This is a genomic window from Bacillus canaveralius (genome assembly GCF_002860125.1).
Lineage (GTDB): Bacteria > Bacillota > Bacilli > Bacillales > Cytobacillaceae > Bacillus_BJ > Bacillus_BJ canaveralius.
The window spans coordinates 1-57,506 of record NZ_PGVA01000029.1 but is presented as its reverse complement, the minus strand read 5'-3'; the positions used below and the strand labels follow the sequence as shown (position 1 = coordinate 57,506).

Annotated in this window: 43 protein-coding genes, 2 tRNA genes and 3 pseudogenes; 33 read left to right on the top strand and 15 right to left on the bottom strand. The window is 37.6% G+C overall.

Features of this window, described 5'->3' with window-relative positions; all coding sequences use genetic code 11:
* Positions 1-257: 257 nt before the first annotated feature.
* From CU635_RS14010 to tsaD, 6 genes are all read left to right on the top strand, one after another.
* Positions 258-331 (top strand) — tRNA-Met (locus CU635_RS14010).
* Between the two features lie 28 nt (positions 332-359).
* Positions 360-435, top strand: a tRNA-Asp gene (locus tag CU635_RS14005).
* Positions 436-910: 475 nt separating this feature from the next.
* Entirely contained in the window at positions 911-1,366 is a 456-nt protein-coding gene (gene tsaE, locus CU635_RS14000) for a tRNA (adenosine(37)-N6)-threonylcarbamoyltransferase complex ATPase subunit type 1 TsaE (RefSeq protein WP_101578002.1), read from the top strand.
* Positions 1,363-2,061 (top strand): tRNA (adenosine(37)-N6)-threonylcarbamoyltransferase complex dimerization subunit type 1 TsaB, encoded by a 699-nt coding sequence (gene tsaB / locus CU635_RS13995; RefSeq protein WP_101578001.1) that lies wholly within the window; start codon positions 1,363-1,365, stop codon positions 2,059-2,061. Before tsaE ends, tsaB begins: the two co-directional genes overlap by 4 nt.
* Positions 2,062-2,082: 21 nt before the next feature.
* Positions 2,083-2,535, top strand: coding sequence for a ribosomal protein S18-alanine N-acetyltransferase (rimI, locus tag CU635_RS13990; RefSeq protein ID WP_101578000.1), 453 nt, complete (start codon positions 2,083-2,085; stop codon positions 2,533-2,535).
* On the top strand, positions 2,532-3,557 hold the full coding sequence (gene tsaD, locus CU635_RS13985; RefSeq protein WP_101577999.1) for a tRNA (adenosine(37)-N6)-threonylcarbamoyltransferase complex transferase subunit TsaD: 1,026 nt from the start codon (positions 2,532-2,534) through the stop codon (positions 3,555-3,557). Before rimI ends, tsaD begins: the two co-directional genes overlap by 4 nt.
* Positions 3,558-3,795: 238 nt before the next feature.
* On the opposite strand, the gene CU635_RS13980 is transcribed toward tsaD, so the two are convergent.
* Positions 3,796-5,724 (bottom strand): ABC-F family ATP-binding cassette domain-containing protein, encoded by a 1,929-nt coding sequence (locus tag CU635_RS13980; RefSeq protein WP_101577998.1) that lies wholly within the window; start codon positions 5,722-5,724, stop codon positions 3,796-3,798.
* Between the two features lie 141 nt (positions 5,725-5,865).
* On the opposite strand from CU635_RS13980, the gene moaC reads away from it, so the two are divergent.
* Together moaC and CU635_RS13970 are read left to right on the top strand one after the other, a co-directional pair.
* Positions 5,866-6,357 carry a cyclic pyranopterin monophosphate synthase MoaC gene (gene moaC / locus CU635_RS13975; RefSeq protein WP_101577997.1) on the top strand — a complete coding sequence of 164 codons (492 nt, stop codon included), beginning with the start codon at positions 5,866-5,868 and terminating at the stop codon, positions 6,355-6,357.
* 26 nt (positions 6,358-6,383) lie between these two features.
* A complete protein-coding gene (locus CU635_RS13970) occupies positions 6,384-7,034 on the top strand; it encodes a redox-sensing transcriptional repressor Rex (protein WP_101577996.1) in 651 nt (216 codons plus the stop codon).
* A 108-nt stretch (positions 7,035-7,142) separates the two neighbouring features.
* Here the strand turns inward: CU635_RS13970 and CU635_RS13965 are convergent, their stop codons facing one another.
* Together CU635_RS13965 and CU635_RS13960 are read right to left on the bottom strand one after the other, a co-directional pair.
* Positions 7,143-7,346: a YdiK family protein gene (locus CU635_RS13965; protein ID WP_101577995.1), complete on the bottom strand. Its 204-nt coding sequence runs from the start codon at positions 7,344-7,346 to the stop codon at positions 7,143-7,145.
* Positions 7,347-8,078 (bottom strand): CPBP family intramembrane glutamic endopeptidase, encoded by a 732-nt coding sequence (locus tag CU635_RS13960; RefSeq protein WP_101577994.1) that lies wholly within the window; start codon positions 8,076-8,078, stop codon positions 7,347-7,349.
* A gap of 352 nt (positions 8,079-8,430) precedes the next feature.
* Here CU635_RS13960 and groES point away from each other — a divergent pair, with 352 nt between their 5' ends.
* On the top strand, positions 8,431-8,718 hold the full coding sequence (groES, locus tag CU635_RS13955) for a co-chaperone GroES (protein ID WP_101577993.1): 288 nt from the start codon (positions 8,431-8,433) through the stop codon (positions 8,716-8,718).
* 61 nt (positions 8,719-8,779) lie between these two features.
* Positions 8,780-10,414, top strand: coding sequence for a chaperonin GroEL (groL, locus tag CU635_RS13950; protein ID WP_101577992.1), 1,635 nt, complete (start codon positions 8,780-8,782; stop codon positions 10,412-10,414).
* A 41-nt stretch (positions 10,415-10,455) separates the two neighbouring features.
* Here groL and CU635_RS13945 read toward each other — a convergent pair whose 3' ends face one another.
* A complete protein-coding gene (locus CU635_RS13945; RefSeq protein WP_101577991.1) occupies positions 10,456-11,676 on the bottom strand; it encodes a site-specific integrase in 1,221 nt (406 codons plus the stop codon).
* Complete coding sequence (locus tag CU635_RS13940) at positions 11,677-12,273, bottom strand: helix-turn-helix domain-containing protein (protein ID WP_101577990.1); 597 nt, start codon at positions 12,271-12,273, stop codon at positions 11,677-11,679.
* A 164-nt stretch (positions 12,274-12,437) separates the two neighbouring features.
* Here CU635_RS13940 and CU635_RS13935 point away from each other — a divergent pair, with 164 nt between their 5' ends.
* The 7 genes and pseudogenes from CU635_RS13935 (at position 12,438) to CU635_RS13900 (ending at position 21,681) form a co-directional block, all read left to right on the top strand.
* Positions 12,438-12,746, top strand: coding sequence for a helix-turn-helix domain-containing protein (locus CU635_RS13935; RefSeq protein ID WP_101577989.1), 309 nt, complete (start codon positions 12,438-12,440; stop codon positions 12,744-12,746).
* A 563-nt stretch (positions 12,747-13,309) separates the two neighbouring features.
* Positions 13,310-14,278 (top strand): annotated as a pseudogene (locus tag CU635_RS23850) (DUF2800 domain-containing protein); the annotation flags it as partial.
* Between the two features lie 19 nt (positions 14,279-14,297).
* Positions 14,298-16,145 carry a DNA primase family protein gene (locus CU635_RS13920; RefSeq protein WP_180956567.1) on the top strand — a complete coding sequence of 616 codons (1,848 nt, stop codon included), beginning with the start codon at positions 14,298-14,300 and terminating at the stop codon, positions 16,143-16,145.
* A 671-nt stretch (positions 16,146-16,816) separates the two neighbouring features.
* On the top strand, positions 16,817-17,428 hold the full coding sequence (locus CU635_RS13915; protein WP_101577985.1) for a hypothetical protein: 612 nt from the start codon (positions 16,817-16,819) through the stop codon (positions 17,426-17,428).
* Positions 17,406-17,696: an HNH endonuclease gene (locus CU635_RS13910; protein WP_101577984.1), complete on the top strand. Its 291-nt coding sequence runs from the start codon at positions 17,406-17,408 to the stop codon at positions 17,694-17,696. The genes CU635_RS13915 and CU635_RS13910 overlap by 23 nt, the downstream gene beginning before the upstream one ends.
* Positions 17,697-18,167: 471 nt before the next feature.
* Positions 18,168-19,130, top strand: coding sequence for an AAA family ATPase (locus CU635_RS13905; RefSeq protein WP_101577983.1), 963 nt, complete (start codon positions 18,168-18,170; stop codon positions 19,128-19,130).
* Positions 19,131-19,137: 7 nt separating this feature from the next.
* Positions 19,138-21,681, top strand: a complete 2,544-nt coding sequence (locus CU635_RS13900; protein ID WP_101577982.1) for a S8 family peptidase — start codon at positions 19,138-19,140, stop codon at positions 21,679-21,681.
* Between the two features lie 1,204 nt (positions 21,682-22,885).
* Here CU635_RS13900 and CU635_RS23105 read toward each other — a convergent pair.
* Positions 22,886-23,089, bottom strand: a complete 204-nt coding sequence (locus tag CU635_RS23105; RefSeq protein WP_142383175.1) for a hypothetical protein — start codon at positions 23,087-23,089, stop codon at positions 22,886-22,888.
* 14 nt (positions 23,090-23,103) lie between these two features.
* Here CU635_RS23105 and CU635_RS13895 point away from each other — a divergent pair, with 14 nt between their 5' ends.
* Entirely contained in the window at positions 23,104-23,298 is a 195-nt protein-coding gene (locus tag CU635_RS13895; protein WP_101577981.1) for a hypothetical protein, read from the top strand.
* A 2,242-nt stretch (positions 23,299-25,540) separates the two neighbouring features.
* On the top strand, positions 25,541-26,170 hold the full coding sequence (locus tag CU635_RS13885) for a hypothetical protein (RefSeq protein WP_142382829.1): 630 nt from the start codon (positions 25,541-25,543) through the stop codon (positions 26,168-26,170).
* Between the two features lie 309 nt (positions 26,171-26,479).
* Here CU635_RS13885 and CU635_RS23390 read toward each other — a convergent pair whose 3' ends face one another.
* The 3 genes from CU635_RS23390 to CU635_RS13875 form a co-directional block, all read right to left on the bottom strand.
* Positions 26,480-26,644: a hypothetical protein gene (locus CU635_RS23390; RefSeq protein ID WP_180956566.1), complete on the bottom strand. Its 165-nt coding sequence runs from the start codon at positions 26,642-26,644 to the stop codon at positions 26,480-26,482.
* A 12-nt stretch (positions 26,645-26,656) separates the two neighbouring features.
* On the bottom strand, positions 26,657-27,058 hold the full coding sequence (locus tag CU635_RS13880; protein ID WP_101577978.1) for a hypothetical protein: 402 nt from the start codon (positions 27,056-27,058) through the stop codon (positions 26,657-26,659).
* Between the two features lie 568 nt (positions 27,059-27,626).
* A complete protein-coding gene (locus CU635_RS13875) occupies positions 27,627-29,444 on the bottom strand; it encodes a sigma-54-dependent transcriptional regulator (RefSeq protein ID WP_180956565.1) in 1,818 nt (605 codons plus the stop codon).
* A 163-nt stretch (positions 29,445-29,607) separates the two neighbouring features.
* On the opposite strand from CU635_RS13875, the gene CU635_RS13870 reads away from it, so the two are divergent.
* From CU635_RS13870 to CU635_RS13845, 6 genes are all read left to right on the top strand, one after another.
* A complete protein-coding gene (locus CU635_RS13870) occupies positions 29,608-30,852 on the top strand; it encodes a four-carbon acid sugar kinase family protein (RefSeq protein WP_101577976.1) in 1,245 nt (414 codons plus the stop codon).
* The gene (locus CU635_RS13865; protein ID WP_101577975.1) at positions 30,836-31,993 is read left to right on the top strand and encodes an iron-containing alcohol dehydrogenase; all 1,158 of its coding nucleotides are present in this window, start codon (positions 30,836-30,838) and stop codon (positions 31,991-31,993) included. Before CU635_RS13870 ends, CU635_RS13865 begins: the two co-directional genes overlap by 17 nt.
* A gap of 11 nt (positions 31,994-32,004) precedes the next feature.
* Positions 32,005-32,904 carry a 4-hydroxy-tetrahydrodipicolinate synthase gene (gene dapA, locus CU635_RS13860; protein ID WP_101577974.1) on the top strand — a complete coding sequence of 300 codons (900 nt, stop codon included), beginning with the start codon at positions 32,005-32,007 and terminating at the stop codon, positions 32,902-32,904.
* Positions 32,905-32,917: 13 nt separating this feature from the next.
* Entirely contained in the window at positions 32,918-33,946 is a 1,029-nt protein-coding gene (pdxA, locus tag CU635_RS13855) for a 4-hydroxythreonine-4-phosphate dehydrogenase PdxA (protein ID WP_101577973.1), read from the top strand.
* A 108-nt stretch (positions 33,947-34,054) separates the two neighbouring features.
* Positions 34,055-35,221, top strand: coding sequence for a sialidase family protein (locus CU635_RS13850; protein ID WP_101577972.1), 1,167 nt, complete (start codon positions 34,055-34,057; stop codon positions 35,219-35,221).
* A 137-nt stretch (positions 35,222-35,358) separates the two neighbouring features.
* The gene (locus CU635_RS13845) at positions 35,359-36,642 is read left to right on the top strand and encodes an SLC13 family permease (RefSeq protein ID WP_101577971.1); all 1,284 of its coding nucleotides are present in this window, start codon (positions 35,359-35,361) and stop codon (positions 36,640-36,642) included.
* A gap of 670 nt (positions 36,643-37,312) precedes the next feature.
* On the opposite strand, the gene CU635_RS13840 is transcribed toward CU635_RS13845, so the two are convergent.
* On the bottom strand, positions 37,313-37,990 hold the full coding sequence (locus CU635_RS13840) for an SOS response-associated peptidase (protein WP_101577970.1): 678 nt from the start codon (positions 37,988-37,990) through the stop codon (positions 37,313-37,315).
* Positions 37,991-38,117: 127 nt separating this feature from the next.
* Complete coding sequence (locus CU635_RS13835) at positions 38,118-38,462, bottom strand: YolD-like family protein (RefSeq protein WP_101577969.1); 345 nt, start codon at positions 38,460-38,462, stop codon at positions 38,118-38,120.
* Positions 38,463-38,686: 224 nt separating this feature from the next.
* On the opposite strand from CU635_RS13835, the gene CU635_RS23385 reads away from it, so the two are divergent.
* The 4 genes from CU635_RS23385 (at position 38,687) to CU635_RS13820 (ending at position 41,332) form a co-directional block, all read left to right on the top strand.
* Entirely contained in the window at positions 38,687-38,833 is a 147-nt protein-coding gene (locus CU635_RS23385; RefSeq protein ID WP_180956564.1) for a hypothetical protein, read from the top strand.
* 5 nt (positions 38,834-38,838) lie between these two features.
* A complete protein-coding gene (locus tag CU635_RS13830) occupies positions 38,839-39,150 on the top strand; it encodes a hypothetical protein (RefSeq protein WP_101577968.1) in 312 nt (103 codons plus the stop codon).
* Positions 39,151-39,253: 103 nt separating this feature from the next.
* A complete protein-coding gene (locus CU635_RS13825; RefSeq protein WP_101577967.1) occupies positions 39,254-40,084 on the top strand; it encodes an ATP-dependent DNA ligase in 831 nt (276 codons plus the stop codon).
* Between the two features lie 171 nt (positions 40,085-40,255).
* The gene (locus tag CU635_RS13820; protein ID WP_180956563.1) at positions 40,256-41,332 is read left to right on the top strand and encodes a protein NO VEIN domain-containing protein; all 1,077 of its coding nucleotides are present in this window, start codon (positions 40,256-40,258) and stop codon (positions 41,330-41,332) included.
* Between the two features lie 363 nt (positions 41,333-41,695).
* On the opposite strand, the gene CU635_RS13815 is transcribed toward CU635_RS13820, so the two are convergent.
* The gene (locus tag CU635_RS13815; protein ID WP_101577965.1) at positions 41,696-41,890 is read right to left on the bottom strand and encodes a hypothetical protein; all 195 of its coding nucleotides are present in this window, start codon (positions 41,888-41,890) and stop codon (positions 41,696-41,698) included.
* A 276-nt stretch (positions 41,891-42,166) separates the two neighbouring features.
* Between CU635_RS13815 and CU635_RS13810 the strand changes: the two genes are divergently transcribed.
* From CU635_RS13810 to CU635_RS13800, 3 genes are read left to right on the top strand one after another with little or no spacing between them, the layout of a single operon-like run.
* On the top strand, positions 42,167-45,034 hold the full coding sequence (locus CU635_RS13810; protein ID WP_101577964.1) for an ATP-dependent DNA helicase: 2,868 nt from the start codon (positions 42,167-42,169) through the stop codon (positions 45,032-45,034).
* Between the two features lie 14 nt (positions 45,035-45,048).
* Complete coding sequence (locus tag CU635_RS13805; protein WP_245917472.1) at positions 45,049-46,776, top strand: site-specific DNA-methyltransferase; 1,728 nt, start codon at positions 45,049-45,051, stop codon at positions 46,774-46,776.
* Complete coding sequence (locus CU635_RS13800) at positions 46,769-49,381, top strand: TnsA endonuclease N-terminal domain-containing protein (protein WP_101577963.1); 2,613 nt, start codon at positions 46,769-46,771, stop codon at positions 49,379-49,381. The genes CU635_RS13805 and CU635_RS13800 overlap by 8 nt, the downstream gene beginning before the upstream one ends.
* 1,345 nt (positions 49,382-50,726) lie before the next feature.
* Here CU635_RS13800 and CU635_RS13795 read toward each other — a convergent pair.
* The 3 genes and pseudogenes from CU635_RS13795 to CU635_RS13785 all read right to left on the bottom strand — a co-directional run bounded on the left by CU635_RS13795 (position 50,727) and on the right by CU635_RS13785 (position 54,162).
* Positions 50,727-51,863 (bottom strand): annotated as a pseudogene (locus CU635_RS13795) (site-specific integrase).
* Positions 51,864-52,334: 471 nt separating this feature from the next.
* Positions 52,335-52,868, bottom strand: coding sequence for a hypothetical protein (locus CU635_RS13790; RefSeq protein ID WP_101577962.1), 534 nt, complete (start codon positions 52,866-52,868; stop codon positions 52,335-52,337).
* 228 nt (positions 52,869-53,096) lie between these two features.
* Positions 53,097-54,162 (bottom strand): annotated as a pseudogene (locus CU635_RS13785) (IS630 family transposase).
* A 544-nt stretch (positions 54,163-54,706) separates the two neighbouring features.
* Between CU635_RS13785 and CU635_RS13775 the strand changes: the two are divergent.
* A partial coding sequence (locus tag CU635_RS13775) for an AAA domain-containing protein (RefSeq protein ID WP_245917471.1) occupies positions 54,707-57,506 on the top strand: 2,800 nt, incomplete at its 3' end.

Sequence of the window (57,506 nt, the reverse complement as noted above, 5' to 3'; positions counted from 1 at the left end):
TAAGCTTCTCAGCGCCGATGGTAGTTGGGGGTTTCCCCCTGTGAGAGTAGGACGCCGCCAAGCTGTTTATTCTTTCTTCAACAACTGAATAAATTAGGATTTTATATTATCGACGCGGGGTGGAGCACGATCGAATAATCATCATCGAATCAGCCACAGCGCACCGATTGAGCCGCAACTAGGAATAAACTTCCTGAAATCGGGGCGGTCCTTGCACAATTAAGGAGCATCGCCAATACATTATTATATATTATCGACGCGGGGTGGAGCAGTCCGGTAGCTCGTCGGGCTCATAACCCGAAGGTCGCAGGTTCAAATCCTGCCCCCGCAATAATCCATTTCTAAATAAGTGGGTAACTGGTCCCGTGGTGTAGCGGTTAACATGCCTGCCTGTCACGCAGGAGATCGCCGGTTCGATCCCGGTCGGGACCGCCATTTTATTCATAAGAGTGAATCTGTACGAAACAATGTTTCGTCTTTTTTTATGTCGTCAGATTAAAGCTGTTCCAGTGTTTCGCTTAAATAAAGTTGATTTTCGCTTAATTCTTCATTATTTCGCTTAAATCGACCGGGTTTTCGCTTAATTCACTCGACTTTCCGCTTAATTAATTATTCAAATTCAAATATTATGAAATATATGGAAATATATAGGAGAAATTAATCATTATAGTCAGGTTATTAGATCTAATTTCCTGATATTTCGCTTAAAATACCTGACTCTTCTCCCTATTCGACATGTAACTGGATCTCTGTTCGCTATTTTTAAACAACAAGCACCTGTATTGATAACCCGGTTTTGCTCATTGGCATAAAATCATGTAAACTACATATAGAATCAATTTCCTTAGGAAAAGTCCTAAGGTTTTTTTGTATAACTAGAAAATCAGGGGATGAAATAGGTGATCAGACGATGGACCGGTATGAGTTTTTATCAGTAAAACCTGAAGATACTGCGGAGTTTTCCAAGCAATTAGGCGGGCTGCTTCAACCAGGTGATGTTATTGTACTTGAAGGGGACCTGGGAGCCGGGAAAACGACCTTCACTAAAGGGCTGGCATCCGGCTTGGGAATTACAAGAACCGTTAATAGTCCGACTTTTACCATTATTAAAGAATATCAAGGGAGAATTCCTTTGTATCATATGGACGTTTACCGGGTAGAAAATGAATTTGAAGACTTGGGCTTTGATGAATATTTTGAAGGTGATGGTGTAACCGTTGTCGAATGGGCGCACCTCATTCGCGATCAGTTACCTGAAGAGATGTTGACCATTTTTTTATATCATGTTGGGAACAATGAAAGAAGAATCGTATTGGAGCCGAAGGGACAGCATTATGAGGAAATATGCAAGGAGATTTTCAAATGAAGGTATTAGCAATTGATACTTCTAATTATATATTGGGAGTGGCGCTTCTTGATGAAAGTAAAGTAATTGGTGAATATATTACCAACCTTAAGAAAAATCATTCTGTCCGGGTTATGCCAGCAATCGAAGAGCTGATGAACGAGTGTGATTTACGGCCATCGGATTTAACGAAGATTGTTGTCGCGAAAGGACCTGGTTCCTACACGGGTGTCAGGATTGGGGTATCGATAGCAAAGACTCTGGCATGGACGTTAAAGATTCCAATGGTCGGGGTATCGAGCCTCGAGGTATTGGCTGCTTCTGCGGGACGATATTTTAACGGTGCTGTGTCACCGCTGTTTGATGCGCGCAGGGGACAGATTTATACTGGATTGTATCATTTTAAAAACGGAAAACCGATCACGCTGCAAAAAGATCAACTTGTTTTAAGTGTTGATTGGGCTAATCAGCTCAAGAACTTAAATGAGCAAATTCTCTTCACAGGGAATGATCTCCCGCTCCATCAATCAATTATTCAAGAGATTTTAGGCAGACAGGCTGTTTTTGCGGAAATCACCGAGCTTAATCCACGGCCTTCTGAGCTTGCATTGTTGGGGAGTCTTCGGCAAGGTGAAGAGGTTCATTCGTTCGTCCCCAATTACATTCGGTTGGCGGAGGCAGAAGCAAATTGGTTGGAGAGAAATAAGCAAAATTAAGGGATAGAAGGTTATGAAAACATGGATGAGTCTTTATCGTTTCGTTTTATGAAAGAAGAGGACATTGACCAGGTATTAATAATTGAACATGAATCGTTTTCCACTCCGTGGAGCCGTGAAGCCTTTATTAATGAGATAGCGACCAACCAGTTTGCTGTTTACATTGTTTTAGAAGATGGCAACCAGATAGTCGGCTACTGTGGAGCCTGGATTGTTGTCGATGAAGCACATATCACAAACGTAGCGCTGCTTCCGGGTTATCGTGGAAAAAAGCTCGGCGAAGCTCTCATGTTAAAGATGTTCAGTGTAGCGAAGGAGCTTGGAGCCCGCACCATGACGCTTGAGGTTCGGGTTTCTAATGATGTTGCTCAATCTCTTTACCGGAAGCTTGGTTTTCAGGATGGCGCAATCAGAAAAAATTACTATACGGATAACCAAGAGGATGCATTAGTAATGTGGGTGAATTTAACATGAAAAAAGACAAGTGGATAATGGGCATTGAAACGAGCTGTGATGAAACAGCAGTAGCGATCGTTAAGAATGGCACCGAAATCGTAGCGAATGTCGTGGCCTCGCAAATTGAAAGCCATAAAAGATTCGGTGGGGTAGTACCTGAAATTGCCTCGCGCCACCATGTGGAACAAATAACGCTTGTGTTAGAAGAAGCCATGGACCAGGCAGGCCTCGGGTTTGAAGATCTTGATGCGATCGCTGTAACCGAAGGGCCCGGGCTAGTCGGCGCACTGCTTGTTGGAGTAAATACTGCAAAAGCACTTGCGTTTGCCCATGGGATACCTTTGATAGGTGTGCACCATATTGCCGGGCATATTTATGCTAATCGCCTTGTTGCAGAAATGAAATTTCCTCTTGTTTCCCTGGTTGTTTCCGGAGGCCATACCGAACTCGTATATATGAAAGAGCATGGCCATTTTGAAGTGATTGGTGAAACGAGAGATGATGCTGCAGGTGAAGCCTATGATAAAGTAGCAAGAACATTGAAGCTGCCCTATCCGGGTGGGCCCCACATTGACCGGCTGGCACACCAAGGCAGGCCGACAATCAATCTTCCAAGGGCATGGCTTGAAGAAGGCTCATACGATTTTAGTTTTAGCGGCTTGAAGTCTGCTGTTATTAATGCCGTTCATAACGCTGAACAGCGGGGTGAGAACATTGCCCCTGAAGATCTCGCTGCGAGTTTTCAGGAGAGCGTCATTGACGTGCTCGTCACAAAGACCCTCGCCGCAGTTAAAGAGTTTCATGTAAAGCAGGTCTTACTGGCTGGGGGTGTGGCGGCCAATAAGGGACTACGAAACAGGCTCAGTGGAGCATTTAATGAAATACCGGAAGTGGAATTAGTGATTCCACCATTGTCTTTATGTACCGATAATGCAGCGATGATTGCAGCAGCTGGAAGTATTTTAAATGAAAAAGGGATCAGGGCTAATTTAGCTTTGAATGCCAATCCAAGTTTAGATCTAGCTATCCACAATGAATAAACGGAAACTCCCTGTAATGGGAGTTTTATTGTGGATAAGTAGCCCTTATTGTTTGTTGACCTGTGAATAATGTGGATAAATCGGCTGAGTTTTGTGGATAATGTGGAAAAACTCACTAACGCTCATGAAACAAAGAGAAGACTTGTGGATAAAGTTGTGTATAAATTAAAATTTAAAAATCACAATATAGATAACGAGAAAAGGGCATCCCAAATTATGTTTTTGGGACACCCTTATATTAATTTTCTGCTAATTCAGCCCATTCTTCCATTAACGCTTCAAGCTGAATTTTGGCTAAATTATTTTCTCCGTTGATTTCTAAAACCTTCTCGTGATCCTGATAAATATTTGGCTCGCATAAGAGCTGTTCATTTTCGCTAATTTTCTCTTCCAGCTTTTCAATCGTCTCTTCAATCTCTTCGATTCTTCTCATCCGCTGGCGCTCAAGTTTTTTGGCTTCTTTATCCTGGCGAAAAGCATTTTTATCCTGCTTCGCAGGTGTGGCATCGGCAAAGCCTTTTTCTTTCTCCTCAAGGGCGCGCAGCTCTTTTATCTCCTGTTTTTTCTCGATAAAGTAATCGTAATCTCCAAGAAATTCGCTAGCACCATGTTTATCCAGTTCAATCACTTTCGTTGCAATACGGTTGATAAAATAACGATCATGGGAAACAAATAGAATCGTTCCCGGGTAATCGACAAGGGCGTTCTCCAGAATCTCTTTGCTGTCCAGGTCAAGATGGTTTGTCGGCTCATCGAGAATTAAAAAGTTGGCATTTTCGATCATTAATTTGGCGAGGGCGAGCCTTGCTTTTTGGCCGCCGCTCAAGGTTGACACGGTTTTTAACACATCGTCACCTGTAAATAAGAAATTGCCGAGGATTGTCCTGATTTCTTTTTCATTCATAGATGGGTATTCATCCCACAATTCATTAAGGACTCGTTTATTCGAGGTTAATTCTGCTTGTTCCTGATCATAATAACCGATTGAAACATTTGAACCGTAATGGATGTCGCCGGCCAGCGCTGGGAGCTTCTTAACGATCGTTTTTAGAAGAGTTGACTTTCCGACTCCATTTGGCCCAACCAAAGCAATGCTTTCACCTCTGGTTAGCCTGAACGAGATGGCCTCAGAGACTTTTTCATTCCCATACCCAATTGCAACATTCTCTGCTTTTAATACGTCGTTGCCGCTTTGGCGCTCAATATCAAACGAAAAAGAAGCAGACTTTTCGTCCCCGAGGGGCCTGTCCATAACGTCCATCTTCTCCAACTTTTTTCGGCGGCTTTGCGCCCTTTTTGTCGTTGAGGCCCTCGCAAGGTTGCGCTGTACAAATTCCTGCAGCTTTGCAATTTCATCTTGCTGTTTTTCGAATTGTTTCATTTGTTGCTCGTACATCTCTGCATTTTTCTCCAGGTAAACGCTGTAGTTTCCTAAATACTTCTGGATGTGCATACGGGATAACTCATGGACCTGATTGACCACTTTATCTAAAAAGTAGCGGTCATGTGAAACGATCAGAATAGCTCCCTCATAACCTTGAAGATATTGCTCGAGCCATGACAGGGTATCAATATCTAGATGGTTCGTTGGCTCGTCCAAAATTAAGATATCAGGTTTTTTTAATAACAGCTTTCCAAGTGCCAGACGCGTTTTTTGCCCCCCACTTAAGCTTGAAATTTTAGTTGTATAATCAAAGGATTGAAAGTTTAGTCCGTGCAAAACAGATCGAATATCAGCTTCGTATTGATAGCCGCCATCTTCTTTAAATTGTAGTTGCAGTTGGTCATATTCATTAAGGATTTTGTTATAAAGCCGCGAATCTTCTAGCGTGGAAGGGTCAGACATCTTCGCCTCGAGGCTGCGCAGCTCTGTTTCCATTTTCCGGAGCGGATCAAATACAGTTAACATTTCATCCCAAATCGACATCGCGGATTCTAAACCGCTGTCTTGTGCCAGGTATCCAATCGAAACTCCTTTCGGCTTGATGATCTCGCCTTGATCATACGACATCCGGCCGGCGATAATTTTTAATAGCGTGGACTTTCCGGCTCCGTTTCTGCCAACAAGAGCAATTCGATCACGCGTTTGTAATTCAAGCTTTATATTCGATAAAATAAGATCGGCGCCAAAATATTTTGATAGTTGGTTAACCTGTAGTAATATCATTTGTTTTCACCTCAATTGCCTTAGAAATAGTGTATCGCATTCACAGAGGGTGAGCAATAACAGTGATTTTGTGAAAAATAGTACAAAGTTTACACAAAAATGTCAAAATAGTGTATGATTTTGTTGTGAGGTGTAGAGAAAATGTCGGATTTTACTCATTTTAATGAAGAAGGAAGAGCGAAGATGGTCGATGTAAGCAGCAAGCCGGAAACGGTCCGAACGGCAATCGCCCGTTCAAACATAACCGTAAACCAGGTTATATATGAACAAATTACCCGCAATGAAGTGAAAAAGGGTGATGTCCTGGCAGTAGCCCAGGTCGCTGGAATCATGGCAGCGAAAAAAACCGCGGAGATCATCCCAATGTGCCATCCCATTCCACTAACAGGGATTGATATCGCTTTTGCGTGGGAAAACGAACAAGAGAATTATAGTCTATCTATTCATGTTACCGTAAAAACAAAAGGAAGTACAGGAGTTGAAATGGAAGCGCTCACAGCTGCTGCTGCCTGCGCATTAACCGTTTATGACATGTGCAAAGCAGTCGATAAAGGCATGGTTATCGGCAAAACATACTTAGTTGAAAAAACGGGTGGAAAAAACGGTGATTTTTTTAGAAAAGATAAAATATAGCTAAACAGAAGAGGGTGGGGATCACATTGGCGAATGAAACGGTGAAAATTCCACAGGCAACCGCTAAACGGCTGCCTTTATACTACCGGTTTTTAAAAAATTTGCATTCATCGGGAAAACAGAGAGTTTCCTCTGCCGAATTGAGTGAGGCTGTGAAGGTTGATTCGGCAACAATCCGCAGGGATTTTTCCTACTTTGGTGCATTAGGTAAAAAAGGTTACGGATATAATGTTAACTATTTATTATCTTTTTTCCGGAAGACACTTGACCAGGATGAGTTGACAAAGGTGGCCTTAATTGGAGTTGGGAATTTGGGGACTGCTTTTTTGCATTACAACTTCCTTAAAAATAATAACACGAAAATCGAGGTTGCTTTTGATGTCGATGAGGGTAAAGTGGGTAAAACTATTGGAGAGGTTCCCATCTTTCACATGGATGACATGGATAAACAAATCGTTGCAGCCGATATCCAGGTTGCCATTTTAACTGTCCCGGCCCCTGTTGCTCAACCGATTACGGACAGGCTTGTCCAGGCCAATGTAAAAGGGATATTAAACTTTACTCCAGCCAGATTAAATGTCCCGGCTGCGATCCGCGTTCATCATATAGATTTGGCGGTTGAATTGCAGTCGCTCGTCTACTTTTTAAAGCATTACCCGACAGAAACAGAAGAATAGGGTTATCGAAGAACAAGCTATTAGAAAAAATACAATGGCTAGAAAATAAGCATAAGAAAAGCCTCTTTCACATCGAAGGAGGCTTATCCTGGTTAACGCAGAACGACGTTACTGTTGTTTTTTAACTTTTTGTATTTTGAAGTGCAGGACAACCATTCTCAGTCCTGACCCAAAGTCAAAAGTCGCTAATAGAACAAGCAAATAGCTGACAAATCCCCAGCCATGTTCATGGACTCTTTGGACCGCAAAATAGGTGAACAACAATCCTAGTACAATGTAGATAATCCCTGAACCTAAGGGAGACTGCCTCATTTAAAATCCTCCAATAAAGCTTTGAATTTGTTCTGCATCCTGAAGCCATTTTTCCAGTTTGCCCTGATTAAGCTGAATCACGACAACAAGAGTATTCATGGCGACATGGGCAAATATCGGTACGAGTATTCTTTTCGTTTTCACATAGAGAAAAGCGAACGTGAAACCCATGGCGGAGTACAGAAGAATATGCTCAAGCTCAAAGTGGGCGACAGCAAAAATGACTGAGCTGATTAGAGCGGCAAAAAAGAAGTTCATCCTTTTATAGAGCGAACCGAATAAAATTTTCCTGAAAACAATTTCTTCAAGTATCGGTCCGATGATCGAACTCACGATAATCACAATTGGAAAGGTTTCAATTAATCCAAGAATTTGCTGAGTGTTTTCAGAGCCCACTTCGATCCCAAGCATGCTTTCAATTGTAGCGGCAAATGATTGGGCAAAAAGTGCTATAAAGATTCCACCCACTGCCCATGCAATTGAGACAACAGGCGAGGCTAAGTGCCGTTCATCATTGAGCTCTAATTTCCTGTCATTTCTCAATAAAAAGAGAACAATCAACAGCGTTAGAGAAAAACTGATCACAATCCAGTAAGGAATCGCTAATTGCTGCATTTCCGCGCGACTATTTCCAAGAAGTAAACCTATATAAACGACAAGGGGAACGCCTGCCAGGCTGGAAACCTGCATCGTAATATATGCAATTAAAATTATCCAGTATTCCTTCTTCAATCAAAATAACTCCTTTATGGTACGAAAATATACTCCGTTCTATTTTACTAATAATCGGTCTAATGTTTCAAACAGTAAGGGTTGGAATCGCGATTTTTGTAACGAGCATAAATACGGTAAACTGTTATATACTGTTAAGGTTGTCGCCATTATGATTTTGCCTATTTAGAATGCCCTTAATTCAATGCTTAATGACATCATAAATGGATATCGCATTTTCTTTTAAAATTTTCAAGGTTCCTGCTTGCAAAAAAGAAATGAATTAATTATTATAATAATTGTGTTAGCACTCGGTTGGTAAGAGTGCTAATAAAAACAATATTACATATTTATTTAGAGGAGGTTGTTTCACTTGTTAAAGCCATTAGGTGACCGTATTGTTATTGAGCTTGTTGAAAGTGAAGAAAAAACTGCAAGCGGTATCGTATTACCGGATTCAGCGAAAGAGAAGCCTTCAGAAGGAAAAGTTATTGCTGTAGGTACTGGCCGCGATCTTCCTAACGGCGAACGCGCTGCCCTGGAAGTGTCTGTGGGCGACCGCATTATCTTCTCAAAATATGCTGGTACAGAAGTAAAATACGAAGGTAATGAATATTTAATTCTTCGCGAAAATGATGTTCTTGCTGTAGTCGGCAAGTAAGCTCCATCCAGGATAATTTGAAGATTATATCATTCATCAATATTTGAGGAGGTTTTTACAAATGGCAAAAGACATTAAATTTAGTGAAGACGCTCGCCGCGCAATGCTTCGCGGAGTCGACGCTCTTGCAAACGCAGTAAAAGTAACTCTTGGGCCAAAGGGACGCAACGTGGTTCTTGAGAAAAAGTTCGGTTCTCCGCTTATCACAAATGACGGCGTAACAATCGCAAAAGAAATCGAATTAGAAGATGCTTTTGAAAACATGGGTGCTAAGCTGGTTGCTGAAGTTGCCAGCAAAACGAATGATGTTGCCGGTGACGGGACAACTACAGCTACAGTACTTGCTCAAGCGATGATTCGCGAAGGTCTTAAAAACGTAACTGCAGGCGCTAACCCAATGGGTATTCGTAAAGGGATTGAGAAGGCGGTTAACACTGCAATCGAAGAATTAAAAGCTATTTCCAAGCCAATCGAAGGAAAAGCTTCAATTGCTCAGGTTGCTGCTATTTCTGCTGATGACAACGAAGTCGGCCAATTAATCGCAGAAGCAATGGAACGCGTTGGCAATGACGGTGTTATCACAATTGAAGAATCAAAAGGCTTCACAACTGAATTGGACGTCGTGGAAGGTATGCAGTTCGACCGTGGATATGCTTCTCCTTACATGGTTACTGATTCAGATAAAATGGAAGCTGTTCTTGATAATCCATACATCTTGATCACTGACAAGAAGATCGCAAGCATCCAGGAAATCCTCCCTGTTCTAGAGCAAGTGGTTCAACAAGGTAAGCCTTTATTGCTTGTTGCTGAAGATGTCGAAGGGGAAGCTCTTGCTACATTAGTAGTAAACAAGCTTCGCGGAACATTCAATGCAGTTGCTGTTAAAGCTCCTGGCTTCGGTGACCGCCGTAAAGCAATGCTTGAAGATATCGCGATCCTGACTGGCGGTGAAGTGATCACTGAAGAGCTTGGCCGTGACCTTAAATCTGCAACAATTGAATCTTTAGGACGCGCTTCTAAAGTCGTTGTTTCAAAAGAAAACACAACAATCGTTGAAGGTGCAGGGGAATCTGCTCAAATCGCGGCTCGCGTCAATCAAATCCGCGTTCAAATGGAAGAAACAACTTCTGAATTCGACCGTGAAAAATTACAAGAGCGCCTTGCTAAGTTAGCTGGCGGAGTAGCGGTTGTTAAAGTTGGTGCAGCTACTGAAACTGAGCTTAAAGAGCGCAAGCTTCGCATTGAAGATGCTTTGAACTCTACTCGTGCTGCTGTTGAAGAAGGTATTGTATCCGGTGGTGGAGTAGCGCTTCTAAACGTGTACAACCAAGTTGCAGCTATTAATGCTGAAGGTGACGAAGCAACAGGTGTCAGCATCGTATTGCGCGCAATCGAAGAGCCTGTACGCCAAATCGCTCACAATGCCGGTCTTGAAGGATCTGTTATCGTTGAGCGCTTAAAGCGTGAAGAAATCGGAACAGGCTTTAACGCTGCTACTGGCCAATGGGTAAATATGATCGAAGCTGGTATCGTTGACCCAACCAAAGTTACACGTTCAGCTCTTCAAAATGCTGGATCTGTAGCGGCTATGTTCTTAACAACTGAAGCAGTTGTTGCTGACAAGCCGGAGCCAGCTGGTGCAGGCGGCGGAATGCCTGACATGGGCGGCATGGGTGGAATGGGCGGCATGATGTAATAAAGACCTATAAACCCTGATATATAAGGGTTTATAAGCCTTTAATCTTGTTCGTGTTCATGTTTTTGTTCATGTTTTGAATCAATTAGATTTTTCGAGAGGTCTTTCATTAAGTTACCAAACTTAGTGGAAGCCTCTTTTTTTATGTTCTTTGTCATGTGGGCGTAAATATCCATAGTCGTATTAATGTCGCTATGTCCTAAGCGTTCTTGAATTTCTTTTATATGAACGTTTGCTTCAATTAGTAAAGACGTATGTGTATGCCTAAATGAATGTGGTGTAATATCTTTTTTAATCTTGGTTTTCGTAAGTAATCGCTGCAATCTAATAGAAATCGCTTTTATTGTTTTTGGATAGCCTTCATTAGTAGCAAAGATAAAATTATTATCTTGATAAAACGGTTCATTTTCCTTCTTAATTTCATCTTGTTCTTCTTTATGCAATTGCAACAAGTCAATTACTATTTTATCTATTGTTATGGTACGGTGAGAAGTTTGTGTTTTAGGTGTAAGCAACGAATATTTAGACTTGTGATTAGTCGGATTGTAATATGTTCTATATACCGTTAAAGTTTGGTTATCAAAATCAATATCAGACCATTTTAAAGCAACCATTTCACCTGCTCTTAAACCAGTATAAGCAAGTAATGTGAATGTAAGTAAATCACAATCTAAGCCATCATTTTTAGCAATGTTTAGAAATTCCCCTAATTCTTCTTTTTCGAGAAACTTTTGTTTTATGGAGTCACCTTTTTCAAGATCAGCAACAGTTTTCTTTTTCTTTGGCAAAGTAATATCCATTGTAGGTACTTCTTTAATTAGTTTATTTTCTTTTGCATATTCAAATACCATATTGGCGGAAGTGTGGATACTTGAAACATAGTTTGTACTAAATTCATCGGAAAGCTTATCTATTGTATCCTGGTATGCCTTTTTGCTTATCTTTTGAATAGGTATTTCCCCAAACTCATTTTTGATATGTTTCAAGGCTATTTTTCTAGCCCTTAAGCTACTTTCTTTTGCTTTCATTGTTTGTAAATAATGCTTTTCCCAGTCATCAGACAAAGCATTAAATGTTATTTTTGATGGCTGGATGTATTCATCATTATGGAATTGCCTTTCAAACAAGGCAGCAGCAAGTTGGGCATCTTTCTTTGTTAAAAAGCCAGACTTACTTACTTGTTTATCTTTTTCAGTTATGGGATCTTTCCCAGCATAGGCACGATATGCCCATTTCTTGCCACGTTTATAGATGTATGCCATTTAATCACCTTCTTTTTTACGTTTTTCATACCTATTAGAGATATAAGCCTCAATGATTCCATGAATAACTTTTATATCTTCATCACGCAATCTATGAAAAAAAAGTTTGTCTAATATTGACTTCTCCCCTGGATTTATATTGTAATCACGACCATAAAAAACCTCATATTCCTTTTGAGTTAGTAACCATTTTAGATCAAAATAGGGTTCCTCAATGGGTTCAGCTTTTAATGTACCTTTTTTTAATTTAAATTTATTTTTGTTAACAGTATCAATTGAATTATTTAATGAGTATTCCACATCTCGTATTAAACTAGCTTGGAATTTTCGAAAATCATTCCATAATTCCTTTTCATTTAAACCTTTTATATTGGCATATTCAGTTATTAATTTTTCTTGATAGTTGTTTTTAACAGAACGAATATCTAAATAATACGCAATCGAAAATAATACCTTTTCTGAAGGCAACTTATTCCCATTTTCTACCTGACTGAGATAACTAGCAGTAACACCTATAGCATTTTCCAATTCATTCAGGGTCATGTCTTTAATTTTTCTTTGTTCTTTAATCAATTTACTTATAACAGGATACTTCATGGATTTTCCACACCTTCTTTTTTATTTATTTATATAATATCATAATTGTAGAACATGTACCAATTGAAAGAACATTGACAAATATTACAGTACATGTTTTAATATAAGTACATGTTATAAAGAATACTTCTAAACATACGCATGTACAAATGGAGGGGAGTAGAATGCTCAATGTTCAAATTGATGAAAAGACAGTAAATACCATGCTTGAAAAAGCCATTAATGAAAAAGTGAAGGAATTAGCTTCACTAAAATATTTCATGACCTATCAAGAATTAGCCGAGTATCTAAACATCAGTAAGCCAGTAATTGAGGACAGACTTATCAAAAACGGTTTACGTTATTACAAGGTGGGGAGTAAGTATCTGTTTAAAAAGGAGGAAGTTGATCAATTCCTGGATGATATGACAGCCAGCATGACAGCTACAAACAATGATCTAAAATTCTTTACAAAGTTACAAGCGAGGATATAAATAATGGACCCTACTGGATTTATGGAATGGTTTTGTTTAGCTATGGGGTAGTGTCAAAGATGAGCTTGCGGAAGAAGCTGCAATAATGCAGAAGGGCTAAGCACAAACAAGGAGTGGTGGCACAAAGTAGACCTGTCACTCTAGGTAGTAACAGATAATAGGGCGAACTATCTTTCCGTAAGTGAAGGCTTGTTTCGCCCCATATTATGATCCAAGCAACAAGGTTATGAAGAAAATATTAATGGCTGTCAGAAAAGAAATCCCAGATTTGTCTAAAGAGGTTTTTTGTGACTTGTAATAAAGCAGCCTAAATACTTGGCTGCTTAAACAATTGAAATATCCAAAATGTAAGTAAACGACAAGCAATGTTTGTAGATGCGCGTTTTGATATAGCATATCATCAACTCTGAGAGAAAATAGTTAACAAATAGTCAAAACCTGATATTTATTAGAAAAATTTAAGGAGAAGGCGAAAATAACGCGCAGGAATGGTATAAACTATCACATCGTCTTTAATTGTGTCCATGAAGGTCCTTAATTCATCCTTTTAGGTTCCAAATGGCCGCGGTTCGTGTGATGTTTTGATAATTAGCGGTGGGATAATGGAAGTCATTGATTTGAAATATGGTAAGGGGATACCGGTGAGTGCTGAAAATAACCCGCAATTAAGACTGTATGGTCTTGGTACGTATCAGCATTATTCTGGTCTTTATCATATTCACACCGTGGCTCCAACTGTCGTACAACCAAGACTATATGTAACATCTGGGGAGCTTCTTTCTCTTGAGAAATTGCTAACATGGGTGGAGACGGAAGTAAAAGCCAAAGCGAAGTCGGCATGCGACGGCACTGGAGAATTCCATACAGGAGAGCATTGTAAGTTTTGCCTCATAAAAAACTCCTGCCGTGCAAAAGCAGAAGAAAATATGAAACTATCGCAGTACGCATCTACACAACCATACGAACTGCAATCGGATGAACTTGGATATGTATTAGAGAAGACTGCCGGGCTTGAGCGATGGGTGAAAGACGTAAAGGAATATGCGACAACACTTGCCGTGACAAAGGGTGAGCGTATCTAGGGTTGGAAATTGGTTAGTGGAAAATCGGCTCGAAAGTATACGGATGAACAGAAGGTTTACGATGTGTTGACGGAACAATATGATCCGAATCGGGTGGCAACACGTAAGTTGCTCAGTATTACGGCACTCGAACAGGAGATAGGTCCAGATGCGTTCCGTACAATGTTGCAAGGGCTGGTTGTAAAACCTAATGGAAAACCAACCCTCGTACCAGATAGAGACGTGCGACCTGAGTCCTACGTAATCGTTTACCAAGAGCCTTGGCGGACTTTGCAGACGTCATGCACGCAGTGCGATGAATCCATCGAAAAAAAAGGAAAAAAAAATAGCCCACGATGCGATATTCGCTCCGGAACTATTATGATACTTGTAAATTTTAACGACACCGACACCGCAAATGTCGGAACTGCTTTGCTTCTATGTTACACGAAAGTCAGCACCAAACAATAATACGAGAGGTGTGTCTTACATGAGCGATAAAAACATAGCTACTATAGATTATTTTACCATAAATTTCGAGGAAATCAACAGAAAGTTCTTATCACAGGAAGACTTTGAGGATAATGAACTAATCACAATAGATTGCGTCGGTTCAGGCGGCAACGGTGGAAATAACGATGATGGAACGACAACAGGTGCCGACGATGACGATAACCAGTCTGAGAATCGTGCACATGTACCTGACGACATTTTCGTCCCTAAGTATCTAGCAGACTATCTAAATAATTTGGTTCTACCGAATCAAATCGAAAATAAGTTTTTGATAAAAGTCGGTGAGGATGCACTTAAAAAGAAGATAGCTGACGTGGAACAAGACAACATGTCTGTTAAGGGTAATGCGTTAAAACAACGTTTACCAACTAAACTAGAATTCGATGAAGTAGCGGACATCATGATGTCTATCTTCACGTTTAAAAACATTCAAATGACGGAACGAGTAGAGGATACCCTTCTTGCGGTATATGACCACAACAAAAACTCTGCAAAGAGAGGAACCTATAATCCGAACAGCGGATACTTTTACGAAATGATGGAGCGGCTTGCTCCAAATTTCAAGCGACACGAAATGGACGAAGTACTTCACAAAATCGAACGTTCTGTCTCAACAGTTGAACAAACAAAAGAGCGTCATTTGTTCGCTGTAAAAAATGGAATCTATAACCGACAAACAAGACAGTTAATGCCGTTTGATTCGAAGTATGTGTATCTCACAAAGATACCGGTGGACTATAAACTGAACCCAATGAATCCTGTGTTGACAGCTCCAGATGGCTACAAATGGGATGTAGAGTCTTGGATTCGTGACATCACAGACAACGACGCGGATACCACTACATTGATATGGCAAGTCATTGCGGACTGTCTGCAACCGAATTATTCATGTCACAAGAGTATATGGTTCTACTCTGAAAAAGGAAATAACGGGAAAGGGACTGTTGGTCAACTGATCAAGAACTTACTCGGTAAAGGAAACTACTCGTCTTTGTCTGTGACTGACTTCAACCATGAGTTCTTGAAAGAAACGTTGCTTGGTGTCGCCGCGAACATCGCGGATGAGAATGACGTTTCGGTATTCATTGACTCCGTCAAAGATTACAAGGCGTCTGTGACAGGTGATGACATCAACATCAACAGAAAATACCAAAAGCCATTACGTATCCAGTTTAACGGTACGAACATTCAGATGATGAACGGTCTACCGAAGACAAAAGATAAGACAGAGTCATTCTACCGACGCATTATTCTTGTTCCGTTTATGAAATCATTCACAAATAATGGTGAACGTGAATACATCAAGAGCGATTATATTAGCAGAAAAGAAGTATTGGAATATGTGTTGCACAAAGCATTGGATATGGATTTTGACGAGTATATTGTTCCACAACGCTCTGCTGAGGTACTTGATAGTTACCGTGAGAAGAACAATCCAGTGCTTGAATTCTGGAATGAATACAAAGAGCAATTCGTTTGGGATTTGCTACCAACTCAGTTCTTGTATGATTTGTTTGTGAAATGGCATGAGAGAAACAACCCAAGTGGCAAAGTCATGTCGAAACGTACATTCACGGATGACTTACTTGCTGTTGTTCAAGCTCAGGGCGACCCGTGGGTTGATAAAACAGGGCAAAATAAAAAGATTCAATCAAAAGGAAAGATGGACGACGACGAGCCACTTATCACAGAGTTTGGACTAGATAGACATGATAGGAGTGGAAAGGCAACACCGTGGATGTGCCCAGACTACAATGGGGATAATAGCTCGAAGAAACGTGAGTTCCCTAGAATGAAAGAATACAGAGGACTTCTTCGTGCATGAGTCACAGGTTAAAATTGACTCCTTTCTTGAAGGAGAAACTAGGAGTGTGACTCCTTTTTTAGGAGTGAATCACAGAAACAAAGGAGTATGGAATACGAACAATAATCGTTCATTTCGAATCTCACTCCTTTTTAAGGAGCGTCACTCCTTCGAAACTCCTTATTTTTTGAGCAAAAAGGAGTGAATAAAATGAGGAGTATCAAGGCCTTGACGATCGTCACTCCTTCACTCCTTCTTTTTTAAAGAAAAAAATAAAAGTAAATAAACAAGGATTATAGTTAAATATATAAATAGTTCTTATTTCGAGAAGGAGTCAAGGAGTCAATCTCACCTTTTAGTGTGACTATGTACCTTTTGTAACAGCAACACCGCTTGATTTCGTGTGACCAATCGCCATAACTAACACGTCGAACCAGTCAAGCGTGACTACAGGGAAAGATAATCTATATGATGAGAGATAACGATTATTATTCCGTTCCGTAGCAAGAGTATTACAAATCATCAAGGACTACCGAGTGAATACGGGGAACCTGAAAGAGATGTCGCAGGAGATGAAATAATAGTTACTATTTACAGGGCTTCCCCTTATGGTTATAGAATACATATTTTTTACAAATGATGTAAAACATATGGTTATATAAACGTTCATTAGTAAAAGGAGGTAAGTAGTTATGCAACAGACTGCTAAATGTAAAATAAAGGGGATTAGACCCTTGTTATTAAATTGCTTTTCAAATGACACTCTTTCATTAGAAAGGAAGGCAAGAACGGGAGTAGCCGGGAATGACCCGGAAGAGTGGAAGAAGAGCCACACCGCAACCAAGGATGGGCAGCTTTATGTGGATCCATCGTATATTTTCGGGTGTCTGCGTGCAGCTTCCTTTCATACCAAAAGTGGAAGGGGTTCTATCCAGGCTAAGTTCACGGCAACTTTACAAGTCTTGACAGATAAAATTCTTTTCAATCGGTACATGCCAGAGCTGAATGGATTTCTTGAGTGTTCTCCAGAAGATCCTGTTTATCTGGATGTTCGTTCAGTTAAAAATCCGACGACAAAGGGTCGTAATGTCCGTTACAGGGTAGCGATGTCAACTGGATGGGAAACGGAATTTGAACTTCAATGGGATAATACTATCATTTCCAGCGGACAAGTGGAACAGGTCCTTCTGGATGCAGGTTCCCTAATAGGATTAGCTGACGGAAGGTCCATTGGATTTGGACGATTTGAAGTCGTTTCTCTTGAAGTTTTGGAGACGAAAAATGCCAAGACAGCGTCCGCCTAAAGAAGTCTGGCACGAAAATATCCGGCCAATGGTCTTCTACCGTGATGGCCAGCGCTGTACCCGATGCGGGGAGCCGATTACATTAAAGACCTGTCACATTGATCACAAAATTAGTGGAAAACTGGGATCAAACAGCATTAAAAATTTACGTACTTTATGTCGGGTATGCCATACGCTCCGTGCCGATTTAAGGCACGGAGGGATGAAGGGAAACGCTTTGAATCAGGGTATTATTGGTCCTGGCTGGCGCGAGCAGGCCTGGGAATAATTCAACGTGGAGGCTGGGCGGGTAGTTGAATTACATGGAATCCGGTATGGTGCGGTATGGTTAGGTAAGGTTTGGTCTGGTAAGGTACGGTACGGTTTGGTTCGGTAAGGCGAGGCTTGGTTAAAAGGTAACTGTTAAAAGGCAGTCGCCTCTTTTTTTTCTACCCTTATGAATTGTTTTGAAATTAGAATATAATGTTTAATTACGTTACTCACCAGAACCCTTAAAGGCTCTGCTGACTCCAGAACAGTCTACTGAGCACCTACAACACCGATCTCAGTAAGTAGTTGAGATGCTTGACATTGAGTGATAAAATGAAGAGGGAATCTATGTGCTTTAACAAAATGAAAATTTTAACATACAATATAATTTAAGCAAACTTTACCACTATTTTTTGATGCACAAAGGACATATGTGCCTTATATTTGTATTTTTATCATAAGCACTTCTAAAGAAAGTAGGTGAATCCGCATGGCAACAATAGAACAAATTAAAGCTTTAATAAGGGCGCATTTCGATAGTAATGAAGAGAAATTTAAAACTGTTGTTTTGCAAATTGCGGCTCACGAAGCAAAAGTAGGTCATACAGCAAGTGCTCGAGAAATTAAAGAAATAATTCAAAACTCTAAATATGTAAACAAAAATAAGGTTGTAGCATTAAATAACCGATTAGATATTCTTGAGCAGAAGATGACTCATGTTCATATATCTGATTTAATTGTTTCCGTTGAGATAGAAGAGAAAATCAAACGTGTTATCAATGAGTATCACAAAAAAGATCTTTTAAGAAAAAATGGACTTATGAACCGTTCAAAACTTTTACTTGCAGGTGATCCCGGCACAGGAAAAACCATGACTGCTTCAGTCATAGCGAATGAGTTATATTTACCGCTTTATGTAATACAATTTGATCGGCTGATAACGAAATACATGGGGGAAACAAGTGCAAAACTTCGACAAGTTTTTGATCAGATAAAGGAAATCCGAGGGGTTTATTTATTTGATGAGTTTGATGCTATAGGGTCAGATAGAAACTTAGATAATGATGTAGGTGAGATGAGAAGGATTTTAAACTCATTTTTACAGAATCTTGAAGATGATGAATCCTATAGTATTATCATTGCAGCAACCAATAATCCAAGAATTTTAGATAATGCTCTGTTTAGACGCTTTGATGATGTGATGGAATATAAAAATCCTGATATCGAACAAATCACAAGGTTATTTAAGATGAAGCTTCATGGCAAAGCATCTAATGATATTTTTACAGATGATGTGTACAAATTGGCTCAAGGATTAAATCACGCAGATATTGTTAAAGCGTGTGAAGAAGCAGTTAAGTATTCTATCTTAGAAGATCGGCTGATTACAAAAAACATACTATTAAATTACATTAAAGATCGAAAAAATCATTATAAATATAAGGAGGCTTAAGCAATAAATGAAATCAAATTTAAGCAACTTATATGTTAGCCAATCCTCCCAAGCGATTGATTACACACCAATTGCCTCCATGGGTGGAAAAAGTAATTACCCTATTAGATCTAGCAGACGTAGCCATGCAGACCGACTAGAAGAAAATTTGAAAAGGGCTTGGGAACAAGCTGAAGAACAGCAGGAAGCATTGGGGGCTGTTTCGGTATCTTCTCGACACGGAGTATATTTAGAAATTAAAGGTCAGGCTGGTTATGACCTTATTACTAAAAGCTTAGAGAATACAGCACAAAAAGTTAGAATTTGTAATATAAAAAATGAAAATGATAGTGAGGAGCAGAACGTTGTAAGCTCTACTGTTTTTGTCCCTGAAAACCAAAGGGATTTTTTTATAAAAAAATTAAATAAATACAAAGAGACAGAGAATAAAGAAGAAGTAATCGGAACAATAGAAAGTATTAATCTTGCAATGGTCGATGCTCTCTGGATGAGCGATAAAAATGAACTACCCAACGAAATTCCGAAATGGTGTGAAGTGTGGCTAATGTACGATATGAAAGAGGACGTAGACACCATTATCGATGAATTTTTTCAAATTTGTGATGAAAGAAATGTCCAGCACAAGAATCAAAGAATAGTATTTCCAGAGAGAATTGTATTAGGAGTAAGTGCCAATAAGCAGCGGTTATCAGAATTGCAATGGTTAAGTTCCAGAATTGCTGAATTTAGAATTATGGTTACCCCAACGGGTTTTTTTGATCAGCTTTCTGAATTAGATCAAAGAGATTTTGTAAAAGATTTAGTAGAAAGACTAGATGTCTCAGCGCAGTCCAATACTTCAGTCTGTTTACTTGATACAGGTGTTAATAATGGGCATGATTTGCTATCGCCACTTTTAACAGATGAAAATATGCATGCAGTAGATCCTGCAAAAGGTGTGTATGACATTGCTGATCATGGTACAAGAATGGCTGGAATTGCATCTTACTTTACCCTTGAAGATAAACTTGAAAATACTAATCCTATAGTAATTAATCACTTTTTAGAGTCTGTAAAATTATTTGACCGTAGTGATGATAATCAACGAGAATTGTATGGTTATGTTACTGAAAGTGCTATTAGCTTAGCGGAAATACAAAATCCTGAGACTAATAGAGCCATTTGTATGGCTGTTACGGCTCCCACCAATACACTTAAAGGTGATGGGCGACCTTCTTCATGGTCAGGAGCGATTGATACCATTATTTCAGGTGCAAATGAAATTGAGGTAACGGATATAAAAAGAAAGCTTATGTTCATTTCTGCAGGAAATACATCCGTTCCAGAGATTATCGAATCAGGTGATGTAAAAACTGCTGTCACCAACCATGCAATTGAAGATCCTGCACAAGCTTGGAATGCTATTACTGTAGGTGCTTATACAGGCAAATACCAAATACCTGAAGAATTAAGTGGTGCATTTCAACCAGTTGTGAAACCTGGATGTTTCTCACCATTTACCTCTAGCTCACTTACGTGGAGTATTAAATGGCCGGTGAAACCGGATATAGTTTTAGAGGGTGGGAATTTAGCTTATGATAAAAATTCTAATTTTTATTCGGAATTACCAGAACTACAACTCTTGACGACAAGTAAAGATGCTGTGACGGGTAAATCATTCGATACAGTTAGTATGACAAGTTCTGCAACAGCACAAGCGGCATGGATGGGTGCGAATATTCAACATCATTATCCTGAACTTTGGCCAGAAACGATAAGAGCTTTAATTATTCACTCAGCTGAATGGACAGATGCTATGAAAAACGCTTGTTTTGAGAATAATCCTCCAAAAAGAATGGATTATAGAAATTTATTGAGAACTTGTGGATATGGTGTGCCAAATCTGTCGAAAGCACTTTGGAGTGTATCTAATAGAGTTAATCTTATTATAGAAGATGTAATTCAACCGTTTTATAAGAAGGATAGCGGAAGCATTACTTCAAAAGAAATGCATATTCATAATATACCCTGGCCAGATGATGTGTTACTTAGCCTGGAAGATAAAAATGTAAAGATGCGAGTTACATTGTCTTATTTTATTGAACCAGGGCCTGGAGAAGTTGGTTGGAAAGATAAATATCGATACCCTTCTTGTGGCCTGCAGTTTGATGTGAATAATTCAACTGAGGATCAAGATAATTTCTTGAAGAGAATTAATAAGGCTATGAGAGATGATGAAGAAGATAAAGGTGATGTGAAAAACGATAGCAGCCGTTGGGTTATCGGGCTATCTAATAGAAATGTAGGATCCGTTCATTCTGATATTTGGGAAGGAACAGCAAGTGAATTAAGTCAAAGTAATCAAATAGCTGTTTATCCAATAACAGGCTGGTGGAAACTTAGAACAAACTTAAAGAAATATAATTCAAAGATTAGATATTCTTTAGTAGTAAGTATTGAAGCACCTGAGACAGAGGTTGATTTATATTCTGTGATAAAAAATAAAATTGAATCTAAAATTAATGTTGGAAATCGTACTATTGTATCTACAGAAGTTACATATAGAAAATAAATGTTACTTGATACACAAAGTTAAAAACACGAAAGCGCAGGGATGATTCTTGCGCTTCTTTACATTGTTTCACCGCCTGTCACCATCCGAGTTCTAAACAAGATCAGAAAGTCTAAACAGGACATCTGCTCTTAATTTTTTAGCACAGGGACGGTTATTTTGCGTCTTTTCTGTTAGAAAAATGGTAGAATAGTTAGTGATACTCGCATCGAGGTGTGAATTGATTACAGCCAACGAAATATACAACTAATGACATAGTTTTTACCACAGAACGACAATAAGCGTACTGAGGAATGAAAGACTGTTTACCACTTCAAAACTTCTGATGATAAAAGAAAAAAAACATAGTTTTGAGAATCAATTGCTTTACGAATTTGGATGATTTTTACTAATGTAAGTATCCTGCAAACAAGGCCGGATTATTGAGTAGTTTTATATTACGTAGTACAAGGATACTATGAAATAAAAAACTAATATTCCACAAACGGGCGCCATTTAGTGGAAGAAGGATCACAGGAATTAACAAACTTTTTTACAAAGAGTAATTCAATTGAATATATTAAGAGCGTATTTTGATTAATCTTTTTTCAAAGCACGCTCTTTCTTTTTGTTCGTTTATCAAGGTTATTAGTATTGATTTGATCAAACTTTATTCTAAAGCAACAATAGCAATCGTTATCAACCTTTCTTTTTGTTTAGTCGGTTGGAATTTCTGACCGTATTTTTCGGATTTATGGCGTCAGTATAAGGTGATGATTATTTGCTGCGTGTTCTATCGGTCGAGTGGAAAGTTCGACTGGTTTTGGATTTTGCTTTTATGCGGAAAGGCGCAAGCGTTTCTTGTCCGGTATTTCGGACTGGTGTGTGTACAGATTTGTCTTTCATGTGCGTACGGAAAGGCACAAGCGTTTCAGGAAGTGCATGGCGGGTGTCAGCCCGTTGGTTTTGCCGGAGCGAAATGGGGACCACGGTTGGTCGCCATTTTGTGCAGGAGCGCACTTCAATGATTAGGAATGACCGAATAGGGAGTTCCGAATGAGCACCCGAAACGAAGTGGAGGGCAAGGAAGGATATGCGCAAGCATATCATGACGCAGTAAGGGGGACGGTCAGCTATGCTGACTGACAAATGAGCGAAGCGAGGCTTGTCATACATCCCCCTTATGCTCTTTCCCCGATACCGCACCGTAATTCCGCCGCGTATATCAAACCATACTCAATCCATTGCGGCGACTAGCGTTGCGACATACCAGGGCGACATCCGCCCCGAGTTCCCAAGGAACTCCGCCCCCGATAAACCGCGCCGTTATGCGATCAGCCGAGTTCCATCGGCCAGCCCACCAACAAAACAGCGTATGACGAGTTCCAGGGCGGTTCCCGGCACGATCTGCGCCCCGAAATCTCTCCATGAGGGGCAATATTCGTGCTGGAGTTGCGGGGCGGGATTCGGCTCAAAGGCGCCCAGGAGCTGTCACGAAATCAGGTAGAGGGGAAGCTGCCAAAAAGGAAGATAGATCGGCGGACTGAAAGGGAGCGGATCGTCAGGAGAAGACCTGCAGGAAATGGGATCTGGAGTCCGACAGCGTGGACGACGCGAGGCGGTTGTATGTCAAAATAATCGAACGTGTACGCACATGTGCGAGCAAAAAAAGGCAGGAAAAACCACCGAGCGGAGGAAGGCTCCGCGCTGCTTGGACAAAGGATCTTTACGTGAATTCTTGGCGGGAAGCCCGGAGCGGTTATACGAGCGAAAGCGAGAGAAGGCAGGAGAGACCACCGACGGGCGCGGGACCCGCCTAGAAGGCGCGCGCTGCTCTTATAAGGCTGTCAGAAGGGGCTCTGAGAGCTCTGTTCACACCAGAAAAGGGGTCAGGGTCTGCTGACAAAAAAAAGAACGTACTCTCATACCGAGAGTCGGTCCGGTATTCCGGTGCGGTCAGGCGATCCACCTCTGGTTTTCAAAATAAAATGAACCTCGTCTGCTCGCCAAAAAGAAAACCGACATCCGTTGAAACGGTTACCGGTTCAATATTTTAGTATTTTTATTCGTGAAGTATCGGACAATTCTATTCAGCTACTGTGCCGTAAACATTGTGCGTATCCCTGGCACATTCCATATCACAGCCGAACGCATAATCATACCGTACGGCACGGCTTACGCACCCTATACTCATGGCATACCACACCGCATACCTATCACTTGGGTATATATGCCATCTCACACGGCATACGTATACGGTGTTATATACCGTGCAGATGTCCGATAGATCAGGGATGTTTACACGCCGTTTCACATGAGATGCGTATGATGAGCGACATGCGGTGTGACCCTTTATCCGGTTTGGTACGCCGTACCGATTTCCTGTGCGCAGTGTTTGTCACAGCGTACGTATGCTGTGTGACATGCCATACCTTTAAAAGAAGCAGGATCCGAGGAAAGTCAATTGATCTTCAGAAACAATCAATCGGGATCCAGCAACTTTAGCTGCTTTGTTCAAAACTCCCTGCATATAATCTCCTTGCTTATTTTGAAGAACCCATCACTTGGATCATTTCAGGAATTATTTTCCTTCTCACTTCTATTTACGAATTTGCTTCGCTCATTTCAATCAGCATGGGAGCAGAAAATCAGTTTGGATCTGGAAGGCCGGGAGAATGGGCCGAGGACGGTGCAACTGTCAGCGGACGTTTTGCGATATGAACCCTTAATCCGGAAGTATGCGGAACAAAACGGGATCGGTGAATATATCGGACTTATCATGCCCTCATTCAACAAGAGTCGGGTGGAAGACATCTAGATGACAAAGACTTCACTGATCTTTATCAAACAGCAAGGATGGAAGATTGATGACGTTGAGTATGTCGGTCAATTAACCGGGCGTTAATTAGAGATAAACACATTGAATATGTAAACGCTTTCATTTATAATGAATATAGGTGGGGTAGCAATTGTGGCTATCACGGTATCAAGCGTAGGTGGAGCTGATACTGAAAATTTTACGGGGTACATTATTTAATAGATAACTAATTTGTGTGAATAAGAGGATCATAGTGTGGGAAGAATAATACTAAGGAATTCAATTGAAGGGGGTATTTAATTGTCAGGGGAAAGAACATCACCATTGTCGGATTTCATTAACGGGGATCGGTTTGAACTACATTCATATGTGGCGTATTTATTTAAGGTAGTATCTGAGTATGTCCCATCAAAACTTGAGATGAAACCAATGGATTCAAAATTGGAGTAATTAAAATTATTTTAAGTATGATTAGCCGATAAAAGAAATTGAGGATTCCGTAGTTGCAGAAAAAGAAGAATATAAAAATCTAATGATTGCATTCGCTTTGTTGAGGATTTAGCTCCCTACATTAATCAAAATAATAATTAACATAGAGACAGAGAGCTGTTTGAATAAAGTAATGACTTTTCTAATATGGAAGGTCATTTTTTTATTATCACTTTTGTGCATAGATATTGATTTACAATAATGTCAATAAAAATAAAAAAGTTGTTTGAAAATCCTTATGTCACTGCATAGAAGGTTAGTTCAAGAAGGAAAATCTCGTTTTATAAAGAAATTAGGAAGTAAAGCACAAAAAGAAGATCAAAGAAATCAGTAATAATACTATTCAAAAACATAGGGGATATCGTTATGAAAAAAATACACTTTAACTAATAGTTGAACATATTGAATTTGATACAGAAGAACAGAAAGTAGAACTTGAATTATTAGAAAGTTATACATTTTCCAGTGATAAAATAAATAGTCAAGAAATTGAAGAACTATTTATCAAGCTTATTGAAATAAAAGGTGACTGGATTGCTTACGATCTAGACGAAGATAATCAAAATATTTTTTGTGGATATGTTCCTAATATACCCATACTTTGAAGGTAAGAAAGAAGGAAATATCCCTAAAACTATTTATGAAATAGTTCATGAATTTGTTGTTAATAAGCGGTATGAAGACATAACAAATATGTATTCAAAAGATGAAGAAATAGATAGTGAGGGCTATCTGTTAAAAATAAGAGAAGGTGATGGATCGGAATATAATATTGAGGAAATAAAGAAAAAGCTTACCGACGCAGAATTAGACTACGAGATTGTGGCTACTAAGCAGAAAAGAGTAGAAATTGGTGCAGGCGATCTTATGTCAGAAGTGTTTATTTATGTAAGAGATGCTTCAGCTTCTGGAATAACATGGGACGTTCTAAAAGGTGCACTTATGTATGGCATTGGAACTGCTCATGCTAGTACAAGTGATAAACTTTTGATAAAAGTAGTCGATAGAATTAATTTCAAAAGACTGCGAAAAGATGTAGCATTGAGATTAAACATTGATTCAAGAAATATTACATTAATAGATATGCACTATAGTGAAGAAAAACAAGAATCATATTACGTATTCAAATGTGATGAATGGACAGTTAATTTAATTTGTGACAAAAATAAGGTCATTTCTGAATTTAATGCAGAAGAATTCTGAACTATTATGGATGTAATTTGAAACAATTTTAAAGATCCTTGCTACATACAGAATGTAACAAGGATCTTATCTTTTCAATCAATATTCAATAATTTTATTATCTCTATATACATTTTAAACTACTGATATTGTATTGAGTCGGCGATCATTTATAATCCGACTTTCGGCGCGGTTTTACCGGTGTAGATACAACTTGGTTCTTTATTATTTACTACAATCCATACAATACACCAATTATTAATAAAGTAATCATTCATTTCTCACGTTCTAAGCTGTTAGTAAACCAAAACTAGAGCAATAAAAAATTTATTATGCTTTACCAAATAGAAAAAAACAACAACATACAGCGTATATTAATGCAATAATAGGATGGCCTGTCACACCAGCTACACATGCAGTAACTATTGATGTAAAAACCATTACTCCAAAAGCTATTTCAGCTCTTTTGTAGGCTTTTCTAATATGTGGTTTCACATTTACACCACCTTAAAAAAGAATATATGTACATACAAATACCGTTATCAACAGCAAATTGAATAGGGATACTCCCCAAAATACCTTAGCAAGACCATTTAAATACTTCTTGGTATATCCTCCGGGAGGACCACCAGATCTTCTCGAAGTTTTTGAATTACCGTTCGATTTATATTGGGCAGGCATTGCTAGTCCTGCACTTGGCTTACTTTTATCGAAACCCCCAGTAGGACTCCATGTATGTTTGCATCTAAAACAATTTAATACTACCTTATTTTTCCCATGCAAACCAGCTAAAGCACCAAGTGAACCAATCGTTATAACCCCAATTACTGCCTTTCCTACACTAAATCCCTTTTCCCCGGCGTAAAGCTGGTCACTAGCACACTTAGGACACCTAATAACTTCAGTCATAATTTCACCACCTGCTATCTTCCTGTTTTCTCTTACTATATATCGGCATTTAATTAATCTCATAAAATGAAAAACGCACATGCATGTAGTCACAGTTTAAGGAGGATGTGTCCCAGGAACAGAACACCGAGAACAATGTCCTGCAATTCTTAATGGGGCAGAAGTGATTCAAGAATTGTTAGATCATATAGCCACGTCAAGAACAGTTTATTCAAAAGTTTTGCAACGGTTAGACGAACAGCAAAATTACATAGAAGAAAGGTTTACATACTGGTGATGATCTCGTGATGCAGTGATTAAGAGAGTCCCTGCAAACAAAAAATCTCTTCCTAGAAGCCAAAGAGGCTCAGCAAGAGAAGGAGCAACGTTTATTTAATTTTTTCAATAAGACACTGTGATTTCGCCATTATTTTAAAAAAAGATTCAACGATATTCCGAACTCAATAGTCGTTAGGGAAAAAATGTCTCTATTCGTTATTTGAAATCTGGTTTTAGAAATGGGTGTCGTAAAAGATTGCTCCGTTTAATTTCTTAAGACTTTTATCGTATGGTGTTAAGTGTAACTCACTTATAGCCTATTTTGATAACCTTTGCCCAGGGATTTATTTAAATATCTCCATAACGTTGTTCGACTGATGCCAAGCTGCTCAGCTGCTAAAGTTTGGTTGCCATTATGTTGATCAAGGACTAGTTTGATCATATCCAAATTAAATTCATGTAATGTTTTGCTGCTGTTAAATGAAATATTCATTCCATCTTCTGAATGGGAAATATTTTCATTAATGTTTTGTTTGCCCAGTATACTATTGACATTATTACTCGTTATATAACGCGATTTAGATAAGTATACTAATTCAGTTAGTACTTGTTTTAATTGTTGGAAATTACCTGGCCAATTATATTGTGAAAGAGCAGCCAGAGCATTGGGCTCGTACCCGATAATATCGGTATTGTTTTCAATATTCACCTTATTTAAAAATATTGTTAAAATAGCCGATATCTCATTTTTTCTTTCTCTTAATGTAGGCAGAAGAAAACTTATACAATTCATTCGATTCATTAATTCTTTATAGAATTTTGATGTAATCCCATCAGATGTTTTTTCGCAAAAAAATATCAATCGATTATTTATGTGTAAGTTAGTAGATTGCATAGTCGTGATTAACTTTTCGAAGTTTTCATTTGAAATTTTATCAAAGTAATTAAACTGGATTGTATTCCCAACTTCAAGGAAAGGGCCGTTACTTGTGTTTAAAAGGTGTTTCCACATTGTATCATTTAGTAAATTGGAATTAATCGTTACCAATGTATTATTGTTATTATTTTGACTGGTGAATACACTTTGAGCAACGATCTCTTTTCCTGTGCCTCTTTCTCCCAGTACTATAATTGGCGAATTACTTGAATTGATTTGTTTAATTTTCTCGCTAATCTCGACCGTGATAATAGGATTTTTATATAAGTTTTTATTTAATTTTTGTTGCACATCTGACTTATCTTCATATGTAACACCGAATTTAGCGTTCATAATCGGTGTTACAGATTTTTGGACAGTTACAATATAAAAAATATCATCTGTCTTATTTGAAATAGTTACTTTTAAGTTATATAGAGTGGTGTTTACTGAATGATAAAAAGTATGTGATTCATTAAATGGAACAGTCTCTTTTTTATTAAGCAAATAATTATAGATTGAGACATTCATTTGAGAATCTAAACTTGAATAAATCAGCTCAAACTGACTGGATAAGATTAAGCAGTCCGTTTTAAAATTTTCAATGGCTTCTGTAAGTAAGTTATTTTGTAATTTTAATTTTTGAAGATGCATATCTAACTCTATTGCTTGTTCGTATGTACGTTTAATACTTTCGCTTCCTGATGTAATAAGGATTGTATTTAAAGAAATTTCCAGAGCCAGTTTATTCGTGATTGCATCACAAAGAACTAATTCGATTCCTTTTGTTTTCAATGATTTTAGCAGGGCTAAAGTATCACTTGAATCATCTATTGTATATATTTCTACGGAATAGTCTAAGATGTCACAAATTAAATGGGCAGGTTCAGTAATACTTGAATAACCAACAATAGCAAATTTTGAAGTGTAGTTTTTTGCTAGTTTGATCGTTCCTAAAATGTCATAGACAGATATGGAAACATCGATAACCGGTATAGATATGTTTTTCCTGATTAATTCCGCTGTACCTCCTCTTGATATGACGATATCGTAATCGTTGTGAATCACTTCCAGGGCCATATTTTTCCCTTCTTGTAAATCTCCAGTATACGTATGCAGCAAAATGTTAGAGAAAGTAGATCCTACATTTTCCATTGCGTATCTTAACTCTTCGTAAGGTGCTATACCAAGGATCTTTGTGATCTTTTTCATATTTTTTCCCCTCATATGTTTCATTTTTAAACAGTTTAACCTTAATCCCTGATTTATGGTAGCGTTTTCTAAATTAAAGTTTCAAATTGAAACAATTATCATAATTGTCTTATTTTTTAAGGGAGAGTAGACACCTATAATTATAAAGGAAGGTGGTGAACGGATGGTAAGGGTACTTATAATCGCTGACGATTTTACGGGAGCACTTGATACTGGAGTCCAGTTCTCTAATCACGGGGTTAATACTGTAGTAACCTCTGATTTAGGGTTTGAATTTGATGAAGCGACAGATCAAATAGAAGTACTTGTCTTCAATACTGAAACAAGACATTTGAGTAAATGTGAAGCATATCAAGTGATTAAGAAGATAGCCTTAAAAGCTAAAGAAGAAAATATTGAATATATATTTAAAAAAGTTGATTCAGCATTAAGAGGAAATGTTGCTTCTGAGTTAAGAGCGTTGAGTGATGTTTTCAAAGATGTAACAATTCCTTTTTTTTCAGCGTATCCAGAACAAAATCGCTTTAGTCGCGAAGGAATATTACTTATCGATTCAATACCAGTAAATGAAAGTGTTTTTGGACAAGATCCGTACGAACCAGTAACGGAAAGCCATATTCCATCTCTTCTATTTAAAGAAGCGGATTTAAAAACTTATATTACAAAAAAATATGAAATTCCTCCAAAAGAGGAAAGAATTTTGTTAATGGAAAGCCACTCTGATGAGGAGATGTTATCCCAGGGGAAAGAGCTATTAATGAATGGTGCATTAAATATTACGGTGGGGTGCGCGGGGTTTGGTAAAGCATTAGCAACTATCATCTATCAAAACAGGAATACAACTCAAAGGGATATTAATCTTCCATTATTGATTGTAAGTGGAAGTGTTAATCCTGTAACGAAAAAACAAATTGCATTTGCGGAAATGAATGGATTTGAAAGAATATCTTTAACGATGGAACAACTTTCAGATAAACAATATTGGGATACAGTAAAAGGGCAAGAAGATATACATCAATATTTAAAATTTGAAAAACCATTCATGTTTGAAACATTTGGGAATGTATCGGCAGCAAATCTACTACCGGATGAAAGAAATGAACTAAGATTCAGTATAGGACAGTCACTCGGATGCTTAGTAAAGAAACTTATGTCAAAGGGTATTAAGATGACTTTGTTATTTACTGGTGGAGATACATTGTATCAATCTATGAGTGTATTGGGGATTACCGAAATTAAACCTTTGAAGGAATTATTCCCGGGAATTGTTCTTGGAAGCCTTAATTTTAAGGATGAGAAACATTATGTCATTACCAAATCCGGCGGAATGGGTAATGAAGATCTCTTCATTCAATTAAATAAATTAGTTCGTGACAAAGGAGATGTGTATCATGTTAAATCAATATAATTTGAAAATGCCGAAAAATGTGTTTGCAGGACCAGAAGCCATGCAAAACCTAAAAACAATTATAAAAGATGGCGTGGCAAAAATCACAATCTTTACAGGTAAAGACATCCTTAAATTGGGATTGCTGAACGAACTCATCAGCATCATCGAAAACAATCATATCGAGTACGAAATCCTATCTGACATACCATCAGAGCCATCTTACACACAAGCCCAAGAGGTCGTTGATAAATTTAAAGCATTGAACTCTGATTTTATCATCGGAGTCGGCGGGGGGAGTGTGATGGATATAGCAAAATTAGCATCAGTGCTATCCACCGGTGATTATACTGTAAAGGATTTGCTGGACAATCCGCTATTAGCTAAAAAACAAGTGACTTCCTTAATGATTCCTACCACAGCCGGTACAGGATCTGAAGCAACTCCCAATAGCATTGTAGGTGTACCTGAAAAAAATTTAAAAGTTGGTATTGTGAACGGTGAATTAATTGCTGACCATGTTATTTTGGATAGCAGCATGATTAAAAATTTACCTAAATCGATTGCCGCAGCAACAGGAATTGATGCCCTGGCACATGCGATAGAATGTTTTACTTCAAAAAAAGCAAACCCAATCAGCGATACCTTTGCCTTGGAGGCATTGGATTTAATTTTGAATAACATTATCGAAGCTTGCTCAAATCCAGATGCACTTGAAGCAAAGCGTAATATGCTATTAGGTTCTTTCTATGGCGGGGTAGCAATTACTTGCTCAGGGACTACCGCTGTTCATGCCTTGTCTTATCCTTTAGGTGGAAAATATCACATTGCTCATGGTGTATCCAACGCAATCCTGTTGACACCAGTAATGAAGTTCAATGAGCCGGTTATTAAAGACCTCTTGGCTAAAGCGTATGATCGGGTTGCAAAAGAACCAAATAAAGAATTGACAGTAGATGAAAAATCAAAATATATCATTGATTTATTGGAAAACATTGTGACAACACTTGAAATTCCAACCAGCTTAAAGGCTTTCAATGTGCCTGAGGAAGATTTGGAAGGATTGGTCGAGGCCGGAATGCAAGTTCAAAGATTACTCGTGAATAATATGAGAGAAGTAACACCAGAAGATGCCCGCAAAATTTACTTAGAAATTATGTAGGAGTGATCAGGGTGCAAAACAAATTGCAAGGAATCATCTCACCAATTGTAACACCCATGTATGACAATGAAGAAGTGAACTATGAAGAACTAGTAAACCAAGTGAACAGAGTCATTGAGAACGGCGTTCATGGTATTTTCACATTCGGCACTAATGGAGAAGGCTATATTTTAAGCGAAGAAGAAAAAGTGCGTGTCATGGAAACAGTCGTTGCAGCAGTAGCGCGGAGGGTTCCGATCTATGCATCAACTGGATTAGTTGGAACGCAAGATACCATTCGCTTGTCTCTAGAAGCAAAGCGTGTTGGTGTAGACTACCTGTCAATCATTACGCCATATTTTGCAACGGCAACCCAAGAAGAGATTTATACTCATTTTAAAACAGTTGCTGAAGCGGTTGATATGCCAATTGTTTTATACAATATTCCAGCAAGGACAGGGAACACTATTCAACCTGCGACTGTGGAAAGACTAAGTGACATTGACAATATTGTTGGTGTCAAAGATAGCAGCGGAAACTTCGATAATATCCTTCAATATATTGAAAGAACAAGAAATAGAGAAGACTTTTCAGTGCTATCAGGTAATGATTCCTTAATTTTATGGACGTTGCTTGCCGGGGGAACAGGCGGTATTGCAGGATGTTCTAATGTTTATCCGTTTACGATGGCACAAATATACGATCAGTTTGTAAATGGTAATATCGAAGAAGCTCGTAAATATCAAGATTCTATCAGAAGTTTTAGAGATTGCTTTAAATTTGCGAATCCAAACACTGTGGTAAAAACGGCTGTTGCACTGCTAGGTTATCCGGTTGGAAAGTGCCGCGCACCATTCAACCACGTGTGCGACGAAGGAATTGCCGCATTAAAATCAGTGTTAAATGAAAATATTGAAGCAGGGATGAAGTAGTTAGGAGGTCATCATGAAAAAAATTATAGGCATAACGATGGGTGATCCTGCAGGTATCGGACCTGAAATTTCAATTAAAGCTTTTCAAAAGAAAAGCTTATACGAAAAATGTAACCCCTTACTTATTGGAGATAAAAATATTGTAGAGAACTATTTAGAGAACTTTCCAGAGTTCAATCTTAAAGTGAATGCCATTTCTTCACCGGAAGATGGATTGTATGAATGGGGAACAATGGATGTTATTGACTTGGCTTCAATAAATGCAAATGAATTACAGATTGGCAAAGTGTCCAAGGAAGCCGGAAATGCGGCATATCTATATGTTGAAAAAGTCATTGAATTAGCGCTTGAGGGGAAAGTGGCTGCAACCGTTACGAATCCATTGAATAAAGAAGCGTTGAACTTAGCTGGACATCACTTTGCTGGCCATACTGAAATTTATGGACAGCTTACAAAAACGAATAAATTTTCGATGATGCTGGCTGACGGTGATTTACGAGTGGTTCACGTTTCAACGCATGTTTCTTTAAGGCAAGCCTGCGATTTAGTCAAAAAAGAGAGAGTCATAGATGTAATAAGAATTGCTCATCATGCCTGTGTAAACTTGGGTATCGAAAATCCACGGATTGCTGTGGCTGGATTAAATCCACATTGCGGGGAAAATGGATTGTTTGGTAATGAAGAAATAGATGAAATCATCCCTGCTATTGAAGCAGCTAAAAGTGATGGGATTAATGTATTCGGACCCTTGCCTGCAGATACAGTTTTCTCAAAAGTCCGCGGCGGCATGTATGATATCGTTGTGGTTATGTACCATGACCAGGGACATATTCCATTAAAACTATTAGGCTTTGTTTTTGATAAAGAAGAAAATAAATGGAAAGAAGTTTCTGGAGTTAATATTACATTGGGATTACCAATCATCCGGACCTCAGTTGATCATGGAACAGCATTCGATCAAGCAGGCAAGATGACTGCGAGTGAACTTAGTCTTGAAAACGCAGTGGATTACGCGGTGCAGCTGGCAAACAATGCTGATTGAGAAACGAAGTGATCAGTGGACATAAAGCGTTGAAAACATTTAGATAAAGCGACGAAATACAATAAAGCGGTAAAAAATAGCCATTAACCAGAAAGATAGGGTGATAATATGAGTCAATTAATAATTAACGAGTCAAGTTCAGACGGCAAATTATATCATGATGCTTATACAAATATTGATTTTTCTTTAATTCCATCTGGTCCTTTTTCAACCGCGCATGCACCAACTATTATTAAGTTGGATAATGGAGATTTATTATGTGCATGGTTTGCAGGTTCATTTGAAGGCAGTCCCGATATTTCGATCGTATTATCAAAATTTAATCGTGAGACTCAAGAGTGGAATGAACCGAAAATTGTCTCGCAGGATGATACACGCAGCGAGCAAAACCCATCATTTTTCCACGCACCCGATAAATCAGTTTGGTTGATCTATACTTCTCAGGAAGGCCGGCAGCCAGATAAGGATAATATGCAGTTTACATCCATTATTAAATGTCAGAAAACATACGACAATGGTGAAACCTGGACTGAACCGGAAGTATTATTCAGCCAGCCTGGCACATTTGCCCGCCAAGCTATTCAAGTATTAAGTAATGGCAGATGGATCTTCAGTACGTGGGTATGTGAGGACTCAGAATTTGGTCTTACAAACGACCCTACAGTATTTCAAGTATCAGATGATGAAGGATTAACATGGAAAGAAGTACGCATGCCTGAAAGTAACGGACGAGTGCATGCCAATGTTATCGAATTGGAAGATGGCCATTTAGTGGCATTTATGAGAAGTAGATTCGCGGATTATATCTATAGAAGTGAGTCAACGGATTTTGGTGATTCCTGGACAGTGCCTGAGCCGACCACCTTACCAAATAATAATGCAAGTATAAGTGCAATCAAACTGGATAACGGGGCAATTGCGATTGTCTATAATGCAAGCGCTACCAATAATCCTGTTAAAGGTAAAGTAGCATGGCCTGGATTAAGGAACCCGGTAGTGGTTTCAGTGACTGAAGATGGCGGAAATACTTGGCCAATCGGCCGGATCATTGAGCACGCAGAAGGTTTCATTGGCGCAGAGAATAAAACGAATAATTCACAATTTGAATATCCTACTATCTATCAAGACGCAGAAGGACATTTACATTTAGTATACGCATATAAGAATAGACTGTGTGTAAAATATAACAGTTTTTCAGTTGAAGATATATATGGTGCTAAACGCGAAAGTGAAGGCGTTTATAATCCTACATCTGGAGAAATAAGGAGATTTTAAGGCTTTAGGTTCTTCGCCATAACTTTTTGTGGTGAAGAACCAGTTAACACATCATTATAGTTGATAGTCTCATTGATTAAAGGGCTTTATAAAGAATTTTAAACAAAAAATGGATTATGAAGAGAGGAGAACAAAACATGACATTGCAAATGATTCTTGCCCTTGGCATCTTGATCCTGATGATAGTCATGATCATGTCAGACAAATTTGCCTTCGGTGCACCACCGGTGTTTGCCTGCCTGCTGCTAGTAGTCACCGGTCTTTCCACTGTTCAGGAGGCTTTCGCAGGTTTCGTGAACCCAAGCGTTATCATGGTCGCTGGTTTTATGGTTGTTATGGCGGGATTAATGAAGACCAGCTTGATTGGTAAAGTTCAGTCCTCAATGCTCGCATTGGTAAATAGAGGCGGTTATAAGAGCTATGCTCTCTTGCTCGTGGTCGTTATGCTTGGTGCCAGTTTAGCAGGTTCCGGTTCCACTGGTTACTATGTTCTGATTCTATCCTTGATATCTACTATTCCTTATAATAAAAAAATGCCTACGTCCAAACTGATGATGCCTTTGGGTTTTGCTACTAACCACCCTTTGCTTCCTTTCAATGTAGCACTATTCTATGGCGTCACTGTCAGTGTACTTGAAACTGCAGGTTACACAGGCGGGATTTCTATGACGAGATTTGCAGTCGTGAATTTCATCCTGTCTCTTGGTTTCTTGGTGTGGAGTTTGGTTGCTTATCGTCTTCTGCCAGATCATCCAATTAGGGAAGAAGAAGTTAATGCATATGATGAGGCTGCGGCTGCGGCTGAAATTGATGTTATGCCTGCATGGAAAGAATACTGTACCATTGCTGCATTTATCATCGGTGTTGTTGGTATGATGCTTATGAACATGCTGGGCAATGCTGCCTTTGTCATTCCTGGCCTTGCTGGAGCATTCTTGCTATTCATCAACGTCCTTGACTTCAGGGAAGTCCGGGATAATATGGGTGCACCTGTAATCATTATGATGGCTGGTGTTATCGGCGTTGCTGATGCTCTGGCTAACTCAGGATTTACAGCTATGATTGGTAAGGAAGTAGCGAATGCATTGGGTACTGGTATCAGTCCATTCATTCTTATCTTAATTTTCGCACTTCTAACTAGTACCTGTGCTACTTTTACTGGTTCAAATATGGGATCTGTATTCATCTTTGCACCAATTGCTATTGCAACCAGCCTGAGCTTGGGAATTAATCCTGCTGCTGCAGCAACTGCAGTTGTTATCTCTGGATGGAACGGCGGTTACATGCCAATCGATGGTATGCCTGCTATGATCTTGGGTATGGGTAAATATAAGCTTCCACAGTTCTGGCTGTACTCAGTACCTATGTACCTGATCCGGATTGTAGCACTATGTGTTGGTGCTATGGTTATGTTCCCGTAAGCTGATAAGGAACTATGAAAAAACTAAACTGAAAGATTTACGTCTTAAGTCTTTTTAAATATCAAATGAACCTCCGTAAAGGATAGCGTCAGGTAGTACCTGAAACAAATTTGTCATGACATGGATTACTCCATCGGCTTTGTTGGCATATTACTATGCTTAGCGAGACCTTTGCCTAATAAATGGGCAAAGGTCTCTTTGTTGTGGAAAACTCCTACTCAGCGCATTTGGAGGGCCATCGTTAAATGCTGGGGTAAATGAGAGTACTATTATCATACAAGCGCTGATTCCTATGGATCCCAGCAGAATTAAAATACCGGCACTGATTCTTATGGTGCCCAGCAGTCTGGCGTACCTGGTGCGTGTCGCTATAGAACTCTAAAAGATGGGGATATCCACTGCCAGAATACTACTGCTCAGGAATGTGATGAAAAAGGAAAGAAATCCGAATATAGATGTTTTAGGTTTTTATCCATTGAGGACTTGTATTAATATCTTTAATTATGCATCCCAGACGGAGGCTTTTTATTTTTGTCTTATCTATGGTTTTCTCTAAAAGTGAATATAAGTGAATGAAAAATAGATATAATCCACAATAAGAAACCCTATAAAAATAGGAGGTTTTTTAGTCAATAACATTCACTTTGTCACTTCGGGAGCAGGAGCTCCCTTAACAGATTTGCTGAATTAAATTGGGTGAATTGTTCTTAGGGGAGTTCACTAAACTGGATACTTGATGAGCTTCCATTAAATCTTCAGAGAGTGGCTTTAATAATTCATTAAGATATTCAGTATCAGTGATTGAAGGGTCCAACCAGGTCCTCTCATCCTCCGGTTTTAATATCACCGGCATCCGATCGTGAATATTGCTCATTAGCTCATTCGGACTAGTCGTAATAACAGTGCAGGAATAAAAGGTCTCACCATCTGGTGATTTCCATTGCTCCCATAAGCCAGCCATAGCGAATAGTTCATCTGTTTTAAGCTTGATGCGCATCGGGGTTTTCGTTTTATCTTCATGACACTTCCATTCATAAAAGCTATCGGCAATCACTAAACAACGCCTTTTTTTATAAGCATTACGAAAGCTGGGTTTTTCAGCTATTGTTTCTGCCCGAGCATTGATCATTTTATAGCCTATTTTCATATCTTTTGCCCATGGTGGGATTAATCCCCAACGCAGGTAGCCAAGTCGGTTTTTCTCTCCATCGTTGATAACAGATAAAACAGAATGTGACGGGGCGACATTATAGCTCGGATTATAAAGTTCTTCTTGAATCGCAGCCTCAATATCGAAACGATCCACAATATCATCGAGTTTAGCAAATAAAGTATAACGGCCACACATACAGGTCACCTCCGGGTTTAGATGGGATTATTGTAGCAATTGATGATGAGTACAAGCAAAAGAGGCATTCCAGAGGATACTCAGATATGAGCATCCCTGAAGGTCCTAAAACAAAAAATGAAAGGAATTATTCTTCTACTTTCACACCGATAATGTCAATGAATTTAATGCATTTCATATCATTGTTTTGTTTCTGGACCCACACTTCTTTTGTCCATTCATTTAACCGGGTGATGGACCCTGTCAACTCTTCGGAAAACCCGTCGGACCATACAGTAAAGGTAAGTGGTAAATGGAATTCCCTCGCGTAATGAATTTTTTCTTCAAATTCTTCTATTTGGTACATATCCAATATTGGCTTATCCTGCTTATGATAGTCCCTATACAATCCATTAAGCATTTCTACGTGTTCGGGCAACATAAAGGAAGTAGCCCACTTTTTAGCTCCGCGGTCATTTATACGTTTACTCATCGATAAAACCTCCCTCTGTTATTATATACAAACATTTGTTCTTACAAGTGCTATGGAAAATAAATTTTTATTGCTTTAAAAGGGAAATTATTACATATGGCGAATCCCTGTTTAAAAGGGGGAATTATAAATGGACGATAAGGTTGTTCCTATTCTTGGACGCTTTTTTATTTGCAGGATTTTCTCTATTTTTCTCGAAATATGAGATAAAAAGGAGGGACATTATGGAGCAGATATGGAATTGTTCTGAATGTAGTGGAGAAATATCGGATGAGCGGGAATTTATTGATAATGGTGGGATATGCGATGATTGCTACAGTACTCCTTTCAGACAGAAAATAGCTTCAAAGAAACCGACTGTAGGTGGCTGATCATTATGGCTAAACTTATCACGTTGAAGCGAGCTGCTGAAGAGATAAAAAGGTTGCAGGAGTATATTAGCCTGGTGGAATCATATGAAGCTGACACGATTGATATGCTCCTCATAAAAGAATATGCAAAAACAAATAGCCTTAAAGAGGCAGTCAGTATTTTAAATACACGAGGATACACACATACGATCGATGGGGAGCCGATTGATCAGCAATATGCAGTATCGGTAATCAAAGGAAAGACAACCGACGAATTACATAAGATATTAAAGTCGGGTTATTTATTAAAAACCCGAAAGAATAGAAATCGTGGATAAAGCCCCAAGGGGTGCTTTTTATATAAAAGGAATAACTTACATACGCCTTCATGCCTGAGTTAATGCTACTTTCATGCTACTATTAAGCAGAGGTGATTGTCAGGTGTTTGTTTCACCAATGCTATTACACAAGTCAGACGAACCGTTTGACAACGAGGAGTGTATCACGGAGCTCAAGCTTGATGGAATCCGTTTGTTGCTATCCAAATTTAATAATCAAATAAAGTTATATACGCGGCATAATAACGAGGTAACTTCCAAGTTCCCGGAGCTGCAGCAAATAGACATTCCGGATGGTACAGTCCTGGATGGAGAATTAATTGTCTCGGATGACGAGGGGAAACCGGACTTCGAGTCCATGATGGAGAGGTTCCAATCGAAGCGATCCCGGCATGCCATTCAATATTGTGTATTCGATGTGATATATCATAAAGGCGAGAAAGTGGCCCATCTGCCGTTACGCGAAAGGAAAGAGCTGCTCGAGTCTCTCGTCGATAATGATGAGCATATTGCAAAGATTCAGTGGATGTACGGAAACGGCCAGGCATATTTTGATTTGGTAAAGCAGATTGGTCTTGAGGGAATTGTACTGAAGCGCGCCGATTCAAAGTATCAGATAAAGAAACGGTCGCACGATTGGCTGAAGGTCATTAATTATCAATATGCAGATGCGGTAATCACCGGCTTGAGAAAAGGTGAGTTCGGGTTACTGTTGGCCTTTGAGGAAGATGGTAAGCTTAAGCCTGGTGGAATAATGGAGTTTATGACACCAGCTGCAAAGAAAGAATTCTACGGCCAGTACCATGATTTGATTGTGGATGAAGATAAAAAGTTCACCTTCATTGAACCGAAGATTAAGTGCCGTGTTAAATTCAGAAATTATACGAAGTCGGGGCTATTAAGGATCCCGTCATTCGTTGAATATATATCTTAAACGTCTATCCAAATTAAAATGTACCCTATGTATAGGGCATTTTAAAAAAAGGTCAGGCAGCCTGAAGAAGATGATCTCTGTATTGAACAGGGGTCATCTTTTTCTATATATAATATTTGGAAAAGGAGTTACTATATACCTATAAATAGTTTATAGGAGATGTTTAAAATTATGTTGCTATCATCTGTGCAGGCTTTGGATTCATTTTTGAAACGTCTATTAAATGAAGCACCTGACTTAATAGAAACTTATATTAATAACCAATCGATTTCCTTTGTTAAATTAAATGAAGATGAGATATATGATGAAGATAGTTTTCTAGAATATTCTTTTAAAATCAATAACAAAGATCATGTCTTTCAGATTCAGTTTTGGGAAAATAGTGATGCTTCTCCATACCGATTGGAAATACGAACACCTGATAATAAGAGTTACCAGATTACTTGTTTACATCTTAAGAAAATAGGATTTACAACGAGTGAACCAACAATTGAGTTTAAGCAAATTGTGAAAGTATCCGGGCAAGGCGGGGACAATCAACGAATAAAAAGAAACATGTGTGATCTATTAGAGGAAGAAGGATTGCTTCGCAAAGAACCTAAGAGAGCTGAATATTGGCATATTGGAACTTACGACACAAATAGAGAACAATGGTCAGAAAAATATACAACCGAGGGATTTATAAGAGACTTCTTTAAAGTTGCACTGATCTTAGCTCATTGTAGAGGAAATAGAGGGATTGATTTAGGAGAAGTGCCCGAACAAGTGCTTGATTTTCATACAAACCAAATGATTGAAGATGTGGAGTATGATTTTACAGGAAATCAAATATCGGCATTTAGATATAAGGAACTTAGGGAACAATGGGAAGAAATAGGGATACTTGGAGAAAAATTTGCTTTAGCCTATGAAAGAGAATGGCTATTAAATAATAATAGGCGTGATTTAATTCAAAAAACATCCCATGTTTCACAGTATGACAGCGGTGCTGGTTATGATATTTTATCATATGAACTAGATGGGAGACCAAAGTATATAGAAGTTAAATCTAGCAAAGGAAAGAGTAACTCATTTGAGATATCATCCAATGAATGGAAAAGAGCCAAACAATACGGAGAGAAATATTTTATTTACAGAGTTGCAGATGTATTAAATGATCCAAAAATAGAAATATTGAAGAATCCTTATCGATTATTCAAGAACGAAAAAGTTAGTCTTGAGCCTACTAGTTACAAACTGAAATATTAAAATGAGTCGGCCTGCTTACCTTGCGGGTCTCCTTTAAAATTTCTAAAAGAAAATTAATTAAAAAGTGAAAAGATGTTTTCGTCAACTCTTTAACCATTTAATTTAAATGTTTTTAGCTGCTTGTATTGCCAAGAAAAAGCGATGTCTCTAAGGCATCTCTTTATATTATTTATCTCGGTATAAAGACTCATGCGGTTATATCTGCATTCACTGCATTCGTCATATTACCTTCCATGTCCATAAGGAAGGGTTGGGCGGCAGCACTACGGACTGAACAGAAAGGGAGATACACCCTTCTGTCATTCCATACGTGTCGCTTCGGCACTAAATGGCCCGATAACCACGGTCTGTACGGCCCTCGGCCTACATTCCGTAGGTTCCTGTTCCATTTGCGGCATTCCGCTGCACCGAACGAGCCGGGAGACTTGAAAGAGGCGAGATGAAAAGAATAAAGGCCAAAAAGGACAGCAGCCGTGAAGGCTGCTTTTTGTCGTCATTTTCCCCTTTTTCCTTCCGAATCGTAATACTACGCAAACACTTGATCAGGTCTATAAACATGACCTTCTGTCACATTTGTGGCATCTCAACACTTTTACATGAAAAACATTATGCAAATGGTAATAATTACATGATTTTCAGAAAATATGATACTATAATAGTTGGAATATTTCGACTAAATATCTGATATATCAAAAATAACATATGATTTATTTATGGAAGAATAAAACTCAAAAGAGTAAGTATGAGATACAGGTTATGAAATTTGCTAGTGCGATGCATTAATAAGAATTAGGTAAGTCAGCATGTAAATTAGAATAATTAGGTGGGGATTAAATGTCGAAAGGTCTAAATATTAAACAACAAAAAGCAGTCGAAACTACAGAGGGGCCAGTACTTATTATCGCCGGGCCGGGTTCTGGTAAGACATTTACACTTGTTGAAAGGATATATCATTTAATTACTGAAAAGAATGTTGCGGCAGAAAACATTTTGGTCGCTACGTTTACGGAAAAAGCCGCTCAGGAATTAATGACGCGTGTATCGAATCGTCTACATGACACAGGTATTTTCTTTAATTTAAATGAAATGTATTTAGGTACGATTCATTCAATTTGTTTACGCATTTTAGAGGAAAATCGAGAGTTTACAAGACTTAAGAAAAATTTTATGCTGATGGATCAATTTGATCAACAATATTTTCTTTATCAGAAAATGAACCAATATTTACAGTTGTCAAACATTGAACTAATAATCAGTGAAAGGTCTTCACGATGGAAGAATGCAGCAACGCTTTTACAATGGATCAATAAAATCAGTGAGGAAATGCTGAACGTGGAAAAATTGAAATGCTCATCTGAACTGCAGATTCAGGCTTTAGGCTTTTGTTACGAGCTATATCAGCAGCATTTGGAGGAAGAAAACGCACTGGATTTTTCTACGATTCAATTAGAGGCTTATCACTTGTTACAGGAGCATCCTGAGATTACGGAGCAGCTAAGTGAAAAACTCCAGTATCTTATGATCGATGAATATCAGGATACAAATACGATTCAAGAAGAAATCATCTTTTTATTGGCGGGTAAAAGACAAAATATTTGTGTAGTAGGGGATGATGACCAGGGCCTTTATCGTTTCCGAGGAGCAACGATTCGTAACATTTTAGAATTTCCGTTAAAGTTTGAAAAAGGCCAATGTAAACAGGTTGAGCTGTCTGTTAACTATCGCTCTCATCCTATGATTATTCAATTTTATAATCAGTGGATGCAACAAAATAATTGGACTCATGAAGGAAAAACATTTAGATACGATAAAAAAATCGAAGCTCATGAAGGGCTTCACCCACACAGCAGAACAGTGGTAAAAGTATCAGGTGAAGATGGTTTGGGAAATTGGGAAGAAGAAGTATACCAATTTCTTATTTCTATGAAAGAAAAAGGGCAGTTGACTGACTGGAATCAAGTCGCCTTCTTATTCCGGTCTGTTAAGAGTAGTAAGGTCGTTGCACTGGCCAATTATTTAGAGGAAAGGAGCATCCCTGTCTATTCTCCACGGTCCAACATGTTTTTCGAAAGAGAAGAAGTACGCCTCCTCATCGGAGCTTTCATGTTTCTTTTTCCGCAATTTCCTCATGTGAGAAAATGGAACGACCATGCACATTTACCGGAGTGGGAAACTTATGACCTTTATTTGAGGGAATTTGCAGATGAACTAAGAAATCCAGAAAACAAAGAATTGTTAAAGTGGTGCCAGCGCAGAGCACAGAAGCATATGAATCTGCAGCAAAATACTGATTACTCGTTTGCTAGCCTTTTTTACCAATTACTACAGTTCGATTTGTTTAATCGTTATTTGGAGCAGGATTCATATAAAGTAAAAGACAGCAGGGCAGTACGAAACCTGTCTTTATTTTCAAAGCTATTAACAAAATTTGAGTATCTGCACCGGGTAACAGTTTTTACTCCGAAGACAATTAACAACCACTTAACGACTTTCTTTAATCAATACTTGAGGTTCCTAATTAATGGCGGGATAAATGAGTACGAGGATGAATCAGAATATGCACCGAGCGGATGTGTCTCATTTTTAACAATTCACCAATCAAAGGGGTTAGAATTTCCAGTCGTTATAGTCGGTTCATTAGACGCTGTTCCTAGAAAACAATACAGTGACTTAGACGAAATTCTCCAACAAGGCTACTATCGAAAAGAACCATTCGAACCATTGGATCAAACAAAAAAGTACGATTTTTGGAGGCTATATTATACTGCTTATTCAAGGTCTCAGAATCTTCTTGTACTAAGCTGCCAAGAAAACAAGTCTAGCGGCCGTGGTTCTAGAAATGTTCCATCAAAGCCATTTGCAGAATCTTATAGTACACTTAAAAGCTGGAGAGAAATAGATACTATTTTTGATCTGGATCTTGAACATATAAAAGATATGAATATTAAAAAAGAGTATTCTTTCACGTCTCACATTAATATTTTTGAATCGTGTGCCTTGCAGTACAAATTTTATAAAGAATTTGAATTTGCGCCTGTTCGGCAGGGGGCAACTTTGTTTGGTACACTTGTTCATCAGACTATTGAGGATATTCATAAATCAGCTCTTCGAGGCGAGGAATCTTTAATTAATGAAGGGAATATTCAAGACTGGTTTAATTCTAATTACAGTAATCTCGTTATAAGAGAGCGTGTTTATTTGGCTCCCCAAACACAAGCAGCAGCGTTAAAACAGGTTCTGAAATACGTAGACCGTCAAAACAATAGCTGGTCTCATATTAAAGAAGCTGAAGTGGATGTTTCTTTAGTAAAAGACGACTATATTTTAAAGGGAACGATTGATTTAATTCGCGGTGAAAATGATACAGTAGAGATTGTAGATTTTAAATCAGAAAAAAAACCAGATATGGCTAGGGATTCTGATATACTTAATCACTATAAGCGCCAACTGGAAGTGTATGCTCATCTAGTTGAAGAAAGAACAGGTCAAACAGTGAGCAAGATGCATCTGTATTACACTGGCGAAGAAAATAGCAGCCCGTATGTGTCATTTCCTAAAGATACACGATCCATTGATCAAACAATCACAACTTTTGATAAAATTGTTAAACGAATAGAGAACAAGGACTTTTCAATTAAAGAGCGACCAATAAAACATTGTGGTAACTGTGATATTCGCTTTTATTGTGATAAGAAATTGTAAGGAGAGAAATTCCATTGAGTAAATATGAAGAGTCCATAAACGTGGACAAATACGAATTTGAGCCAATTAAAGGATATCCCATGTTGAATTGGCAGGGGAAACGCCCGTTTAGTTCAACGCAATATTATCCTGCACAATTAAAAGAGACTCATGGAGAAGCTGTAGATAGTTGGATAAACAAGATATTTTGGGGAGATAATCTACAGGTGATGAGTCACTTATTGAAAGAATATAGAGGGAAAATAGATTTAATATACATTGATCCGCCATATGATTCTAAGGCAGACTACAAAAAACGAATTAAACTTAAAGGAAAACGGATTGACAGTGACCTTAGCTCTTTTGAAGAAAAACAATATACTGATATTTGGAGTAATGATGATTTTCTTCAATTTATTTATGAAAGAATAGTGTTATTAAAAGAGTTACTATCTGATACGGGAACCATCTATGTTCATTGTGACTGGCATAAAAGTGGATATATTCGATGCATACTTGATGAAATATTTGGTCCGCAGGCGTTTAAAAACGAGATTATATGGCATTACTACAATAAGATGCAGGGGAATATTAATAGATTTGCATCAAATCACGATAATATTTTGATTTATACGAAATCAAAAGAATTTACATTTAATAAAATTAGGGAATTAAGAGAAACACCAATCCGACAAATCAAAAGGGTTTGGAGTAGTGAGACTCAATCGCTTGTTAATGCAAAGGACGAAGAAGGAAATATTGTTTATATTGATTCGACTCATAGAACTATAGATGATGTTTGGAAATTATCGATGCTGCAACCAGCTGATAAAATTGAGCCCACAGGATATCCTACACAAAAGCCTGAAAAACTGTTACAGCGAATAATAGAAGCTTCAAGTAGTCCTGGCGACTTAATTTTTGACTGCTTTATGGGATCGGGCACAACACAAACTGTTGCTATGAAACTTGGACGTCGCTTTATTGGCGCAGACATTAACTTAGGGGCTATACAGACTACTACAAAAAGATTAATAAAAATATTAGACAAAACAGAGGAAGTAATCCCTGGTTTTGAAATTTTTAATGTTAATAATTATGAGGTTTTCCGTAATCCAGTACAAGCAAAGGAGCTTCTGATTGAAGCATTAGAAATACAACCAATATATAACAACGTACTGTATGATGGTGAAAAAGATGGGCGTATGGTGAAACTTATGCCGGTCAACAGAATTGCTACTAAAGCTGATTTAAATGAACTCATTACCAATTTTGATTACAAAACTTTTGAAAAACGGCAGCAAGAAAGACCAAATCATCCCGTAGAAAAATTGCTCCTAGTCTGTATGGGACACGAACCAGATTTAGCAGCCGTTTTAGAACAGGAAACAGGGTATAAATTGGATGTTGAAGTGGTCGATATCTTGAGAGATAAATCAAACCTTGAATTTAAGCGCGATTCAGAAGCAGAAATCGAAATTGAGAATAATAAACTTGTAGTAAAGAATTTCTACCCAATGAATCTTCTTCAAAAACTGAGCCTTATGAAAGAGAATGTTGAAGATTGGAAGGAGCTTGTCGAGTCGATAATGATTGATTGGAATTACGATGGAGCAGTATTAGAGCCAGCTGTCGTTGACATTCCTGAGAAAGATGATTTTGTAAAAGGAATTTATGAGATCCCAGAGGATGTTGGAACAATCCGGATAAAAATTACTGATCTTCTCTCTGAATCATTTGAGGTGAGTATAGACAATGGCTAGTACAAAAGAATTCGCGTTAGACTTTGCTTTTTTCAATTATTTAAGGGATTTCTACGAGGAAAATCGTGGTCGAATTCGTAATAATTATCGCACGCTGTCAAAGAAGTTTCTGGATTTTAATGATTCTACAAATCCAGATTCTTATCTCCGAACTCCTCAGTTTGAAGCTTTGGAAATGTACATTTTCTTTAAGGAATACCTAGATAATAGACAAGTCCATCAGACATTTGAGGATTGGTATTACAGGAAAAATGGATTTGAGAAGAGAACTGATTTTGGATTTACAGTTGGCGAGCAAGGTACCATATTTAGTATTGATGTGGAACAGTATAAAAGTGTATTTGCCCGCATGAAAAAATTTGCTCAGGATTATCCAAACTATATCTTTGCTTTAACAATGGGTACAGGAAAAACCATTTTGATGGCAACTTGCATCTTTTATGAATTCTTATTGGCCAATAAATTTCCAAAGGATAAAAAATATTGTCATAATGCACTGGTGTTCGCGCCAGATAAAACGGTGTTGCAATCACTTAAAGAAATTCAAACGTTCGATAGAGCAAAAGTTGTGCCATCCGAGTATTTAAGCTGGCTTAATACACACTTAAAAATTCATTTTTTAGAGGATACCGGTACAACTTTAAACACAATTGACCGTTCAAAATATAATATTATTATCTCTAATACACAAAAAATTATTTTAAAGCGACAGCATAAAGAAAAAAGTAAAATTGATCAACTATTCAGTGCCCCGTCTTTTGATAAAGGATCCGCATATGATGACATAGCTGATCTATATGGATTTGCTCAGCCAGAGGATGAAGGAGAGTTAATCGACAATCAGAGGTTTTCCAAGCTAACTAGGCTTGAGCAACTAGGAATATTCGTCGATGAAGCCCATCATTCATTCGGTAATGTTTTAGCAAAGGATATGGGTTTGAAAACGGCCAAAACAAGTTTAAGACTAACAATCAATGAATTGGCAAAGTCTTTAGAGAAATCAGGAACATCGGTAGTGGCTTGCTACAACTATACCGGTACACCATACGCTGGAAAAGAAGTCTTTCCTGAGGTTGTATATGCATATGGTTTAAAAGATGCTATTGATAAAAAGTATCTAAAAAAGGTTACTGTTAATGGATACACGAATCCTAAATCAAAGGAGTTTTTGAACCTTTCAGTCAAAGGATTCTGGGAAAATTACGGTGAAAACCGTTATGAAGGCATGCTGCCGAAGTTGGCCATCTTTGCTAGTACGATTGAGGAACTCAAGAATGAGTTAAAGCCAGCTTTGGAAGAGATATTAAACGAATTAAATATACCGCTTCATAAAATATTAGTAAATGTCGGCGATGACAAGTTAACGACAAACGATGACATACGAGAATTTAATCGGTTGGATAACCCTTCATCAGATAAACAATTTATTCTTCTGGTAAACAAAGGGCGAGAAGGATGGAATTGTAGATCATTATTTGGTGTTTCGTTATTTAGAAAACCGAAGTCTAAGATCTTTGTTTTACAGGCCACAATGAGATGTTTGAGGGCAATTGGAAGTGTTCAGGAACGAGCGAATGTTTATCTTTCAGAAGAAAATATGCAAATTCTTGAAGAGGAATTAAAGCAAAACTTCCGGATGAGTATCGATGAGCTGTCCAAAAAAGACAGTGTTAATGAGACCTATACTATTAAATTAGTGCCGCCTTCAGTTAAATTAAAAGTAAATCGTAAGAAGAAGCTACACGAATTAAAAGAAAAAGAGCTCGTTAATGCAGTTGACTTTGAATTTGAGAAAGTCGATCTTGAAAAATACAAATTGATTCATATAGAACAAAGTGGATTAGTTGGCGGAAAGATTAATAGAAAAGTTAGTGAGGATCTCTCTGACTTCCGTGAAAAAAGAGAGTTCAGCGAACTTACACTTGTGGCCGAAATATCAAGATACTTAAATCGCTCATGCATTGAGCTTCATAAAATTCTAGCTGGATCTAAGCAGGGGTACGAAAAGGTATTGGACTACGTCAATAAATATAACGAACTGCTCTATGACTTAATTATTCCAAAACTGTTTAACGAATTATATACATTGGAAAGTTACGAGAAAAAGGAAACGAAAGAGATTTATTTGGTTAAAGAACCTAAAGAAGGCTATTATCAAATGACAGCTAACCCTAAACTGGTAGTTGAGATTAATGACACTAATTTTAAAGGCTTTGTTGACAAAAGTTTCCATTTGGACACATACTGTTTTGATTCTACGCCGGAGAAGAAATTTTTTGAAGAAATTGTTTGTCATGAGGATATAAAAAAGATTTACTTTACTGGTATGCTGACACACGGCCAGTCGGACTTCTTTATTCAATATATAGACCCTGACTCCAACACAGTAAGAAGCTATTATCCCGATTTTTTAATCGAAAAAACTGATGGGAAAATGCTGATTGTCGAGGTTAAGGGCGATAATAAAATTGATGATCCAATCGTACGTGCTAAAGAGAAAGCCGCAAATGAAATAGCTAATGCAAGTGAAATGGATTATCGGATTATTTCTGGGAGTCAGGTTAATAACGGTAACTCATCATCAATTTTTGATGAAATTTATTAGATAATCTTTAAAAAGGTTGCTCAAGGATTCTGAATTATGAGCCTTTTTATTAATTGGTGCTGTCAACATAAAATGGATTAGTAATAACAAGAAACCTAAACAAAGCAGACAAAAATCCCTATGTATAAAACATCAGAGTATTAAAAAGAAACAGTTTCATAAAGTTTATGAGCAGTTGAGCTTAATTCCTTTACAGTTTTCATTTTATCGAGCCTTGACTACATGTAGTCAAGGCTCGATTTGATAAGTGATTGTTTATAACTTAAGCAAGGTTTCCTGTAAATAGCCGGCCAGCGTATTTATTTTGAATACCCCTTGAATACCCTTTACATAAAGTCGGTTAAGATCCGAGGAAACCTAAAAGGGAAAAACGTTGATTTAAAGCAGATAATTATTTTCCATATTATGGAAAATAATCCCACCTTTGAAAGAACGTAAAAAACATACTTTATCTCACGCAATTTAAAGAAAAGTTAAATGTAAGAATTGGTGGATGTTTGTGTTACCCGGATTTACCAGGTCACTCGTAGGGTTTCCAAGCTAATAAAATGACAACTTTTTAGATGAAATTTTCACAGGATAATTTGGGAGGGTTAGTAAATATCAATTGGATAACAAAACAAGCTAATCTATAATAATTATAGAAAACAAAAAACGCCTAACCCCTTATGCGGGGCTCGAACCCGCGACCTCAACTTTCATGCTAATCATTGGAGGGCATGGGTGCATTGGTTTATTAAGTCTTTTTCTAAGCTTCAACGTTGCTTGAAAGAATTTTCGAGGGCAAAATACCTTTAATTGGGAGGGTAAGCATCCGGATTTTTTTACAATCACGTTGCTGGTAACGTTTATGAAAATGTTTTTTAATAATTCCAATTAGATCTTTTCGAGGAGGAAGTTGATACGGCTGCAACTGGTTCAGCCGTTCAAGATATCCGAATTATGATAACTCGTTAAGATGTAGCAAGACCTATCCTCAATTCATAGAAAAACTTTTTATTTAAAATTATGTTTATTTCCCCTGCATTTAACTAAAAGTAAAGTTGCTGGACAAAAGATTAAAGATGGAAATAAAAATGACTAAGATTCCAGATAGTCACATAAAGAATACGATAAAGATAACTGTTCATGTTTTGTTCATGTTTATGTTTAATATTGGTCTTATTTATGTTTAGTGTAAACGAATGAACGTTGATTTAATGGGTTTTATAAAGTCCGTTTGTTCATGTTTATATGGTTAATAGATGGGCGGCATGATGTAATAACGCCCTCAAACCCTTGATATGAATGGGTTTTGGAGTAAGATGAGAGTGGTTTGCTAACATTTTGCTAACATTGAGGTAAATTAACGGAGGCTTCTCATGAGTTCAGCGAACTTTTGAGAGGCTTCTTTTTTCATCTCTTGGGTTACGTGGAGATACACATTTTTCGTAATTTGATCGTCAGTATGACCTAAACGATCCATGATTTGTTCGAGAGTGACACCTGCCTCGGCAAGAAGTGACGTGTGCGTGTGTCTTAGACTATGCGGTGTTAAATCTTCATTTAAGCCTGCGATAGCGAGCAGCCTTTTCATTCGGTCTCGTACGGTTTTAATCACAATAGGATAACCATATTGTCGCTCCATTTTGGCAAAAATAAAATCTTGGTTATAGTAAGCAGCACCTAACTTCTCAATAACTTCCTCCTGAACTTTTTTATGCTCCTTCAAAGCATCTATGACATCTTCGTCCACGATGATTTTCCTTCGTGATTTTTTTGTCTTTGGAGTGACCAGTTGATACTCTAGCGTATTATTTTTTGGATTATAATACGTTTTAGTGATGCTGATCGTGTGGTTCACGAAATCGACATCCTTCCACTTGAGTGCCACTAATTCACCAACTCGAATACCTGTATACGAAAGAATTAGATACATCAAGTAATCGTGTTACAAACCATGTTCCTTGGCTGTCTTTAAAAATAGGGCAAGCTCTTCCTTTTCAAGATACTTTGGGACTTCTTCCTCCTCCAGCTGTTCAATGGTCTTCTTATCTTTTTTGAGATAGGCGAATTCTGTTGGATCTTTTTTTATGAGTTCAAATTCTAACGCCTTTCGAAAAATCATCCTGCTAGTACGATGAATCCCCTCTCTTGTGCTATCTGAGTATCCTTGGTCCTTTAAATCGTTTAACGCATCTTGATACCGTTTAGCAGTAATGTCTTTTAACTTTAATTGGCCAAAGTAAGGCAGCAATTTCCCGATTTCATGAAGACGGACTCGTATGGTTCCGGGCTTTACATCTTTTGCCTCACTATAGATGGGAAGCCATTCGTTTGCAAAATCGCTAAACGTCTGACTGGTTTCCTCGATATAGAATCACTGCTCTAGCTCATGAATCAGAGCAGTAGCAGCTATTTCAGCCTCTTTCTTGGTTATAAAACCGCTTTTGGTCTTTTGTTTTCGTTTACCAGTCACTGGATCAATTCTGATGTCCACCACATAAGCCCATTTGGATCCGCAGTTGCAGTTCTACTTCTTGCACGTACAGCCTCTCCTATAGAAATGTCCTTTCATTTCATTGAATGACCTCTCTTTCCATGTTTTTTGTTTACAAATGTCCATTATGCCCGATTAGAAAGTGAATAATTCGTTATCTGTAACAAACAGGGAGAAAGTCAGTGGCCTTTTAATTAACGAGGAAGGTTAGTACGAAAGCGGTCTTGTCATAATGGGATTTTAAATAACTGCGAAAAAAACGCTATCTAAATTTAAAGGGGTAGTTAAAATGTAATAACTAATTCGAACGAGTATTATTTTTATTCACGGTTGCTTTCCTTTAAAGCTGAGATAATGCCTTTTTCTTGTTCCACTAACGGGTTAGTACAAAAAGAATGCTTAGTTCTAGAGTGATTTGGAATAAAATAACATACAAAAGCAAACTAGATTTTTCTAGTTTGCTTTTAAAATAATTTATGAAGGTATGTAATTGTCTCGAATATTAGTGAAGAAATTTATTAAATTTTGATCTAAATTATTGTTTTTTGATAAAACAAATTCGACAAGGGACATTTGAGTAACTGTTCCTTGTTTTAAGAGGGATTGAACATACGTACCTTCAATCATTTGAAGGTACTCAATATATTCTTGTTCATTAGAATTTGGCATTACCATAGCAGCAGTAATTAAAGCATTTTCAACTTTTTCAAATTCCTTACTAAAAACGTTATCTTCGCTTAATTGATTATAAAGTGCAGCACCATAATTGAAACATAACTGGGAGGATAGATTTGCAAAAACAAACCAGTATTGGTTAGGGGTAGGTCTTTCACCACTTTTTATAAAATCATAAAAAAAAGAAGCAGTTTGAGATAATAAATATTTTAAATTAGATGCTGCTACGCTCCAATTAGGTGTGTCAATCATATAATTCTTTACATTTCTGTTCATTTCATATTGGAGATCTTCTAAATTAATAACCCCATTAGTAAACGTAATTGACGACATTTGTATTTCTCCTTTTAAATTATAGATTAATATAGCTAGATAATTCCTAACGAAAAAACAGGTAGCAATTTACGCGTCCGCCTTCTATTCCTTACAGGTAACCAATTATCTTCTTAGTACTATTTTACTATAGTGATAAACAAATTCAATTAATTACAGTTATATTTATTATTCTCCATTTATTGGACCGGTAGAGTAATTTTCACTGAGGTATATATATAAGTTGAATTAAAGATTTTCCTGAATTGCATTTGACTCCATCCTTACACAAAGGCGGTCAATGACTTTCATAGGATTTATATTTTCCATAAAGGTATGGACGTTTTTCCGAATTTCAGCTGCCGTATAGTAGAAAACATTGTTGATGACGTCGGATTTCAGCCATTTCCAAAGCCCCTCCACAATATTCAGTTGATGGCTGTAGGGTGGCAAAAATACAAGTTTCAGTCTTCCTTCCATTTCCTTGAGGAAGGGTTCAAGCATATTTGCATGGTGAATCCTCGCATTGTCCAGGATCATGACAATGTTCCCGGTCGGATAGGCTTCTGTTACTTTGTTAAGGAAGGCAAGGAATTCTTCTGCCGTGTATTGCTCTTCCTCCTGCCATACGATTTCACCAGTGACGTAATCAACGGTTGCCAATAGTTTTACGCCACGATGTTTGCCGGTGGTTTTAATGATTCTTTACTTTCCTTTCTCAAACCATGTGTACTGTAGCGCCTGGTAATCACGGATCATGCTTTCATCTTCGAACAAAATGTGATCAATTTCGCCATTATCGTATTTTTTTTACCTCAGGGAAGGTGGTTTCGACAAATTCTTTTTGCTTTTCTTCGTCAGCTGCAGCTAGGGTGTAGGTGGGCTTTGTGTAACTCATACCCATTCGCGCCATCAATTTCGACACACCCCGGATGGAGTATTCATGTCCGAACTCACGGAGAATGTACGACCTGATGATATCTAGCGTCCAGTTAAACTTGGCAGGAAAACCGCACTCATGAGGGAGTCGGGCAACAATGGTCTGTCTCAATTGTTCCTGCTGCTCAACCGTTAACCGTGTCGGCTTTCCACTTGAAAACTTCATAGAAAGACCTTCCAATCCGTTTTTTTTATAGGCTCGGATATAGGTTCCAACGGTTCTATCTGTGCGGTTAAGAATGGTTGCAATTTTGTTATTGGTATTTCCCAAAAGATGCAGGCGAATTGCCTGGTAACGTTCATACATGCGACGATCTTTTTCTGATTTCAGTCTCTTCTCAACTTCCTGCAATTCGTCAACAGTGGATGTCATTATACATCACCGCCCATTCATGATAAATCTCTATTCGACGTGTGATGTACAAAAATCCTTCCCAAATCAGGAAGAAAAACTTAAGTTCATTCTATATAGCAAAGTTAATAATTGATGATGCGAATAATCTTCAACACGTAAAATCTCATTCGGATATTCGAAAAGCTATGTTTGAAAATAAATTGCTTGTGCAGAGGATTGCTGAGTATATGGATGACGGGAATGTAATGGAGGAAATTGGAAAATTTACTAATCAAACAAATTAAATACTAATTGAAAAATGCCTCGTTACATGGTTTTTATTAAAGGATAAAATCAAGTACACGTAGCATTTTTTATTGTTATTTTTGTCGATGTTAAAACATGCATAACCTTCTTCAGCTTATTTTTAAATGTAAATTATAGCAAAGATTGTAGAAAGGTTTATGGTAAAATATACAATGAAAGGGAGTAACTAAAAACAAACTGAAGTCATTTCTTTTTATTAGGCAGCGCTTTCAATTGATATGTACTTTTTCTTAATAAAACTGTAGGGAGTTAGATACTAATGATTCTAACAAACAAGTATGTTCTTGAAGAAAAAATGTTAGATACTTTTCAAAGTACCCTTTATAAAGGTTATACGGTTAAAGGAAGAACTCCGATTGTGGTGAAAATATTAAATCAAAATTATAGTAGTTTGGAATTCAGTGATTTACAAGAAATATTTCATAGAGATTCAAAAGCTCTCTCAATGATAAACCATTCAAATATCATAGAATACAAAGATTCTGGAATTGATGGAGATAATTTTTATATAGTTATGGAATATTTTCAGGGAGAAAACCTTGAGGAATTTGTAAAAAAAAATAAGCCCTCAAAAGTTCAACAATTACATATTATGATTCAATTATTAAACGGTGTTCAAGCTGCTCATGATAAGCGGATAATACATAGAGACATTAAACCGTCCAATGTGTTAGTAAACTTAAACATGGAAGTAAAGGTTATTGATTTTGGTGTTAGCAAAATTTTGGATATGTATTTATTCAGAACCGGTCATACTTTAAAAGACCACATTACCAAACGCTATGCTTCCCCTGAACATTTATTAGGGCAGCAAATTGATTTTAGAAGCGATATATTTTCCCTTGGAGCTACATTTTATTATTTAGTTACTGGTAGTGAACCACCTGAAGATAAAGAAGAGCTTTATAAGTCTATAGACTCCCTTTATGTGTCTGAAAACATAAAAGATATTTTACGTAAATCTTTAAGACTTAATAAGGAAGATAGATATAGAAGTTTGATTACTTTCATTGAAGATTTAAAAACTGAAATAAAACTTAATTTAGTAGATGGTAATGTTAAACTATTTATCCCGCAGATTATTAATAGAAATTTACAAGATATAGGAAAAGTTTCTAGTACCCATTTTAATGCTGTAAAGGATTTTATAGAGCAAAGTTTAATTGAATCTACTGTGTACAAAACTGAAAATAATTATTACTTGATAGGTAATGGAATTAAATACCATCTGTTGCCAGATAGAAAAAATGGATATTTGAAAGTTTTTAAAGTCTTCTCGATTGATAAATATCATGAAAATGAATTAGAAAAATCAAAAGGTATCGAGATTAAGCTGAATTTAGATATAACTCAAGAAAGACCAAATGGAATTGAATCTTCTGATTTAAATAAATTATTAAACGAAATTGATATGAGCTTTAAGTCGTTTAAACAAAAAATGGAAAAAATAGATCAAAAAAATAAGTTAATAGCTGATTGGGAGGAAGTATTAAAAATACTTAAACAGATCAACTTTAACAGGGAACGAATAGGCAATTATGATAGTTTTGAATATGAGGCTTCAAACAACTTTTTAACAATAACTATGGACACTAATTATGATTCCTCTATGTTGCAAGATGGTGATTACATAAAATTACAAACAAAAACAAATAAGTTTGTTAGTGTTGGACCAATAAAAAGTATAAAAGAAAATAAGTTAAAGGTTGCCTTACTTTCTGATGTAGAAATTCAAAATTTAAGTAAACGTGGTGAAACTAGAGTTGATATATCGATGAGTAACAAAATGTTAAAAAGATATAGTAACGCTTTATATTCACTTAAAAATAATGAATCGGTCAATAGAAATTTAATAGATTTTCTTCTTAATCCTGAGCAACTAACAATGAAAAAAATTGATTTAAACTTAGACTTTGTAAATCAAAATATTGATGAGGCTAATAAAGAAATTGTTCAAAAAGCTTTAAAAACCAATGATGTTTTTCTAATCCAAGGTCCTCCGGGGACAGGTAAGTCAACAGTAATAACAGAATTAATAAATCAAATATTTTTACAGGATTCAAAGTCTACAGTATTAATAACATCCCCTTCTCATGTAGCGGTTGATCATTTGCTAAAAAATGTTCTTAAAACACATTCGGATAAGAAAATTATACGTGTAGGGACAAGTGAGAAAATATCTAAGGACGCACAAAATCTATTAGCTACTGAACAAATTAAAGCTTGGGCTGAGGAAGTAAAGTCAAATTCTATAAGTAATACGATAGAATATATTGAGAAATCATATGGGAAAGATAAAGAACTACGAAAGTATATGCAATTTCATTTAAATAAAAATACTTTTATTAACCCAGATGAAATAGATGCTAGATTATTTGATTCAAAAGTCGTGGAGACAATAAATATTATAAAAAATTGGACAAATAGATTAGATCTATTGGATGAGTTTGATGATATCTTTGCTAGAGAAGCATCAATTGTAGCAGCAACCTGTGTAGGTATTGCATCAAGACATACTTTAAGAAACTTAACTTATGATTGGGTAATTATAGATGAGGCTGCAAGAGCAACTGCTCCTGAACTTATTCTTCCTATGTTATTAGGTAAAAAAATTGTTTTAGTTGGTGACCATAAGCAATTACCTCCAATAGTTAATCTAGTTCAAGATAAAGGTTTAGAAGCTAAAATTAATATAAAAAAACTAGAAAAGAGTCTATTTGAAGATATATTTGAACTTTGTTCACCAGAAGCTAAAGAAACGTTAACTTCACAATTTCGAATGCATCCTGAAATTTCTAAACTAGTAAATACAAGTTTTTATCCAACATACAGGATTAATACAAAAGTAAAAGCTGAGAGTAGAAAACATAACTTAGGTTTTAATGAAGTTGTAAAATGGATTGATACCTCAACCCTCTTAGATAATATGGAAGAAAAGTTTAACGATTCATACAGAAATAATTTAGAAGTACGTGTTATAAAAAATGAACTTGATATGATTATTGCATATGAATTGAGCCACATGTGCGGAGTTTTGAGCCAGTCAGTGCGGAAAAGTG

Excerpts from the sequence above, each read along its gene's own strand:
- tsaE (WP_101578002.1), top strand. The coding sequence starts at position 911 with ATGGACCGGTATGAGTTTTTATCAGTAAAACCTGAAGATACTGCGGAG.
- tsaB (WP_101578001.1), top strand. The coding sequence starts at position 1,363 with ATGAAGGTATTAGCAATTGATACTTCTAATTATATATTGGGAGTGGCG.
- rimI (WP_101578000.1), top strand. The coding sequence starts at position 2,083 with ATGGATGAGTCTTTATCGTTTCGTTTTATGAAAGAAGAGGACATTGAC.
- tsaD (WP_101577999.1), top strand. The coding sequence starts at position 2,532 with ATGAAAAAAGACAAGTGGATAATGGGCATTGAAACGAGCTGTGATGAA.
- CU635_RS13980 (WP_101577998.1), bottom strand. The coding sequence starts at position 5,724 with ATGATATTACTACAGGTTAACCAACTATCAAAATATTTTGGCGCCGAT.
- moaC (WP_101577997.1), top strand. The coding sequence starts at position 5,866 with ATGTCGGATTTTACTCATTTTAATGAAGAAGGAAGAGCGAAGATGGTC.
- CU635_RS13965 (WP_101577995.1), bottom strand. The coding sequence starts at position 7,346 with ATGAGGCAGTCTCCCTTAGGTTCAGGGATTATCTACATTGTACTAGGA.
- groL (WP_101577992.1), top strand. The coding sequence starts at position 8,780 with ATGGCAAAAGACATTAAATTTAGTGAAGACGCTCGCCGCGCAATGCTT.
- CU635_RS13945 (WP_101577991.1), bottom strand. The coding sequence starts at position 11,676 with ATGGCATACATCTATAAACGTGGCAAGAAATGGGCATATCGTGCCTAT.
- CU635_RS13940 (WP_101577990.1), bottom strand. The coding sequence starts at position 12,273 with ATGAAGTATCCTGTTATAAGTAAATTGATTAAAGAACAAAGAAAAATT.
- CU635_RS13935 (WP_101577989.1), top strand. The coding sequence starts at position 12,438 with ATGCTCAATGTTCAAATTGATGAAAAGACAGTAAATACCATGCTTGAA.
- CU635_RS13920 (WP_180956567.1), top strand. The coding sequence starts at position 14,298 with ATGAGCGATAAAAACATAGCTACTATAGATTATTTTACCATAAATTTC.
- CU635_RS13915 (WP_101577985.1), top strand. The coding sequence starts at position 16,817 with ATGCAACAGACTGCTAAATGTAAAATAAAGGGGATTAGACCCTTGTTA.
- CU635_RS13910 (WP_101577984.1), top strand. The coding sequence starts at position 17,406 with ATGCCAAGACAGCGTCCGCCTAAAGAAGTCTGGCACGAAAATATCCGG.
- CU635_RS13905 (WP_101577983.1), top strand. The coding sequence starts at position 18,168 with ATGGCAACAATAGAACAAATTAAAGCTTTAATAAGGGCGCATTTCGAT.
- CU635_RS13900 (WP_101577982.1), top strand. The coding sequence starts at position 19,138 with ATGAAATCAAATTTAAGCAACTTATATGTTAGCCAATCCTCCCAAGCG.
- CU635_RS23105 (WP_142383175.1), bottom strand. The coding sequence starts at position 23,089 with ATGGAGAGATTTCGGGGCGCAGATCGTGCCGGGAACCGCCCTGGAACT.
- CU635_RS13880 (WP_101577978.1), bottom strand. The coding sequence starts at position 27,058 with ATGACTGAAGTTATTAGGTGTCCTAAGTGTGCTAGTGACCAGCTTTAC.
- CU635_RS13875 (WP_180956565.1), bottom strand. The coding sequence starts at position 29,444 with ATGAAAAAGATCACAAAGATCCTTGGTATAGCACCTTACGAAGAGTTA.
- CU635_RS13870 (WP_101577976.1), top strand. The coding sequence starts at position 29,608 with ATGGTAAGGGTACTTATAATCGCTGACGATTTTACGGGAGCACTTGAT.
- CU635_RS13865 (WP_101577975.1), top strand. The coding sequence starts at position 30,836 with ATGTTAAATCAATATAATTTGAAAATGCCGAAAAATGTGTTTGCAGGA.
- pdxA (WP_101577973.1), top strand. The coding sequence starts at position 32,918 with ATGAAAAAAATTATAGGCATAACGATGGGTGATCCTGCAGGTATCGGA.
- CU635_RS13850 (WP_101577972.1), top strand. The coding sequence starts at position 34,055 with ATGAGTCAATTAATAATTAACGAGTCAAGTTCAGACGGCAAATTATAT.
- CU635_RS13845 (WP_101577971.1), top strand. The coding sequence starts at position 35,359 with ATGACATTGCAAATGATTCTTGCCCTTGGCATCTTGATCCTGATGATA.
- CU635_RS13840 (WP_101577970.1), bottom strand. The coding sequence starts at position 37,990 with ATGTGTGGCCGTTATACTTTATTTGCTAAACTCGATGATATTGTGGAT.
- CU635_RS13835 (WP_101577969.1), bottom strand. The coding sequence starts at position 38,462 with ATGAGTAAACGTATAAATGACCGCGGAGCTAAAAAGTGGGCTACTTCC.
- CU635_RS23385 (WP_180956564.1), top strand. The coding sequence starts at position 38,687 with ATGGAGCAGATATGGAATTGTTCTGAATGTAGTGGAGAAATATCGGAT.
- CU635_RS13830 (WP_101577968.1), top strand. The coding sequence starts at position 38,839 with ATGGCTAAACTTATCACGTTGAAGCGAGCTGCTGAAGAGATAAAAAGG.
- CU635_RS13820 (WP_180956563.1), top strand. The coding sequence starts at position 40,256 with ATGTTGCTATCATCTGTGCAGGCTTTGGATTCATTTTTGAAACGTCTA.
- CU635_RS13815 (WP_101577965.1), bottom strand. The coding sequence starts at position 41,890 with ATGTTTATAGACCTGATCAAGTGTTTGCGTAGTATTACGATTCGGAAG.
- CU635_RS13810 (WP_101577964.1), top strand. The coding sequence starts at position 42,167 with ATGTCGAAAGGTCTAAATATTAAACAACAAAAAGCAGTCGAAACTACA.
- CU635_RS13800 (WP_101577963.1), top strand. The coding sequence starts at position 46,769 with ATGGCTAGTACAAAAGAATTCGCGTTAGACTTTGCTTTTTTCAATTAT.
- CU635_RS13790 (WP_101577962.1), bottom strand. The coding sequence starts at position 52,868 with ATGTCGTCAATTACGTTTACTAATGGGGTTATTAATTTAGAAGATCTC.